49 protein-coding genes (2 of these 49 cut by a window edge) are annotated in these 57,101 nt (G+C 72.8%); 18 read left to right on the top strand and 31 right to left on the bottom strand.

The genetic code is table 11. The annotated features are described in order from the left end of the window. Window positions 1-2,327, top strand: partial view of an AfsR/SARP family transcriptional regulator gene (locus tag ACZ7CF_RS05840; protein WP_470368975.1) — the 3' portion only. 394 nt of this gene lie to the left of the window's left edge; 2,327 of the gene's 2,721 nt are visible here — the last part of the coding sequence; its start codon lies beyond the left edge, outside the window; it ends in the stop codon at window positions 2,325-2,327. Here the strand turns inward: ACZ7CF_RS05840 and ACZ7CF_RS05835 are convergent. Then, entirely contained in the window at window positions 2,294-2,812 is a 519-nt protein-coding gene (locus ACZ7CF_RS05835; RefSeq protein WP_360384475.1) for a hypothetical protein, read from the bottom strand. The genes ACZ7CF_RS05840 and ACZ7CF_RS05835 overlap by 34 nt on opposite strands. 134 nt (window positions 2,813-2,946) lie before the next feature. After that, the gene (locus tag ACZ7CF_RS05830; RefSeq protein ID WP_458432663.1) at window positions 2,947-4,011 is read right to left on the bottom strand and encodes a YbfB/YjiJ family MFS transporter; all 1,065 of its coding nucleotides are present in this window, start codon (window positions 4,009-4,011) and stop codon (window positions 2,947-2,949) included. 145 nt (window positions 4,012-4,156) lie between these two features. Between ACZ7CF_RS05830 and ACZ7CF_RS05825 the strand changes: the two genes are divergently transcribed. The 3 genes from ACZ7CF_RS05825 to tsaA all read left to right on the top strand — a co-directional run bounded on the left by ACZ7CF_RS05825 (window position 4,157) and on the right by tsaA (window position 6,966). Then, window positions 4,157-5,110, top strand: a complete 954-nt coding sequence (locus ACZ7CF_RS05825) for a LysR family transcriptional regulator (RefSeq protein WP_470368974.1) — start codon at window positions 4,157-4,159, stop codon at window positions 5,108-5,110. A gap of 81 nt (window positions 5,111-5,191) precedes the next feature. After that, the gene (locus ACZ7CF_RS05820) at window positions 5,192-6,574 is read left to right on the top strand and encodes a protein adenylyltransferase SelO (RefSeq protein WP_470368973.1); all 1,383 of its coding nucleotides are present in this window, start codon (window positions 5,192-5,194) and stop codon (window positions 6,572-6,574) included. Beyond that, entirely contained in the window at window positions 6,571-6,966 is a 396-nt protein-coding gene (gene tsaA, locus ACZ7CF_RS05815) for a tRNA (N6-threonylcarbamoyladenosine(37)-N6)-methyltransferase TrmO (RefSeq protein ID WP_458432666.1), read from the top strand. The genes ACZ7CF_RS05820 and tsaA overlap by 4 nt, the downstream gene beginning before the upstream one ends. 70 nt (window positions 6,967-7,036) lie before the next feature. On the opposite strand, the gene ACZ7CF_RS05810 is transcribed toward tsaA, so the two are convergent. From ACZ7CF_RS05810 to ACZ7CF_RS05790, 5 genes are all read right to left on the bottom strand, one after another. Further along, window positions 7,037-9,649 (bottom strand): ABC transporter substrate-binding protein, encoded by a 2,613-nt coding sequence (locus tag ACZ7CF_RS05810; protein WP_470368972.1) that lies wholly within the window; start codon window positions 9,647-9,649, stop codon window positions 7,037-7,039. 441 nt (window positions 9,650-10,090) lie between these two features. Beyond that, a complete protein-coding gene (locus ACZ7CF_RS05805; RefSeq protein ID WP_470368971.1) occupies window positions 10,091-10,660 on the bottom strand; it encodes a hypothetical protein in 570 nt (189 codons plus the stop codon). A 96-nt stretch (window positions 10,661-10,756) separates the two neighbouring features. Further along, window positions 10,757-11,311, bottom strand: coding sequence for a hemerythrin domain-containing protein (locus ACZ7CF_RS05800; protein WP_360384491.1), 555 nt, complete (start codon window positions 11,309-11,311; stop codon window positions 10,757-10,759). A gap of 18 nt (window positions 11,312-11,329) precedes the next feature. Beyond that, window positions 11,330-11,995: a hypothetical protein gene (locus tag ACZ7CF_RS05795; protein ID WP_360384493.1), complete on the bottom strand. Its 666-nt coding sequence runs from the start codon at window positions 11,993-11,995 to the stop codon at window positions 11,330-11,332. Window position 11,996: 1 nt separating this feature from the next. After that, window positions 11,997-12,320: a plasmid stabilization protein gene (locus tag ACZ7CF_RS05790; protein WP_360384495.1), complete on the bottom strand. Its 324-nt coding sequence runs from the start codon at window positions 12,318-12,320 to the stop codon at window positions 11,997-11,999. Window positions 12,321-12,390: 70 nt separating this feature from the next. Between ACZ7CF_RS05790 and ACZ7CF_RS05785 the strand changes: the two genes are divergently transcribed. Both ACZ7CF_RS05785 and ACZ7CF_RS05780 read left to right on the top strand, forming a co-directional pair. Further along, entirely contained in the window at window positions 12,391-13,578 is a 1,188-nt protein-coding gene (locus tag ACZ7CF_RS05785; RefSeq protein WP_470368970.1) for a cytochrome P450, read from the top strand. Beyond that, the gene (locus ACZ7CF_RS05780; protein ID WP_458432670.1) at window positions 13,575-14,399 is read left to right on the top strand and encodes an SDR family oxidoreductase; all 825 of its coding nucleotides are present in this window, start codon (window positions 13,575-13,577) and stop codon (window positions 14,397-14,399) included. The genes ACZ7CF_RS05785 and ACZ7CF_RS05780 overlap by 4 nt, the downstream gene beginning before the upstream one ends. Before the next feature lie 18 nt (window positions 14,400-14,417). Here ACZ7CF_RS05780 and ACZ7CF_RS05775 read toward each other — a convergent pair whose 3' ends face one another. From ACZ7CF_RS05775 to ACZ7CF_RS05730, 10 genes are all read right to left on the bottom strand, one after another. Beyond that, window positions 14,418-14,852 carry a phosphatase PAP2 family protein gene (locus ACZ7CF_RS05775; protein ID WP_470368969.1) on the bottom strand — a complete coding sequence of 145 codons (435 nt, stop codon included), beginning with the start codon at window positions 14,850-14,852 and terminating at the stop codon, window positions 14,418-14,420. A 61-nt stretch (window positions 14,853-14,913) separates the two neighbouring features. Next, window positions 14,914-15,582 (bottom strand): SDR family oxidoreductase, encoded by a 669-nt coding sequence (locus ACZ7CF_RS05770; RefSeq protein WP_458432672.1) that lies wholly within the window; start codon window positions 15,580-15,582, stop codon window positions 14,914-14,916. Next, window positions 15,582-16,859, bottom strand: coding sequence for a D-glycero-beta-D-manno-heptose 1-phosphate adenylyltransferase (gene rfaE2, locus ACZ7CF_RS05765; protein WP_470368968.1), 1,278 nt, complete (start codon window positions 16,857-16,859; stop codon window positions 15,582-15,584). Before rfaE2 ends, ACZ7CF_RS05770 begins: the two co-directional genes overlap by 1 nt. Window positions 16,860-17,013: 154 nt before the next feature. Next, a complete protein-coding gene (locus tag ACZ7CF_RS05760) occupies window positions 17,014-17,589 on the bottom strand; it encodes a D-sedoheptulose-7-phosphate isomerase (RefSeq protein WP_360384507.1) in 576 nt (191 codons plus the stop codon). After that, window positions 17,586-18,800, bottom strand: coding sequence for a glycosyltransferase (locus tag ACZ7CF_RS05755; RefSeq protein WP_470368967.1), 1,215 nt, complete (start codon window positions 18,798-18,800; stop codon window positions 17,586-17,588). Before ACZ7CF_RS05755 ends, ACZ7CF_RS05760 begins: the two co-directional genes overlap by 4 nt. After that, complete coding sequence (locus ACZ7CF_RS05750) at window positions 18,797-19,663, bottom strand: glycosyltransferase (RefSeq protein ID WP_470368966.1); 867 nt, start codon at window positions 19,661-19,663, stop codon at window positions 18,797-18,799. Before ACZ7CF_RS05750 ends, ACZ7CF_RS05755 begins: the two co-directional genes overlap by 4 nt. Further along, entirely contained in the window at window positions 19,660-20,643 is a 984-nt protein-coding gene (locus ACZ7CF_RS05745; RefSeq protein WP_470368965.1) for a glycosyltransferase family 9 protein, read from the bottom strand. Before ACZ7CF_RS05745 ends, ACZ7CF_RS05750 begins: the two co-directional genes overlap by 4 nt. Then, on the bottom strand, window positions 20,640-21,155 hold the full coding sequence (locus ACZ7CF_RS05740) for a D-glycero-alpha-D-manno-heptose-1,7-bisphosphate 7-phosphatase (RefSeq protein WP_470368964.1): 516 nt from the start codon (window positions 21,153-21,155) through the stop codon (window positions 20,640-20,642). Before ACZ7CF_RS05740 ends, ACZ7CF_RS05745 begins: the two co-directional genes overlap by 4 nt. Before the next feature lie 62 nt (window positions 21,156-21,217). Continuing rightward, on the bottom strand, window positions 21,218-22,210 hold the full coding sequence (locus tag ACZ7CF_RS05735) for an NAD-dependent epimerase/dehydratase family protein (RefSeq protein WP_470368963.1): 993 nt from the start codon (window positions 22,208-22,210) through the stop codon (window positions 21,218-21,220). Continuing rightward, on the bottom strand, window positions 22,207-22,602 hold the full coding sequence (locus ACZ7CF_RS05730; RefSeq protein ID WP_360384519.1) for a ChaB family protein: 396 nt from the start codon (window positions 22,600-22,602) through the stop codon (window positions 22,207-22,209). Before ACZ7CF_RS05730 ends, ACZ7CF_RS05735 begins: the two co-directional genes overlap by 4 nt. 50 nt (window positions 22,603-22,652) lie before the next feature. Between ACZ7CF_RS05730 and ACZ7CF_RS05725 the strand changes: the two genes are divergently transcribed. Continuing rightward, window positions 22,653-23,999 carry an aldehyde dehydrogenase family protein gene (locus tag ACZ7CF_RS05725; protein WP_360384521.1) on the top strand — a complete coding sequence of 449 codons (1,347 nt, stop codon included), beginning with the start codon at window positions 22,653-22,655 and terminating at the stop codon, window positions 23,997-23,999. On the opposite strand, the gene ACZ7CF_RS05720 is transcribed toward ACZ7CF_RS05725, so the two are convergent. The 6 genes from ACZ7CF_RS05720 to ACZ7CF_RS05695 are packed head-to-tail and all read right to left on the bottom strand — an operon-like array spanning window position 23,983 to window position 30,949. Continuing rightward, window positions 23,983-25,212: a UDP-glucose dehydrogenase family protein gene (locus ACZ7CF_RS05720; protein ID WP_360384523.1), complete on the bottom strand. Its 1,230-nt coding sequence runs from the start codon at window positions 25,210-25,212 to the stop codon at window positions 23,983-23,985. The genes ACZ7CF_RS05725 and ACZ7CF_RS05720 overlap by 17 nt on opposite strands. Continuing rightward, on the bottom strand, window positions 25,164-26,039 hold the full coding sequence (locus ACZ7CF_RS05715) for a glycosyltransferase family 9 protein (RefSeq protein WP_470368962.1): 876 nt from the start codon (window positions 26,037-26,039) through the stop codon (window positions 25,164-25,166). The genes ACZ7CF_RS05720 and ACZ7CF_RS05715 overlap by 49 nt, the downstream gene beginning before the upstream one ends. Beyond that, complete coding sequence (locus ACZ7CF_RS05710; protein WP_470368961.1) at window positions 26,036-27,307, bottom strand: glycosyltransferase; 1,272 nt, start codon at window positions 27,305-27,307, stop codon at window positions 26,036-26,038. The genes ACZ7CF_RS05715 and ACZ7CF_RS05710 overlap by 4 nt, the downstream gene beginning before the upstream one ends. Further along, window positions 27,304-28,899 carry a carbamoyltransferase family protein gene (locus ACZ7CF_RS05705; RefSeq protein ID WP_470368960.1) on the bottom strand — a complete coding sequence of 532 codons (1,596 nt, stop codon included), beginning with the start codon at window positions 28,897-28,899 and terminating at the stop codon, window positions 27,304-27,306. Before ACZ7CF_RS05705 ends, ACZ7CF_RS05710 begins: the two co-directional genes overlap by 4 nt. 9 nt (window positions 28,900-28,908) lie before the next feature. Next, window positions 28,909-29,826: a UDP-glucuronic acid decarboxylase family protein gene (locus ACZ7CF_RS05700; protein WP_360384531.1), complete on the bottom strand. Its 918-nt coding sequence runs from the start codon at window positions 29,824-29,826 to the stop codon at window positions 28,909-28,911. After that, window positions 29,816-30,949: a zinc-dependent alcohol dehydrogenase gene (locus ACZ7CF_RS05695; protein ID WP_470368959.1), complete on the bottom strand. Its 1,134-nt coding sequence runs from the start codon at window positions 30,947-30,949 to the stop codon at window positions 29,816-29,818. Before ACZ7CF_RS05695 ends, ACZ7CF_RS05700 begins: the two co-directional genes overlap by 11 nt. 149 nt (window positions 30,950-31,098) lie before the next feature. Between ACZ7CF_RS05695 and ACZ7CF_RS05690 the strand changes: the two genes are divergently transcribed. The 3 genes from ACZ7CF_RS05690 to ACZ7CF_RS05680 all read left to right on the top strand — a co-directional run bounded on the left by ACZ7CF_RS05690 (window position 31,099) and on the right by ACZ7CF_RS05680 (window position 36,107). Next, complete coding sequence (locus ACZ7CF_RS05690; RefSeq protein ID WP_470369331.1) at window positions 31,099-33,357, top strand: molybdopterin oxidoreductase family protein; 2,259 nt, start codon at window positions 31,099-31,101, stop codon at window positions 33,355-33,357. Window positions 33,358-33,360: 3 nt separating this feature from the next. Further along, entirely contained in the window at window positions 33,361-33,822 is a 462-nt protein-coding gene (locus tag ACZ7CF_RS05685; protein WP_470368958.1) for a hypothetical protein, read from the top strand. Between the two features lie 62 nt (window positions 33,823-33,884). Continuing rightward, window positions 33,885-36,107 carry an SGNH/GDSL hydrolase family protein gene (locus tag ACZ7CF_RS05680; protein ID WP_470368957.1) on the top strand — a complete coding sequence of 741 codons (2,223 nt, stop codon included), beginning with the start codon at window positions 33,885-33,887 and terminating at the stop codon, window positions 36,105-36,107. Window positions 36,108-36,118: 11 nt separating this feature from the next. On the opposite strand, the gene ACZ7CF_RS05675 is transcribed toward ACZ7CF_RS05680, so the two are convergent. From ACZ7CF_RS05675 to fusA, 4 genes are all read right to left on the bottom strand, one after another. After that, a complete protein-coding gene (locus ACZ7CF_RS05675) occupies window positions 36,119-38,407 on the bottom strand; it encodes a GH92 family glycosyl hydrolase (protein WP_470368956.1) in 2,289 nt (762 codons plus the stop codon). 32 nt (window positions 38,408-38,439) lie between these two features. Further along, a complete protein-coding gene (locus tag ACZ7CF_RS05670; protein ID WP_360384541.1) occupies window positions 38,440-39,036 on the bottom strand; it encodes a hypothetical protein in 597 nt (198 codons plus the stop codon). Window positions 39,037-39,100: 64 nt separating this feature from the next. Further along, the gene (locus ACZ7CF_RS05665) at window positions 39,101-39,877 is read right to left on the bottom strand and encodes an endonuclease/exonuclease/phosphatase family protein (RefSeq protein WP_360384543.1); all 777 of its coding nucleotides are present in this window, start codon (window positions 39,875-39,877) and stop codon (window positions 39,101-39,103) included. Between the two features lie 52 nt (window positions 39,878-39,929). Continuing rightward, a complete protein-coding gene (gene fusA / locus ACZ7CF_RS05660; RefSeq protein ID WP_470368955.1) occupies window positions 39,930-41,888 on the bottom strand; it encodes an elongation factor G in 1,959 nt (652 codons plus the stop codon). A gap of 331 nt (window positions 41,889-42,219) precedes the next feature. On the opposite strand from fusA, the gene xylA reads away from it, so the two are divergent. The 3 genes from xylA to ACZ7CF_RS05645 all read left to right on the top strand — a co-directional run bounded on the left by xylA (window position 42,220) and on the right by ACZ7CF_RS05645 (window position 46,087). Further along, window positions 42,220-43,359 (top strand): xylose isomerase, encoded by a 1,140-nt coding sequence (gene xylA / locus ACZ7CF_RS05655; RefSeq protein ID WP_360384547.1) that lies wholly within the window; start codon window positions 42,220-42,222, stop codon window positions 43,357-43,359. A 1-nt stretch (window position 43,360) separates the two neighbouring features. Further along, the gene (locus tag ACZ7CF_RS05650) at window positions 43,361-44,746 is read left to right on the top strand and encodes a xylulokinase (RefSeq protein ID WP_470368954.1); all 1,386 of its coding nucleotides are present in this window, start codon (window positions 43,361-43,363) and stop codon (window positions 44,744-44,746) included. A 204-nt stretch (window positions 44,747-44,950) separates the two neighbouring features. Next, entirely contained in the window at window positions 44,951-46,087 is a 1,137-nt protein-coding gene (locus ACZ7CF_RS05645) for an ROK family protein (RefSeq protein ID WP_360384551.1), read from the top strand. On the opposite strand, the gene ACZ7CF_RS05640 is transcribed toward ACZ7CF_RS05645, so the two are convergent. After that, complete coding sequence (locus ACZ7CF_RS05640) at window positions 46,044-46,355, bottom strand: DUF6223 family protein (protein ID WP_470368953.1); 312 nt, start codon at window positions 46,353-46,355, stop codon at window positions 46,044-46,046. The two genes, ACZ7CF_RS05645 and ACZ7CF_RS05640, sit on opposite strands and share 44 nt — an antisense overlap. A gap of 153 nt (window positions 46,356-46,508) precedes the next feature. On the opposite strand from ACZ7CF_RS05640, the gene ACZ7CF_RS05635 reads away from it, so the two are divergent. Both ACZ7CF_RS05635 and ACZ7CF_RS05630 read left to right on the top strand, forming a co-directional pair. Next, a complete protein-coding gene (locus ACZ7CF_RS05635) occupies window positions 46,509-47,597 on the top strand; it encodes a sensor histidine kinase (protein WP_458432690.1) in 1,089 nt (362 codons plus the stop codon). Beyond that, window positions 47,594-48,250: a response regulator transcription factor gene (locus tag ACZ7CF_RS05630; RefSeq protein WP_360384557.1), complete on the top strand. Its 657-nt coding sequence runs from the start codon at window positions 47,594-47,596 to the stop codon at window positions 48,248-48,250. The genes ACZ7CF_RS05635 and ACZ7CF_RS05630 overlap by 4 nt, the downstream gene beginning before the upstream one ends. Window positions 48,251-48,404: 154 nt before the next feature. On the opposite strand, the gene ligA is transcribed toward ACZ7CF_RS05630, so the two are convergent. Then, window positions 48,405-50,396 (bottom strand): NAD-dependent DNA ligase LigA, encoded by a 1,992-nt coding sequence (gene ligA / locus ACZ7CF_RS05625; protein ID WP_470368952.1) that lies wholly within the window; start codon window positions 50,394-50,396, stop codon window positions 48,405-48,407. A gap of 402 nt (window positions 50,397-50,798) precedes the next feature. Here ligA and ACZ7CF_RS05620 point away from each other — a divergent pair, with 402 nt between their 5' ends. Continuing rightward, window positions 50,799-54,038 (top strand): tetratricopeptide repeat protein, encoded by a 3,240-nt coding sequence (locus ACZ7CF_RS05620; RefSeq protein WP_470368951.1) that lies wholly within the window; start codon window positions 50,799-50,801, stop codon window positions 54,036-54,038. 19 nt (window positions 54,039-54,057) lie between these two features. Here ACZ7CF_RS05620 and ACZ7CF_RS05615 read toward each other — a convergent pair whose 3' ends face one another. Together ACZ7CF_RS05615 and ACZ7CF_RS05610 are read right to left on the bottom strand one after the other, a co-directional pair. Beyond that, window positions 54,058-54,384: a DUF6416 domain-containing protein gene (locus tag ACZ7CF_RS05615; RefSeq protein ID WP_360384563.1), complete on the bottom strand. Its 327-nt coding sequence runs from the start codon at window positions 54,382-54,384 to the stop codon at window positions 54,058-54,060. 132 nt (window positions 54,385-54,516) lie between these two features. After that, complete coding sequence (locus ACZ7CF_RS05610; protein ID WP_360384565.1) at window positions 54,517-54,747, bottom strand: hypothetical protein; 231 nt, start codon at window positions 54,745-54,747, stop codon at window positions 54,517-54,519. Window positions 54,748-54,862: 115 nt separating this feature from the next. Here ACZ7CF_RS05610 and ACZ7CF_RS05605 point away from each other — a divergent pair, with 115 nt between their 5' ends. Next, on the top strand, window positions 54,863-55,876 hold the full coding sequence (locus ACZ7CF_RS05605) for a pyridoxal-phosphate dependent enzyme (protein ID WP_470368950.1): 1,014 nt from the start codon (window positions 54,863-54,865) through the stop codon (window positions 55,874-55,876). Between the two features lie 77 nt (window positions 55,877-55,953). Continuing rightward, window positions 55,954-57,101, top strand: partial view of an nSTAND1 domain-containing NTPase gene (locus ACZ7CF_RS05600; protein ID WP_470368949.1) — the 5' end (the start) only. The gene runs 2,386 nt beyond the window's last position; the window shows 1,148 of its 3,534 coding nt (coding positions 1-1,148); the start codon lies at window positions 55,954-55,956; its stop codon lies off the right edge, out of view.

The raw sequence follows: 57,101 nt of genomic DNA, 5'->3' as shown, positions 1-57,101 counted from the left end.
ACGCGTGGCAGCCCGCGATCACCCGGTTGGAGGAAGCGCGACTGACGGCGACCGAGCAGCGGCTGGCGTTGCAGGTGGCACGAGGACAGGGCGACGAGGTCATCGCGGAGATGCGCGCGCTCCTCGAAGTGCATCCCTATCGCGAGAGCATCTGCTATCAGCTGATGATCGCGTTGAAGCGCACGAACCAGCGCGTCGAGGCGTTGAAGGTCTACACGGACATGCGCGCACGGCTCGCGAACGATCTGGGACTCGAACCCGGCCCTGTGCTGAAAGAGGCACATCTCGCCGTGCTGCGCGGCGAAGAAGAAGACAACGCACCGCCGATCCGGCAGCTACCGCCGTCGGTCGCCGACTTCTGCGGACGCGCCACGGAGATCGCCGAGCTAGCCGAAGCGTTGCGCGACAGCGGCAAGGTGGCGGTCGCGGGCGTGACCGGCGCTCCGGGCGTGGGCAAGTCGACGCTCGCGGTCAGGGTGGCGCACGAGGTCGCCGCGCACTTCCCGGACGGGCAGCTCTACGTCGACCTCGGCGGCACGGCCGAACGACCGCGCGACCCGGCCGACGTGCTCACCGAACTGCTGCACGCGCTCGGGATCACCGGTGCGGGGCTGCCGTCGCGGGAGGCGGGGCGGGCGGCGTTGTTCCGCTCGAAGCTCGCGGGGCGGCGGGTGCTGGTGGTGCTCGACGACGCGGCGTCGGTGCGGCAGGTGCAGCCGTTGCTGCCGGGTGCGGCGGGGTGCGGGGTGCTCTTCACGAGCAGGCGGCGGCTGTCGGAGCTGCCTGGTGCGCGGCAGGTGGAGCTGCTGCCGTTCGCACCGGCGGAGGCGGCGGAGCTGCTGACCGGGATCGCCGGACGCGATCGGGTGGAGGCCGAGCCGGACGAGGCGGCGGCGATCACGGCGGCCTGCGGGCACCTGCCGCTCGCGATCAGGGTCGCGGGCGCGCGGCTGGCCGGTCGGGGCGGGTGGCCGTTGCGGGTGCTGCGGGCGCGGCTGGTGGACGAGTCGACGCGGCTGCGCGAGCTGTCCTCCGGTGAGCTGGCGGTGCGGGCGAGCTTCGACCTGAGCGTGCGGCAGCTGCCCGCCGACGAGGCGGCCGCGTTCGTGCGGCTGGCGCTGCTGGGGCCGCACGACTTCCCCGGCTGGGTCGTGGACGCGCTGCTGGACCGGCCGGGCAGCGAGCACCTGCTCGACGGGCTGGTTGACGCGCACCTGCTGGAGGCGTGCGGGACCGACCGCCTCGGGCAGCCCCGCTACCGGTTGCACGACCTGCTGCGGTGCCACGCCCTGGAGCTGGCCGACGCGCTCCCGGACCGGGCGGAGACGCTCGACCGCACGCTGCGCACGTGGTTGTGGCTCGCCGTCACGGCGGCACGGCGGCTGCCGGTCACGTTCGGCACGACCATCGCCCCGGTCGCCGCGGTGCGGGCGCCCGAGCACCTGCTGGCCGAACCGGTCGGGTGGTTCGAGGCGGAACGGCGCACGCTGTGCGGCGCGGTCGAGCTGGCCGCGGCGGCCGGGCTCGACGACGTGGCGTGGCAGCTGGCGGCGGCGTGCGTGCCGTACTTCGACCTGCACAGCCATTACGACGACTGGGCGCGCACCCACCGGCGGGCGCTGGCGGTCACGAGGTCCGCCGAGGGCAGGGCGGCGTTGCTGCGGGGCATCGCGCAGGTGCACATCTACCGCGACGAGTTCGACGACGCCGAACGCGGCATGCTCGCGGCGCGGGACCTCTACCGCGTGGCCGGCGACCCGCGCGGCCAGGGCATCTCGATCGCGGGCGTGGGCACGGTCTGGCGGCTGCGCGGCGAGCACGAGCGGGCGATGGCCTGCTACACCGAGGCGCTGGAGCTGCTGGAGACGGCCGGTGACCTGCACTCCGTCGCCCACCTGCGGGCGTCGGTCGGCGGGGTGCACGGTTCGCTGGGCGACCAGGAGTCGGCGCGCGTGTGGCTGATGAGCGGCCGCAGGCTCGCGGCGGACCTCGGTGACGCGCACCGGGAGGCGTTGGTGCTGGTCCGGCTCTCCGCCCTGCACCGCTCCCTGGGCGAGCACGACGCCGAGCTCGTCTCCGCGCGCAGGGCCGTGTCGATCCTGCAGGACCTCACCGACGAGCGGTGCACGGCGTTCGCGCAGGTGGAGCTGGCCGAGGCGCTGCTGTCGAACGGCTGCCCGGAGGCCGCGCACGACCTGGTGCAGCAGGCGCTGGAGACCTACCGCCGCACCGGCAACCGGGAGGGCGAACCCGCCGCGCTGCGCACGCTGGCACGCGCGGCGGGTGCACTCGGTCAGTTGCTGTTGCCGGGCTTCCAGCCGAGGTAGTTGCTGAAGTAGCCGACCGAGCCGGCGTGGCCGATCTTGCCGCCGACGCTGGTCGACCAGAAGCCGCCGTTGCCGTCGGCGATGCCCACGTGGCCGTACTGGCTGATGTTCCAGAAGACGAACGCGCCCTTGGGCGGCGTGCCCGTGGTGCGGCGGGTGCCGTCGGAGGACCGCCAGTGGTCGATCGCCGAGGCGTGGTGCGTGGCGCGGTCCCACGCGAGCCGCACGGCGCGTTCGCAGTAGCCCTCGTAGGCGGTGCTGCCGCGGCGGCTGGACATCCAGTTGACGGCACCGGCCGCCGTCTGCTGGATCGTGAAGTCGCCCTCGGCCGCCGGCACGGACGCGGTGTCCTCGAGCCACGGCGCCGCGACCTCGACCGCGCTGGTGCCGGTGTACTGCTCGGTGGCGTTGGCGGGGGCGGCGGTGCTGATCAGAGCCGCGCCCAGTACGCCGACGACCGCGGCCGTCACTGTGGTGAAACGCATCGGAGAATCCCCTCTTCGCATGACCTGCTGTGTCGCGGTCAGGAGCCTTGCCGCATCCCATCCACGGCCGATACACCGCGGATACACCCGGGGTGCCGGTACCGGAGGGTCAGGCGTGGACGCAGGACTGCTCATCAGCCGGTGCTTCCTGTTGCTGTGACTGACTTTTCACTGCTCCTCCTCCTGGACGGGCGCGGCGGATCTGGGCGTGGAAGCGCGATCACCCCGGCGGCGGTGAGCACGACGGCCGCGCCGAGCAGCAGGGCCGGCTGGTAGCCGCGGCTGAGCAGCGGGGACGCCAGCAGCGGGCCCGCGACCTGGCCCGCGGAGTAGCCAGCGGTCAGCAGGGCGGCGGAGTTCGGGTGCAGGCCGGCGCCGAGGTTCAGCGCGGTGAGGGCGATGCCGAGGAACGTGGCGCCGAACAGGACGAAGGCCAGGACCACGACGACCGGGTCCGTGCTCAGCGCGGGCAGTGCGATGCCGGCGGCCTGCACCACGAGGGCGCCGGTCAACGCGCGCCGCTGGTCGAGGCGGGCGAGCAGGAACGGTGACGCGGCGGCGGCCAGGCCGGTCAGGACCCACGCGCCGCTGCCCAGCGGACCGGCGGCGGCGACCAGGAACGTCCCGGCGATGATGTAGCCGACGCCTTCGAGCGCGTACCCCGCGAACAGCCGGGCGAACGGGCCGCCGCGCGCGGTCGCGGCACGAGGGCGCGGGACCGGGCGCAACTGCCAGGCCAGGGCGGTGAACAGCGCGGACATGCCCGCGACCAGCCACCACGAGACCTGCCAGCGGCTGTCGGCGAGGACGACCACCCCGGACAGCGCGATGCCGGCGCCGACACCGCTCATCCCCCAGCCGGGCCGGGTGCTGACGGCGAGCACGAAGACCAGCGCGCTGGCCGCTCCCGCGATGAACCGCAGCGCGGACCACGCCACGACGCCGTGGGTCAGCGGCATGCCCGCCAGCGACAGCGTGAGCACCACCAGCGCCGCCCGGTGCACCGCCCGCGTGTGCAGCCGCGCGGCCGTCGCGGCCACCGCCCCCGCGAAGTAGCCGAGGTAGTTGGCCGTGGCCAGACCGGCGCCTGCCGACGCGGTGAGCCCGGCCTGGGCGGTCATCAGCGGCAGGATCGGCGTGTAGGCGAACCGGCCGAGGCCCATGCCCGCCGCGAGGGCAACGGCGGCGCGGGCACTCACCGTCGGACCACCCGACGCCACAAAGGGTCCACTTCGGACTGCACGACGAGTTCGACTTCCATGCTCCCATCGTGCGTTCGCACACCCGTGATCTCCACGACCGTCCATCTCTCTGGTGGAAGGCGCAGCCTCCTACGATGAGACCGTGGAGCTGCGTCAACTCAGGTACTTCGTGACCGTCGCCGAGGAGCTGCACTTCGGCCGGGCGGCCGCGCGGCTGCTGATCGCGGGGCCGTCGTTGTCGCAACAGGTCAAGGCGCTGGAACGGTCGCTGGGCGTGGCGCTGTTCGACCGGGACCGCCGCACGGTGGCGCTGACGGCGGCCGGGGCGGCGTTGCTGCCCGAGGTGCGGGCGCTGCTCGACCGGGCCGACGAGCTGCGCAAGCAGGCGCAGCAGCTGTCCGGGTCGTCGCCGGTGCGGATCGGCTACGTGAACTGGGTGCCGCCGGACCTGTCGCTGCGCACCGCCGGGGTTGCACCGCTCTACGTCGACGCCTGGGTGGTGCCGTCGCACGCGCAGGCCGCGCGGGTCGCCGACGGCAGCCTCGACCTCGCGGTGTGCTGGGTGCGGGCGGCCGACCTCGACCGGCTCGGGCTCACCGCCGACCTGCTCGGCGCCGACCGGCTCTACGCGGTCTCCCCCGGCACCGACACGAGCCCGGTGCGCGCGCGGGACCTGGCGGTGCTGGTCGACGACGACGTGACCTCGTGGCGGTCGTGGAACGAGTACGCCGAGGAGCTCGCGGAGTTCTCCGGCGCGAGGGTCGTGCGGATCGACAACGGCGCGATCACCGGGCCCGCGTTCTTCGACCACGTGCGGCGCTGCGTCACACCGGTGCTGAACTCGCCCAAGGGCCAGACCACGCCGCTGCCGCCGGACCTGGTGGCGCGCCCGGTCGTCGAGCCGGAGGTGCTGTGGACGTGGTCGCTGGTGCGGCGGGCCGACGAGGTGCGGCCGACCGTGCTGGCCGCGGCCGAGGCGATCACACGGGGCGCGGGCGACCTGGGGCTGCACCGGCCCGGCGTGTGGCTGCCCGCCGACGACCCGTGGCGCGCGGCTCGACCGGTTCCGAGCGGGTCGCCGCCGGAACACGCGTAACGGTCACCCTGGTGAGGATCGCGCTGGAGGTGGAACGGGCATGGGCGCTGTCCTGCCGGGCACCCCCGTACCGTGAAGGACGTGAGCACCACTCTCGGCACCCAGTTCGCCACCGCCGTCCCGGAGATGGCCGTCGCCTGGGAGGCGGCGGAGGTCGGGGACCCGACCCTGCTGGCCCTCAACGAGCCGCTGGCCGGCGAGCTCGGCCTCGACCCCGCCTGGCTGCGCACCGGCGACGGCCTGCGGTTCCTCACCGGCAACGCGGCGGAGGGCGTCGCCCAGGCCTACGCGGGCCACCAGTTCGGCGGCTACTCCCCCAGGCTGGGTGACGGCCGTGCGCTGCTGCTCGGCGAGATCGAGGTCGACGGGCAGCTGCGGGACCTGCACCTCAAGGGCTCTGGCCGGACGCCGTTCGCCCGCGGTGGTGACGGGCTGGCGGCGGTCGGGCCGATGCTGCGCGAGTTCGTCGTCAGCGAGGCGATGCACGCGCTGGGCGTGCCGACCACCCGGTCGCTCGCGGTCGTGGGCACGGGCGCCACCGTGCACCGCGAGACGCCGTTGCCGGGTGCGGTGCTGGCACGGGTGGCGGCGAGCCACCTGCGGGTCGGGAGCTTCCAGTACGCGCGCAACACCGGTGACCTGGACCTGCTGCGGCGGCTGGCGGACCACGCGATCGCACGCCACTACCCCGGCCGTTCCTACCTGGAGTTCTTCCGCGAGGTCGTCGGCAGGCAGGCGAGGCTCATCGCCCAGTGGATGCACCTCGGGTTCATCCACGGCGTGATGAACACCGACAACATGACGATCTCGGGCGAGACGATCGACTACGGGCCGTGCGCGTTCATGGAGGCGTACGACCCGGCGACGGTGTACAGCTCGATCGACCACCGCGGCCGGTACGCGTACGGCAACCAGCCGGGCATCGGGCAGTGGAACCTCGCACGGCTCGCGGAGGCGTTGCTGCCGCTCTTCGACGAGGACGAGGACGCGGCGGTCAAGAAGGCCGTCGGTGTGCTGGAGGAGTTCGAGGGCCGGTACCTGACGGCGTGGCAGGAGGGCATGCGGGCCAAGCTGGGCGGTGCCGGCGACGACCAGCTGATCGGGGACCTGCTCAAGCTGCTGCACGAGAACCACGTGGACCACACGTCGTTCTTCCACCACCTGACCAGGGGCAACCCGCGCGACCTCGTCCTGGACCTGGCCGGCGTCGACGCGTGGCTCGCGCGGTGGCGTGCGGAGGGCCCGGACACGGCGGCGATGGCGGCGGTCAACCCGGTCTACGTGCCGCGCAACCACCTGGTCGAGGAGGCGCTCGCGGCGGCGACCGGGGGTGACCTGGGGCCGTTCGAGCGGCTGCTGGACGCGGTGCGCCGGCCCTACGACGAGCGCGAGGGGCTGGAGCGGTACGCGGAACCGGCCCCGCGCGACTTCAGCGAGAGCTACCAGACATTCTGTGGCACATGAACCTGTTCCCGATCGGGCACGTCGAGTCACCGCTCACCGACCGCGCTTCCGCACCCCGCCAGGGTGACGAGGGCGCACCGGAGGCGTGGGTCGTCGTCGTGCCCCAGTACGCGCGGGCGATGGCGGAACTGCAGGCAGGCCAGGAGGTCCTGCTGCTGACCTGGCTGGACCGGGCAGACCGCGCGGTGCTCGCCGTGCACCCGCGCGGTGACGAGGACCGGCCGGAGACCGGCGTGTTCAGCACCCGGTCGCCGGACCGGCCGAACCCGATCGGCCTGCACCGGGTGCTGGTCACCGGCGTCGAGGGCCAGAAGTTCCGGGTGAGCGGCCTGGAGGCACTCGACGGCACACCGGTGGTCGACGTGAAGCCGGTCCTGGCCGACGAACGCTGACCACCTCCTCCCCTCCTTGCTGCCCGGGCATCTGCAAGAGTTGGTAGTACTTGCAGATGCCGGCAGGGGGTCAGGGGTCGCGGGGGCAGCCCTCGTCCGGTTCCAGGCCTGCGGCCAGCCCGCCGCGGAACGGCAGTTCGCCGCACAGCAGCAGCGGTGTCGAGGTCGTGTCGGTGTTGGCGCGCAGCACGAGCACGGCCTTGTCCACCGGCAGACGGGTCGCGGCGCCGAACCCGATCTTGCCGGTGGCGCCCTGGATCGCGTTGTCCGGCCGGATGCTGCCGATGCCCGCGAGCAGCCCCTCCCGCACCCGCGCGCCCGGATCCGTGCGGCGCACCTGCCGGATGCCCTCCGCCAGCACCTGCATGGCGTCGTAGGAGGCGGCGGACCGGCCGTCGCCGAGCTGCTGGCACGTCTGGCGGAACACGTCGAGGTAGTTCTTGTAGAACGGCACCATCGCGCAGTCCGACCACGCCGCGGGGCTCGCGAACGACAGGTAGTCCAGCCGCACGTTGGGGAACTGCGCCATCGTGCCCTCGAGGATGAACCGGGTCGACGAGTCGCTCGCGAGCACCGGCGGTGTGCTGCCCTGGCACCTGCTGTTCATGCCGCGCAGGAACTCCGCGAGGAACTGGGCCCGGCCCGCGTAGAACACCGCGTAGCCCGGTTTCCCGGCGGACGGGCAGGCGCCCTGGCCGAGGCTCGCTGGTGCGAGGCCTTCGTCGTCGTTGGCGACCCGGTAGGACTTGTACTGGTCGACCGCGATGCCGAGCAGCGCGAACGCGGTCTTCGCGTCGTCGGCGAGGTTCTGGCTGTAGCGGTCGGTGGGATCGCCGGAGTAGAAGATCGCCACGTTCGACACGCCCAGCCGCCACTTGGCGTAGAACGCCGCCACGGCCGCCTCGCGCAGGTTGTTGGGTCCGATCTGGTAGTAGTACTCGTTGATCGTCGCCATGTCGTCGGCCGAGGTCAGCGAACCGATCACCGGCAACGCGCTGCTGCCCAGCCGCTTCACCACCGACTTGGCCGTGTCGGTGCTGATCGACAACCCGGTCACCGCGACCACGCTGCGGTCGCGCGCCGCCAGCTCGATGATCTTGTCCGCCGCGAGGTCGCCCGACGCCAGACCGCGGCCACCCGGTCCCTCGCCGCCGTTGGCCAGCAGCATCCGGATGGGCACGTCACTGGTCTTCTGCGCCACCCACACGCCGCGCAGCTCCTCGACGAGGGCCGTGTAGCTGTTGGCGGTGCTCGGGGTCAGCACGCTCAGGAACACGATCGTGATGGCGTCCGGCCGGGTGGCGGCCTTGTCGTTCTCGGCCATGATCCGGCCGTAGACGTCCTGCAGCGAGGGCCGCACCTCCTCCGGCACGGACGGCGGCATGAAGTGGCGCAACGGGTCAGCGGACACGCCGATGCACTCCTCGCCGACCCGCTCCAGCGGCGCGCGCACCGACGGGGACCACCACGGCTCGCACCGGGCGTGGTTGACGAACGGCACGGCGGCCACGAGAGCGGCGAGCACCACCATCGCCAGCGGTGCGGCCACGGCACGGCGGAGCCGCATGGGCCCCATGTCCGACAACGCGCCGCTGACGCCCGGTGCCGGTTCGGAGGCGTCGGTCTGCAGCTCCAGCAGCCAGTTGTCCGACCGGGCCAGCTGCACGAGCCACCTGCGGTAGCCCGCCGACGCGTCGGCCGCGTGCCTTGCCGGTGCCTGCGCGGACTCGCCCGCCGCGATCACCAGCAGCGGATCGGGCCGGCTCAGCGAGTTCGCCCGCCAGGACTGTCCCTTGTGGACCGTGACGGTGTTGCGGGCGCGGCCGATCGAGTCGAGCAGCCACCGGCCGGTGCTGTCGCCACCGGCGGGACCGGCGTTCTCCACCAGCAGCCACGGGTAGCCGGTGCGCCGCCGTCCCGTCCCCCACAGCGACCACCGCCGGTGCGAGCGCCGCAGGTCCTCCAGGAACGCGCGCACCAGCAGGTCGCCGACCTCGTCCGCGTGCCGCTCTGCGAGGTGCTCCTTCACGAACGCGCGGGCCAGCCGGTAGAGCCCGCCCCGCGACCGGCCGCCGACCGGCTGCTCCCCCACCCACGTCGCCGGGCGCCACAGCAGCGCCGTCAGCGCCAGCCCGAGCCGCGGCGCCAGGGTGATGACGAGCCGGATCCACCACGGGAAGTCCTGGGCCAGGTCCTGCGACCCGTCGGGCCCGATGTTCATCCGCATCCGGCCGCGGACGTGGGCGCGGAACGCGCGGGCGATGTGCCGTTCCTCGTCCTCGGCGTCGCCGTCCTCGGGCAGGGTCAGCGCCAGCAGCCACCCGACGAGCGCGTAGTGCGGGAACCGCAGCCGCGCCGCGCCGGGCACCTTGCCGGCGAGCTGGCCGATCGCGTCGTCGAGGACCGCCCGCCGCGACTCGGGCGTGACCGGGTCGGCGCCGTCGACCCGTGCGCACGCGATCCGCTTGCCGCGCGCGGTCTCCGGCCTGCTCGCGAGCGGTTCGAGCGGACCGGCCGCGCCGGGAGGCCTGCGCAGGAACACGATCGGCAGCGGCACGTCCCGCGCGGGCCAGCGCGGGCGCCGCGAGAGCCGGTCCAGCAACGCGACGAGCTCGACCGCACCCAGGAAGTGCAGTCCGTCGGCCTGGTCCTCCCCGACGAACCAGTCCTTGGCCGTCACCATCGGCGCCCTCCCGTTCCGCTGGTCCCAAACGGGACCGGCACCCAGCGGATTGTCGGGTCAAGGGAGGTGCTCATTAGCCGGAACGACGGAATTCGTGCCGACCACGAATCCACGCGATGAGCTCAGGGGTGTGAAAACACGGGAGTTGTGGGTATACGGCGGTCATGATCGAGCCCTCTGCGCGCCAGCCTGCCGCGAGCCAGCCCGTTCCGCCGCAGCCGGAGCCGCCGCAGCCCGGCCCCGACCAGCCGCGTCCGGCGGGCCCGGACCCCGACCCCATCCCGCCGACGCCGGAGCCGCTGCCGCAGTCCACTGTGGCCGGTCGTGAGGCGGCGGGTCGGGTGCTCTGCCGCGGGGTTGTGGTCCCGCTGCGCCGGCCGAGTCGCCGCCGTGCGGTCGCGGGCGCCGGGGCGCACCCTTCGCGCAGGTCGGCCTAGCCGTTCACCTGCTCCGCACCGGTGAGCTCGGCAGCACGGGCACCGGTCCCGTGTACACCGGGAACACGACCGTGCCCTGCCTGCGCACGCTGAAGGTCATGCCCGGATAGCGGTCCTGCAGCTGTGCCGCGAGGTCCGCCGGTGGTTCCTCGGCCGTGCCCACCTCGACACCGGACCCGTCCGTCTTCGGGCCGGCGACGTTCACGTCCGCGCCCCGGCTCTTCCAGTGCTCGCGGTCGTCCATCACCCGCGTGACCGCGGCCTGCATCTCCGACTTGGTGTACCGGGCGTCCTGGAACAGGATGCGCGCATGCGGTGCGAGTCCCGCGATCTCGGCGTCGAGCGCCGGATCAGGCTTGCGGTGGACCACCAGCGTGTCGCCGCGGACCTCCAGACCCGCGTAGGTGGCGGCGTACCTCGATTCCAGCACCGGTTGGACGACGTCCGCGGCGGCCGACACCACCGGGTCGTTCACCGCGGTGGTGGGCTGCGCCGAGCGGAGCTCACCCGAGCTGTTCTGGCCGCACGAGGCCACGGCCAAGGTCAACGCAACGAGCAGCAGTGCCTTCTTCACATTCCGACCCCCGTCTGGTTCCGCCGATGAAGACGGAAGCGGACGGGGGCCGGGTTGTCGTCCGGTCGGGTGAACTTCCCGGCCGGACGACGGCGATCAGGAGGCGGCCTTCTGCAGCTCCTTCTTCAGCTGCTCCTTGCTCATGCTGGAGGCGTTGGGAACACCCATGTTCTTCGCCTGCAGCAGCAGCTCCTCGCGGGTGGCCTGGCCGGGCATCTCACCGAGGTGGTCGGCGCGGCTGCGCGCGAACTTCTCCCCCAGCTCGTAGCGGCGCTCGGCGCTGAGGCGCTTGCGCATGCCGGGCAGCACGGTCTTCTCCTCCTCCTCCACGTGGTGGGTGATGGAGTCGATGACCTTCTGCAGCATCTGCTCGTACTGCGGGGAGTCCATCTCGGCGTCGAGCAGCTTCGCGAGGAGCTGCTCCGCCTCGGCGTGCTCCTCCTGGCTGTGCTCGACCTCGTCGGACTCGCCGGCTTCCTGCTGGGCCACGGGGTACACCTCGGCTTCCTCGGCCCGGCTGTGCGCGACGAGCAGTCCACACAGGACGGGCGTGAGCAGCGGTCGCTTCTCCGGGTGGTTCTTCAGCTCGTCGAACAGGCGCTCGACCTCGCGGTGGTCCTGCATGATCAGGTCGACGACGTCGTACTGCACGGTGGTTCTCCTCGTTGGTCAGTTCCTGGGAAAGCGGGTGTTGATCGGTGCGACGCCGCGACGGCCGATGCGGCCGAGCGCCACCCCGAAGGCGGTGATCACGACGGTGGCCACGCAGAGGCCGATGACGATCGACCAGGTGAGGCCGGCGTGCAGCAGTCCGGCCGCTGCGCCCGCGATGGCGCCGGCGACGAGGCCGTTCACGAGGTTCACCAGACCGGCCACGCTCAGCGCGGTGCCGATGAGCCGCGGCCGCCGGGCGTTGCGCCAGGCGGTCTGGCCGGAGTCGACCTCGACGCCGACCGTGTCGTCGTGCACCTGCCGGACGAACACGTCCCTGGTGCAGGGTTCGATGTCGCCGTACATGTGCCGGATGCGGTTGATCCCCAGGCCGGCCTGGACGTCCTCGACGCCGAGCTCGACCGTGCGGAAGAGCGTGGCGAGGCCGATCAGGAACAGGCCCGTGAAGATCACCAGCATCAGCGTCAGCAGCACCGGCAGCGGCACGACCTGGGCCACGAACCCCAGCGCGATCATCGACGCGGAGATCGTGGTGAGCAGGTGGCCCGCCCGGCTGGACGCGTCGGCGATCGTCGCGCTGCGCACCATCTGCAGCGTGTAGTGCTCGGTGGTGAGGATCGTGAGCGTGGAGCCCTTGTCCTCGACAGTGGTGGTGGGTGGCACGTCAGCGTCCGAGGGCGTGGGCGAGCTCCTTCTTCGTCATGGACGAGCGGCCCTTGATCCCGCGCTGCCTGGCCTCGTTGTAGAGCTGGTCGCGCGTGGGGCCCTGGGCGCCGCTGTGGGACCGCTGCCCGCCGCGCTGCTGCGGCGACTTGTCCTTCGTGGACGATCGGCTGGCGGTCTTGGACTCACCGGCCTGGGCGCGGTTCTTGTTCACCGTGCGCGCGGCGATCTCCTTCGCCCGCGCGGGTGACTCACCACGGCTGCGGGCCGAGTCCTCGATGTGCTCGTACTGGCGTTCACGTTTGGCGTTCGATCCGCGTGGCATGATGACCTCCCGCTGGCCGAATACCCCCGGTCGTGCCGGTTCACACGCACACGAGCGGGTAGTCCGGTGCATGGCCATCTCTTCACGACTCGACACCGCGCGTGTCTTCGCGACGGTGTTGCTGCCCACGCTGGCGAAAGGCGTCATCGTCCGCAGGCCGGGCGTGATGGCGCTCGCCGACAAGGTCCAGTCCGACTCCACCGCCATCGACACGATGCGGCACCTGCGGGACCGGTACGGGCCCGAACCGGTCCGCCTGCGCGTCACCGGCCGCAGCGTCGCCGTGCTGGTCGACCCGGCCGACGTGGGACGGTTGCTGCGCGAGTCGCCGGAGCCGTTCGCGTTGGCCACCAGGGAGAAGAAAGCGGCGCTGCGGCACTTCCAGCCGCACGGCGTGCTCATCTCGGACGAACCGGAGCGCGACCGGCTGCGCGAGCTCAACGAACGCGCGCTGCGGCCGGAGAACGTGCCGGTCGAGGACGTCGTGCGCGACGAGGTGGACCTGCTGGTGCGGCACGTGATGAGCAACGGCGAGCTGACCTGGCAGGGGTTCAGCCAGGTGTGGTGGCGCATCGTGCGCAGGATCGTGCTCGGCAACGGCGCACGTGACGACGACCAGCTCACCGACGACCTGAAGGCGTTGCGGCAGAACGCGAACTGGGCGTTCCTGCACCCGCGGCAGGAGGGTCTGCGCGAACGCTTCCAGCACCGGCTCGACGAGCACCTCGCACGGCGCGAGCCCGGCAGCCTCGCCGCGTTCCCCGGCGACCTGTCCGGCCAGGTGCCGCACTGGCTCTTCGCGTTCGACGCGGCCGGGATCGTCACGATGCGGGCGCTGGCGGTGGGCGGCACCGGTGTGCGCGGTGTGCTGGAGTCGGCGCGGCTGTGGCCGACGACACCGATCATCCTGCGGGAGAGCACGATCGCGACCCGCTGGCACGGCACGTGGCTGCCGGAGAACACCGAGTTCGTGGTGTTCACGCCGTTCTTCCACCGCGACCCGGACCGGTTGCCGTTCGCCGACCGGTACGCGCCGGAGCTGTGGGACGGGCCGCGCGACCCGGCGATCGTGCCGTTCAGCGGCGGTCCCGGCGAGTGCCCCGGCCGCGACCTGGTGCTGGTCACGGCCGGAGCGGTGCTCGACGCGCTCAGCGAGCACCTGGCGTTCTCCGGTGTGCTGGGTGAGCCGCTGCCCAGGACGTTGAACCACTTCACCCTCCGCATGCCCGCGACCGCGGCGGGTACTCGCGTCCCATGACCACCGCACCCCTGCCCCAGGACCGCGCCGGCGCGCCGCTGCGCGCTGTCGTGACCGGCGCCGACTCCGGCATCGGCAAGGCCGTCGCGGTCGCGCTGGCCGGCGGCGGCGTCGACGTGGGCATCACGTTCCACGACGACGCCGACGGCGCCGAACGCACCGCCGAGGAGGTCCGCGCGGCGGGCGGCCGGTGTGCCGTGCGCCGCCTCGACCTCACCGACCTGCCCGGTGCCGCCTCCGTCGTCGACGAGCTGGCCGAGGAGCTGGGCGGGCTCGACGTGCTGGTGAACTGCGCGGGCACCGGCAGCAGCGAGAAGGCGCTGGAGATGTCGTACGAGAAGTGGCGGGAGGTGCTCTCGGTCGACCTCGACGGCGCGTTCCTGTGCTGCCAGCGGGCCGCGCGGCACATGATCGCCGGTGGTCGCGGCGGCCGGATCGTGAACATCACGTCCGTCCACGAGCACCTCCCCCGCGTCGGTGCCGCACCGTACTGCGCCGCCAAGGCCGGACTCGGTGCGCTGACCCAGGTCCTCGCGCTGGAGCTGTCCGAACACGACATCACCGTGAACTCCGTTGCCCCCGGCGAGATCTCGACGCCGATGACCGGCCAGGAGGACGTGGACCCGCGCACGGAGCCGCGGCCAGGCGTCCCGCTCGGACGGCCCGGTCACGCCGCCGAGGTCGCCGCGGTCGTGGCGTTCCTGACGACCCCCGCCGCCGGGTACGTGACGGGCGCGTCGTTCGTCGTGGACGGCGGGATGTCGCTGATGGGACCGCAGGCGAGCCCGCTCCTCGGCGACGAGGGGTGGAGGCGGCCCTGACCCGCGTGCGCGCCGGGATCAGCGCCTGGTCCCGGCGCGCACGGCCAAGCCGATCACCGCACCGAGCGCCAGGCCGCCGATGACGTCGGTCGGCCAGTGCACGCGGGTGCGCAGCCGGCTGTAGGCGACGAGCAGGACCAGCGGCGTGACGAACGCGCCGGCCACCGGGTCCTCCACCGCGGTGACGGTGCCGAAGGCGGCGGCCGTCACCGCGTGCTTGGAGGGGAACGACGACGAGTCCGGGTGCTCCGGCAACGCCTTGCGCGCGGGCAGCACCGAGTGCGGTCTGCGCCGGTGCACCACCAGGCTCACCAGGTGGCCCAGCGGCATGGCGGCCACGGCCGCGAGCAGCGCGTGCCGGGCGGTCCGCTTCCTGCCCGTCGCGGCGATGACACCCGCCACCGGCAACCACAGCAGGCCACCGCGCGCGCTCAGGCCGGCCGCGACGATCACCGGGTGCGGTCGTCCGGCCGGCAGGAACCGCTGTCGAGCCGGGAGTCTTCGTCGAGCTCGTTCACGGCCAGGACGGCTCCTGCGCGTGGGCGATCACGAGCTCGCGGACCTCGCACCCCTCGGGTTGGTTGAGCGCGAACAGGATCGCGGCCGCCACCCGGTCCGGCGGGTTGAGCTGGTCGAGGTCCTTCGGCCGGTACTGCTCGGTGCGGTCGTCGAAGAACTTCGTCCGCATGCCGCCGGGCACGACCAGCGTGACACCGGTGCGGCCCGCGGTCTCGGCCGCCAGTGCGCGGGTGAAGCCGACGACACCGAACTTCGAGGCGCAGTACGCCGTGGCGTCGCTGACGGCCTTGAGCCCGAGCGTGGACGCGACGGTGACCACCCGGCCGCCCTCCAGGTACGGCAGTGCCGCCCGGACGACGGCCGCGGTGCCGAACAGGTTGACCCGCACGACGTTCTCCCACTCGTCGGCGGGCACCTCCGCGAGCGTGCCGCACCGGTCGATGCCCGCCGCGGTCACCACCGCGTCGAGTCCGCCGTTGCGCTCGGCGAGCGTGCGCACCGCCTGCTCGGCGGCCCGTCCGTCCGCGAGGTCGACCAGCTCGAAGTCGTGCACGCCCTCCGGGGCCGACTTGTCCAGCACCAGCGGGGTTCCGCCCGCTTCGCGCACCGCGTCCGCGACGGCCGCGCCCAACCCGGACGCGCCACCGGTCACCAGCACCTTCATCAAGCCCTCCTCGACAGGATCTCGGTCGTCGAATGCCCGCGGTGGTACGGCACCACGACGGTGCGCCCGCCCCACCGCCGGACCACCGCGGTCTCCGGCAGCAGCTCGGCGGTGTAGTCGCCGCCCTTCACCCAGATGTCCGGCCGCAGCCGGCCCAGGACGTGCTCGGGGGTGTCCTCGCCGAACACGACCACGTCGTCCACGGACTCCAGCGCCTTGAGCACCTCGATCCGCTCGGCCTGCCCGTTGACCGGCCGGTGCTCGCCCTTGAGCCGGCGCACCGACTGGTCGGAGTTCAGGCACACGACGAGGCAGTCGCCCAGCGCCCGTGCCGCCGCGAGCATCCGCACGTGCCCGGGGTGCAGCACGTCGAAGCAACCGCCGGTGGCGACCACGACCCCGCCGCGCCTGCGCACCTCGTCCACGGTGGAGCCGGGCTCCGCCCGCATGCCGGAGACACCGCCCTGCTGCAGGAACTCCGCCGCGCGCGCGACCGCGTCGGCCACGGCGTCGTCCGGTGCCGCGCCCCGGGCCAGCCTGGTGGTGACGGCGACGGCGAACCGGTCGCCGGCACCGCACGGGTCCACGGCCGGGATGACGGGCGCCGGCACCGCGACGGGCGTCCCTCCACAGTGGAGCAACGCACCGGACTTGCCCATCGTCACCACCACGGCACGCGCCTGCCAGGTCTCCCTCAGCGTGCGGGCCGCTTCCTCCGGGTCGGCGGTGCCGCTGAACGCGGTGGCCTCGGACAGGTTGGGCGTGACGAGCCGCGCGCCGGGCACCGGTCGCGGTCCGCGCGGGTGCGGGTCCCACACGACCGGGACGCGCGTGAGCACCGACCGCAGCCGTTCGTCGGCCAGCAGCCCACGCCCGTAGTCCGACGCCAGCACGAAGTCCGCGGTCAGCACCGCGTCGAGCATCTCGTCGGTGACCTGCGGTGCCGGGCCGCCCCCGCCGCGGTCCACCCGTGCCAGCGACGTGCCGCCGCTGCGCAGCCGGGTCTTCACCGGCACCGGTCCCGACTGCCCCACGACGGCGGGCACCTCGAACAACCCGCGCAGCCGCTGTCCGGCCTCGTCATCGGACAGGGCGGTCACCAGCGTGACGTCAAGACCGTCCCGCGCCGCCATGGTGGCGGCCAGCGCGGCACCGCCGGCACGGGCGTGCTCGTCGGCGACGTCCAGGACGGGGGCGGGCGCGTCCGGGCACACGCGGGTGACGGTGCCGCAGATGTCGATGTCGAGCAGCGCGTCACCGACGACGACGAGCTTCATGCCGGCCTCCGCTCTGCTGCGTGCGGTGGGCGGGCGGGCGCCGCACGCCAGGCTGTCGGCACTGCCACGTCGCACCGCGCACGCGCCGTACCGCGCGATCCGGCCAGCTCGGGCCGCCCATCTCGCACCGCAGCCCGCGACGTCCCGGCCGCGGTCACGACACCCTCCGCCCCACGACCGGCAGCGCGGCCTCGAACGCCTCGCACAGCGCGTGCACCACGACCAGCTGCGCCTCCTGCACGTGGCACGGATCGCCCGGCAGCGCGAGCACGTCGTCGGCCAGCGCGGCCAGCGGGTTCGGCAGGGCGCCGGTCAGGGCCCACACGCTCGCCTCCGCCACCCGACCGGCCCGTGCGGCCTCCAGGAGGTTGGGGCTGGAGCCGCTGGTCGAGATGAGCAGCACCACGTCGTCGGGGCGGGCGTGGGCGAGGACTTGGCGGGCGAACACCTGGTCGTAGCCGTAGTCGTTGGCGATGGCGGTGATGCTGGAGGTCTCGGCGTTCAGCGCCAGCGCCGCGAACGGGCGGCGGTCGTGGCGGTAGCGGCCGACGAGCTCCGCGGTGAGGTGCTGGGCCTCGGCGGCGGAACCGCCGTTGCCCGCGGCGAGCAGGCGGCCGCCCGTGGAGAGCAGGTGGGCCAGGCGGGCACCCCAGCGGTGCACGAGGGAGGCCTGGGACTGCAGGCCGGACAGCGTGTGGTTCAGGCCTTCGAGGTGGCTTTCGAGGGTCACCGGGCCACCGCCAGCCGGTCGGTCGGTACGAGGCGGCCGGTCGCGAGGCCGCGGTAGACCAGCTCGGTGCGGGCCGCCACCTCGTCCCACGAGTACATGGCCTCGACGCGGTCGCGGCCGGCGATGCCGTAGGCCGTGCCGCGGGACGGGTCGGCCAGCAGCGTGCGCAGCGCCCGGCCGAGGGCACGCGGGTCGCGGGGTGCGGTCAGCACACCGGTCACACCGTCGACCACGGTGTCGGTCAGGCCGCCCACCTCGGACGCCACGACGGGCACGCCGCAGGCCATGGCCTCCAGCGGCACGATGCCGAACGGTTCGTACCAGGGCACGCACGCCACGACGTCCGCGGAACGCAGCAACGCGGGCATGTCCGTGCGCGCGACCTGGCCGGCGAGGTGCACGCGGTCGGCGACGCCGAGCGACTGCGCCACGGCCAGCAGCCGTCGTGCCTCCGGGTCCGCGGTGAGGTCCGGTGGTCCGCCCACGATCACCAGCTCGGTGTCGGGCACCATCGGCAACGCGGCGATGAGGTCGGCGAACCCCTTGCGCGGCAACAACCTGCCCACCGACACGATCCGCCGGGGCGCCGACCGCGGCACCACCGGGCCGGCCACGCCGAACAGGTCGGTGTCCACGCCGCAGGGCACGACGACGGTCTTGTCCCGCCGCAGGCCCATGGCGACCAGCTCCCGCACCTCGTCGGCGCAGGTCGCGGCGATGACGGTCGCCTCCTGCCCGACCAGGCGCTCGACCGCGACCCGCTGCGGCGGGCTGGTGTCGTCCGCGCCCTGGTGGCGGCGCTTCACGGTGCCGAGCGCGTGGTAGGTGTGCACGATCGGCACGCGGGAGCGGCGGGCGGCCAGCACGGAGGCGAGACCGGACATCCAGAAGTGGCTGTGCACGACGTCGGGTGCCTTCTCCTGCCACTGCTCGTGCAGGAACCGGCCGAACTCGGCCATGTGCGGCAGCAGCTCGTCCTTCGGCACCTCCGCGGGCGGTCCGGCCGGCACGTGGACGACCTCGTACCCGTCGGGCGTCATCACGCGGCCGGGCAGCGCCTCGCCGTCGCGGCGGGTGTGGACCACGACGTCGTGACCGCGCCGCACCAGTGCGGCCGCGAGCGACGCGACGTGCACGTTCTGGCCGCCCGCGTCCGCGCCGCCCAGCACGGCAAGCGGACTTGCGTGCTCCGACACCATTGCGATCCTCATCCGACCCACACCTCCTTCAGCACCACGTCCCAGCTCCGCAGGAACGCTTCGAGCCCGTAGCGGGCCAACGCGAACTCACGCGCCCGTTTCCCTTTCTCGTGCGCAAGAGCCGGATCGGCGATCAGCTCCCGCACCGCCGACACCAGCTCCTCCACGTCCGTTGAGATCGCACCGGCCTCGGGCGGCACCGCGCGCATGGCCTCCGTGCACGCCAGCGCGACCACGGGCATCCCGATGTGCATGGCCTCCAGCAACGACAGCCCGAGCGACGTCCAGCGCGGTGTGTGCACGTAGACGCGGCGGCGCGCGAGCTCGCGGTGCAACGACTCCAGGTCGTGGTCCCCCATGCCGCCGATCTGCTCGGTGCCCATGCCGAACACGTCGACCGGGTCGAACCGCGGCAGCAGGTCGGTGCCCACGACCCGGCCGCGCCGCACCGGTTCGTTGATCACGGCCGCCGCCCTGGGCAGCTCACCGGTGTAGAGCTGCCCGGGGTCGACGACCCCGTGCTCGACGACGATCGTGCGGGTCCTGCCGCAGTCCCACATCAGGTCGTTGAAGTGCGTGACGTGGACCAGGGTCCCGTCCCAGTCCGCCATCGGGTGCCGCTGGCCGGGCGCGGCGGGCGTGTTGTGCTCCAGGTACACGACCGGGATGCCGCGCGGTACCAGCGACAGCTCCTCGACCCGTTGCACCACGGCCACGTCGGGGTCCACATCGGACAGTTCGATCTCGCGCGCCGCGGGCCACGGCCGCCCGGCGAGCCCGATGCCGTCCGGCGGACCGGGCACCAGGTACTCGTGTCCACCTTGGACGAACGAGTGCGTCCACGAACCGTGGACGTGCCACAACAGGATCCTCACGCTGTCACCTCCGCGACCGCCGCGACGACCGCGGCCGGGTCCACCAGGTCGAGACACGGATGTCCGGGCACCGGGCACTCGCGCGCCCTGCTGCCCCGGCACGGCGCGTTCTGGTCACCGAGCAGCACGTGCCTGCCGTACGGCGCCCACCGGACGGCGGGCACCACCGGCGCGAACAGCGACACGACCGGGGTGCCGACCGCGGCCGCGAGGTGGGCGGGCCCGGTGTTGCCGACGACGACCGCGGCAGCACCCTTCAGCACCCCGGCCAGCTCGCGGAAGCCGGTGCGCCCGCCCAGGTCGAGCCCGCACGCGCCGGCAACGTGCCCGGTCAGCTCGGCCTCGGCCGGTCCGCCGGTCACGACCACCCGGTGCCCGGCGGAGGTCAGCGCGACCACCGCCTTCGCCCAGCGGTCCGGCGACCAGGTGCGGGCGGGCGCCGTCGCACCGGGGTGCACCACCACGTACGGACCGCTCAGGTCCGCCTCCGGCGGGTCGGTGACGGCGAGCCGGCCGTCGTCGCCCTCCGGCAGCTCGAACCCCGTGGCTCGGGCGACCTGCAGGGCCCGCTCCGCCTCGGGGATGTCCGGGTCGTCGCGCAACCGCACGTCCAGCAGTGACCCCGGGTAGTCGGTCGAGCGGGCCACGATCTTGGGCACGCCCGCCAGCCGCAGCAGCAGCGCCGTGGGCAGCGGGCTCTGGTGGAACGACGTCAGCACCAATGCCACGTCGGCGCGAATCCCGTGCACCAGCGCGATGACGGCCTCGATGTCGACCGGGCGCACGTCGGAGGCCGGGTTGACGATCCACGGGCACTCCCACTCGACGATCCGGCTGACGCCCGGCAGCAGCTCGGCGGCGCGGACACCGTTGGGGCCGCACAACAGCACGACCTCGCCCGCCGTCGCGGCCGCGCGCACCGCCGGACCGGCCAGCAGCACGTCACCGTCGCTGTCGAGGCGGGCGACCAACGTCCTCATCGGACCATCTCCAGCACGCCGAACAGGTCGGGTGCGGTGTGCGGTGCACCGGCGACCTCGTCCGGCCTGGTCACCTCGGTCGGCACGAGCAACGGCACCGCGCCCGCGGCCTGCGCGGCCTCGACGTCGGAGCCGATGTCCCCCACGAAGAGCGTGCGGTGCGGACTCACCCCGAGGGCTTCGCACGCGGCCAGGACCATCCCGGGAGCCGGTTTGCGGCACGTGCAGCCGTCCTCGGGCGCGTGCGGGCAGATCTGCCAGGTGCCGAACCGGCCGAGCAGCTCGTCGACCCGTGCGTTCACGGCCGTGACCTGCGTCTTCGTGAGCAGGCCACGGCCGATCCCCGACTGGTTGGTCACCACGCCGGTGAGCAGGCCGTGGGCACGCAGGCCGTGCAACACCTCGCGGGCGCCCGGCATGGGTGTCACGGCACTCGGGTCGCCGTTGTACGGGACGTCCCGGATGAGCGTGCCGTCGCGGTCGAAGAGGACCGCGTCGAAAGTCCCGTCCATAGAGGAGATTTAGCCGAGAAAAGCGGCTTGAAACGCTACTCGGCGAAGCGGTTCTCCCCGTCTCACAGCACCGGGCTGGCGTCGACCTCCTGACCGGCGCCGATGCCTCGAACAAGAGCACGAAGAGCTTCCTGTGACCCGAAAGTGGGCTCCCAGCCCAGTTCCGACCGCGCCCGCGACGCGCTGAGCAGCGGCGATGCCAGTGCGAGGTCCACCCAGCCCGGCGGAGTCGGTTGAAGCCGCAACAACCAGGACGCGTGCGCCAAGAACCGCATCAGCCGCGCCGGCACGGGAACGTGGCGGCCACCGAGGACGTCGGCGAGAACACGGGGAGTGACGACGGGTTCGGCGACGAGGTTCACCGCGCCGTGCGGGCGGTGCCGCAGGATGCGCACCAGACCGTCGGCCACGTCGTCGGCGTGGACGAACTGCAGCACCAGGTGGCGCGGCAGCGGCAGCACCGGGATGCGGTGCCGGAACAGCCACTTCGGCACGAGGCTGCCGAGGAAGTAGTCGCGGATCTCGGACCCGGCGTCGGACTGCAGGATCAGGCCCGGTCGCGGGCGGGAGATGAGCAGCTGCGACTCGAACTGGCCCAGCAGGTGCTCCACCGCGGCCTTGTGCCTGCTGTAGAACGACGACCGCACGCCCTTGACCGGCCACGACTCGTCCACCCTGCGGTCCTTCGTCGCCGGCGAGTACGCGCCGACCGACGACATGTGCACCAGGTGCCCCACGCCCGCGTCGACCGCGGCGGTGAACACGCGTGCCGAACCGGCGATGTTCGTGCGGTACAGCGCGTGTTCGTCGTGCGACGGCTGGATCAGCCACGCCAGGTGCACGACGGCGTCGGCGTTCTCGAACGCGGTGGCCAGCACCTCCTCCGCGCCCGGCCGGCCGATGTCGACGGGCGTCCAGGTGATCCCCTGGTAGGGCGCGGCGTTCGCGGGACGGCGGCGGGAGATGCCGTGCACCTCGATGTCGGGCTCGTCGGCGAGCCTGCGCAGCAGGGCGGTGCCGACGTTGCCGGTCGCGCCGGTGACGACGACCTTCACGAGCGCGCCCGAGCCGTCGCGCGGGTGTTGGCCCTGTCGATCGCGTCGACCAGCTCGTCCTTGGTCATCTGCGACCTGCCCTCGACGCCCAGCCGCTTGGCCAGGTCGTAGAGGTGCTGCTTGGTCGCGTTCGCGTCCACGCCGCCGGCGGTCTCGCCCTGCTGCGGGGTGCTGCGCTCGGCCTGCGGATCGGACGGCCCCTTCTCGTCCTTGGCCTCCCAGTGGTCGCCCACCTTCTCGAAGCTGTGCTTGAGCGCGGAGAACGCGGTGCGGTGCGCCCGTTCCCCCTCGCCGTAGGACTCGACGGCCGAGTCGTGCGCCTTGATCCACGTGCGCTGGGCCTTCTTCGACGACCGGGCCACCGTGCTGGGCAGTTCCTCGCGTCCGGGCATGGTTCTCCTCCCAGGTGTTTCTCCCTGCTCAGAAGGGCTACCCGGCGGACATGACCACCATGCACGCCATCGACGTCCGCAGCCCCTTGGACGACCAGCCGGTCGGCTTGCTCCCCGTAGCCGGTGAGGACGACGTGACCGCCGCGCTGGCCACCGCGCGGACCGCTCAGGCGGAGTGGGCGGCGACACCGGCGGCGGAACGCGGAGCGGCGGTCGCCGCGGCCGCGGCCGAGCTCAGGGCGCGGGCCGGCGACCTGGCCGCGGTGATCGAGACCGAGACCGGGCGGCCGCTCGCCTCCGCGCGGGAGGGCGTGCTCGCGGGCGCCTCGACGCTGGTGCAGTACTCCGAGCTCGGTCCGGTCCACCGTGGACGGTCGCTGCACGGCACCGCGGTCGACTTCATGATCCCGCAGCCGCGCGGGGTGGTCGTGGCGCTGACGCCGTGGAACGACCCGGTGGCGGTGGCGTGCGGGCTGCTGGGGGCGGCACTGGTCACCGGGAACACCGTGGTGCACAAGCCGAGTGAGCGCTGCCCGCACACCGGTCTGCTGCTCGACGCGGTCCTGCGCCCGTTCTTCCCCTCCGGCGTGCTGCAGACGCTCACCGGCGCGGGCCCGGTCGGTGCGGCGCTGGTGAGCGGTGACGTGGACGTCGTCGCGCACGTCGGCAGCACCGCGACCGGACGCGCCATCGCCGCGTCCACCCGCGCGAAGGTGTTGCTGGAGAACGGGGGCAACGACCCGTTGCTCATCGACGACGACGTCGACCCGAGGTGGGCGGCGGCGCAGGCGGCGCTGGGCGCGTTCACGAACGCGGGCCAGCTCTGCGTGTCGGTCGAGCGGATCTACGTGCACAAGACGATCGCCGCACCGTTCCTGGAGGAGCTGTGCGCGCTGGCCCGCCGGTGGAACGAGCAGCCGCAGCCGCTGGTCGACGTGCGGCACCGGGAGTTCGTGCACGGCCAGGTCGCCGCGGCCGTCACCGCCGGGGCGCGGGCCCTCGTCGGCGGGGAGGTCCCGCCCGGTCGCGGCGCCTTCTACCCCGCGACCGTGCTGGCCGACTGCACCTCGGCGATGCAGGTCATGTGCGAGGAGACGTTCGGCCCGGTCGCCCCGGTGCAGGCGGTGCCGACGTTCGACGACGGGCTGGCCGAGGCGTGCTCCGGCGACTACGGGCTCGCGGCGACCGTGCTGACCGGGTCGATGGAGCACGCCACCCGCGCGTGGCGTGCGTTGCCGGTGGGCACGGTGAAGGTGAACAACGTCTTCGGCGGTGCCCCCGGCGGTGCGGCCCAGCCGCGCGGGGCGTCGGGCACCGGGTTCGGGTACGGGCCGGAGCTGCTGGACGAGATGACCACCGTGAAGGTGGTGCACCTCGGGGTCAGCGGCCGGTCGTGACCAGCAGGAAGCCCGCCTCGGCCACCTTGTCGCGCGGCACCACGTTGCGGGTGTCGAGGATGCGCGGGGTGGCCGTGTGGCGGGCGAGCTCCGGCCAGTCCAGCTCGGCGAACTCCGGCCACTCCGTGAGCACCACCAGCATGTCCACGTCCCGCGCCGCGTCGGCGGGGGTGGCGTGCACGGCGATGCCGTCGAGGTCGCCGGTGACGCACGGGTCGTAGCCGGTCAGCCGGGCACCCTCCCGGGTGAGCAGCTCCGCGACGGCGAGTGCCGGCGAGTCGCGCAGGTCGTTGGTGCCTGCCTTGAACGTGAGCCCGAGCAGGCCGATCCTCTTGTCCCGCAGCGGACCGGTCTCCGCGCGGATGCGGTCGACGACGCGGTGCGGCTGGTGCCGGTTGGTCGTGACGGCCCCCTCCAGCGTGGGGAAGTCGACGCCGGCCTGCCGTGCGGTGGCCAGCAGCGCGAGGGTGTCCTTGGGCAGGCACGAACCACCCCAGCCAGGTCCGGGTTCCAGGCAGGACGCGCCGATCCGGTCGTCGAGCCGCATGCCCTCGGTGACGCCGTCGATGTCGGCGTCGACCTGCTCGCACAGCTCCGCCAGGGTGTTGACGTAGGAGAGCTTCAGCGCCAGGAAGCAGTTGCTGGCGTACTTCACCAGCTCCGCGCTCGTGTTGTCGGTGATGACGGTGGGCGCGCCGGTCGGTTCGTACAGCGCGGCCACCTCCAGCGCGTGCCGCTCGTCGCGGGCGCCGACGACGACCCGTTGCGGCCGCAGGAAGTCCTCGACCGCGTGGCCCTCGCGCAGGAACTCGGGGTTCGACACCACCCCCGGGTACCGCGCGGCCGTTCCCACCGGCACGGTGGACTTCAGCACCAGCCGGCACCCCCGCGGTGCCTCGGCGATGACCGCCTCCACCGCCGTGAGGTCGGCCGCGCCGTCGGGTCCGGTGGGGGTCGGCACGCAGACGAACGTGAAGTCCACGTCGGACAGCGCCTCCCGGTTGCCGGCCACGAACCGCAACCGCTCGGCGTTGCGCACGACGAGTTCGCGCAACCCCGGCTCGTGCAGCCCGACCTCACCCGCGGCGAGGGCGGCGACCTTGGCCTCGTCGACGTCCGCGCACACCACGTCGTGGCCGAGGTGCGCGAAGCACGCGGCCGTGGTCAGGCCGACGTAACCCGCGCCGACAACACCGATCCGCTGGGGTCGCACAGCACACCTCCTGCAGCTTCGAGGACCTCGTCCACGGTGATCCGCAGCAGGCCGGGGTCGGGTTCGGCGGCGAACGTGTCGCCGGTGGAGCCGTGCCAGAGCACGAGGTGCGGCCCGTGCCGCGGCCCCCAGAGCTGAGGCGGCACCGGCCCGAACAACAGCACCGACGGGGTGCCGTAGGCGGTGGCGACGTGCGCGACGCCGGTGTCGCCGCAGATGACCAGCCGCGCGGTGGCGACGAGGTCCAGCAGCTCGGCCAGGCTGCCCGAGAACGGCGTCGGCGAGACCTTGCGGGCGAGCTCGCGTTCACCGGGCCCGGCGGTGACGACGACATCGCTGCCCAGCGCGCGCACCACCGTCGCGTACCGGTCAGCCGGCCAGCGCCGCGCCCCGGTGCTGGCGCCGGGGTGGACCACCATCCGGTTCGTGCGCGGCCCGACCGGCGGCAGGTGCAGGTCGGCCGGGTCGCACGGGATGCCGTTGCGCTCCAGCAGGTCGCACCACCGGACCACCTCGTGGTGGTCCTCGCGCCAGTACTCGTGCGTGATCAGCCGCCGCGGCCGGGTCGCCCGCAGCAGCTCCACGCTCTGCGGCCCGCGACCGTGCAGGTTCACGGCGAGGTCGGGCCGGTCGAACGCGATCGGCGCCAGCTCCTCGGTGGGCAGCAGGCGGTCGACCGCGTCGATCCGGTCCACGACGTCCCGCAGCCACTCCGGGGCCGCCAGGGTGATCTCCGCGTCCGGGAACGCGGCTCTCAGGCCGCGCAGGGCCGGTACGGCGGTCAGGAGGTCGCCGAGGCCGAGGGCGCGCAGGACGAGGACCCTCATCGGCCGGCCCGCCGCGGTCGCAGCTCGTCGGCCGGCAGCCGGTCGGGCTGAACGGCCCGGCGGTCGCCCAGGTCGGTGGCCTGACGGTCGCCCAGGTGGGTGGCCGGGCGGTCGCCTGGGTGGGTGGCCGGGCGATCGCCCAGGTGGGTGGCCTGACGGTCGCCTGGGTGGGTGGCCTGACGGTCGTCCAGGTCGGTGGCCTGACGGTCGTCCAAGTCGGCTGTCCGACGGTCGCTCAGCCCCGCAGCCAGCCGATCGCCCAACTCACCAGAGCGCTGCCCATTCGGCGGCACAGCCTGCGGCTCGCCCACTCCACCGCTCCGCGGCCGGCCACCCTGCGGAACCGGCACCTCGCCGCCCTCCTGCGGCACCCGAGCGACCCGCCGGTGCCGCCACTCCCCGCGCACCCGGTGCCAGCACGCCACCGGCGGGATCGCCGCACTGGTCACCACCATCTCGGCGACCTCCCGCGCGTCACGCGGCCCCGGCGCGATCCGCGCCCAGGCGAACCACCCGGTCAGCCCCGCCCACACCGCCGCCAGCACCGCACCGGCCCGCCGCCGGCCCGTCAGCCCGCACAGCACCGCGCCCACCCCGGCAGCGGTGGTCAGGGCGTGCACCCGCAGCCGACCCCGCCGGCCACCGATGCGCGACCGCCAGCCGGGGCCGAGCAGGCGGCGCATCAGGGCGTCGTCGGCGTTGCCGCGTTGCTGCTGCACGCTGGTGAAGAACGTCGCGGGCTTGACCGGGTGCGTCGTGACCCGTTCCCCGCGCACGATCCGGTACCCGCGGTCCTGCACGCGCAGCGCGAGCTCGGCGTCCTCGCGGTAGGCGCGCGGGAACCGTTCGTCGAACCCGCCGCACTCCGCCAGCGCGGAACGGCGGTAGGCCATGTCGGCGGTGATCCACAGGGCGTCGGCGAGGCCGGCGGTGCCGCGTTCGGCGTCGGTCGGCCTGCGGTCGGGTGGCAGCGGCACCACGATCCGCGCCTGGGTGGCGGCCACGTCGTCCGCGAGGCCTTCCAGGTCCGCGGCCAGCTGGGTCTTCCAGTCCCGCGGCAGCACCACGTCGTCGTCGACGAAGGCCACCCAGTCGCCGGACGCGGTGCGCCAGCCGGTGTTGCGGGCGGCGGCCGGGCCCAGGCGGGTCTCGCTGTCGTCGACGACGACGACCTCCAGCGGCTCCGGGCCGGGGCCGTTCTCGAGCACGTCGAGCAGCGCGTCCAGGGACGCGCGGCCGACGGTGGGGATCACGACGGAGTACTTCATCGGCGCACCACGAAGGGGCCGATGGCGAGCAGGTCCACCGGGGACGAGCCGAAGCACTCCAGCGCGTCGCGCGGGGTGTCGACCATCGGGCGGCCCGCGGTGTTGAGGCTCGTGTTGACCACGACCGGCACGCCGGTGAGCTCCTCGAAGCCGCGCAGCATCCGTTCGAGCAGCGGGTCACCGGCCACGGTCTGGGCCCGCGCGGTGCCGTCGACGTGCACCACGGCCGGGATGCGGTCCCTCCACTCCGGACGGACGTCGTGCACGAACAGCATGTAGGGGCTGGGGATCGGGCCGCGGGTGAAGATCGTGGCGGCCCGTTCGAGCAGCACCATCGGCGCCACCGGGCGGAACTGCTCCCGGCCCTTCACGTCGTTCAACCGGTTCAGGTTCTCCGGGAAGCACGGGTTCGCGAGCAGCGACCTGCGGCCGAGTGCGCGCGGGCCGTACTCGCTGCGGCCCTGGAACCAGGCCACGATCTTGTTGTCCGCCAACGCCCGCGCGACCTCGGCGGCCACGTCGGCGGGGCGTTCGTAGGGCACGGCCGCGGTCTTGAGCACCGACTCGATCTCGGCGTCGGAGAAACCCCGGCCCAGCGCCGCGGTCGGCATCGGCTCGACCACGTCGGTGCTCGCGTGCAGCGCGGCGCCGAGAGCGGTCCCGGCGTCACCGGCGGCGGGCTGGACCCACACCTCGTCGAACGGCCCCTCGGCGAAGATCCGGCTGTTCGCCACGCAGTTCAGCGCCACGCCACCGGCCATCGCGAGCCGCCGTTCGCCGGTGTGCTCGTGCAGCCACCCGGCCAGCTCCAGCAGCACCTCCTCGACGCGGACCTGCACGGACGCGGCCAGCTCCGCGTGCTCGGAGGTCAGCTCCTCGTCGTCGGCCCGCTGCTTGGCCAGGGTGTTCCAGTCGAACGGCGTGATCTCGAAGCCGCCGTCGCGGACCACCACGTGCTCGCGCATCAGGTCCAGGTGCACCGGCTTCGCGTGCGAGGCCAGCGCCATGACCTTGTACTCGTCGCTGGACCGCAGGAACCCCAGGTGCTCGGTCAGGTCCTCGTAGAACAACCCGAGCGAGTGCGGCAACCGCTGCGCCGCCAGCGTGGTCAGCTCCTGGTCGACGTACCGGCCGGCCAGGTGCGACCCGCACTCGCCGCGCCCGTCGGCGACCAGCACGGCGCAGTTGCCCGCGAACGGTGCGGCCAGGCCGGTGGAGGCGGCGTGGGCGACGTGGTGCGGTACGAACTGGACGATGTCGGGGTCCAGCCCCGGCAGGACGGTGGAGAGGAACTGCGGCGCGCGCCGCACGTACTGCGTGCGCAGGTCCTCCCACGGCGCGTACTGCGCGTCGACCAGGTCCGGGTCGTAGGAGTAGGCGATGGCGTCGAGGTCCGCCGCCGTCAGCCCCGCCTGCTCCAGGCACCAGCGCGCGGCCAGCTCCGGCTGCTCCCACGCGGAGAACGGCACCGGGCGCTTGCCGTGCTTGCGGCGGGAGAAGCGTTCTTCCTCCGCTGCCGCAACGGTCTTGCCGTCGATCACGAGAGCGGCGGCCGGGTCGTGGAACACCGCGTTGATCCCGAGGACTCGCATGGTCAGCGGCTACCCGGCGAAGTGCCGGGCAAACGAGCGCAGCCCCTCTTCCAGCGGAACGCGTGGCTGCCAGCCGAGCACCTGCCGTGCCAGCGCGATGTCGGGGCGGCGGCGGCGCGGGTCGTCGGTCATCGGCTCGACGTGGCGGATCTCCGACGAGCTGCCGGTGACCTCGATCGTCTTGTGCGCCACGTCCAGCACGGTCACCTCGGCCGGGTTGCCGAGGTTGATCGGGCCGGCCTGGTCGGTGCGGGCCATCGCGAGCAGCCCGCGCACGAGGTCCGAGACGTAGCACAGCGACCGGGTCTGCCGGCCGTCGCCGTGCACGGTCAGCGGTTCTCCGGCCAGCGCCTGCCGCAGGAACGTGGGGATCATCCGGCCGTCGTGCGCGCGCATCCGCGGGCCATAGGTGTTGAAGATCCGCACGATGCCCGCGTCCACGCCGTGCTCCTGCCGGAACGCCATCGTCATCGCCTCGCCGAAGCGCTTGGCCTCGTCGTAGACGCTGCGCGGCCCGATCGGGTTGACGTGGCCCCAGTAGGACTCGCGCTGCGGGTGTTCCAGCGGGTCGCCGTACACCTCGCTCGTGGAGGCCACGACGACCCTGGCCCCCTTGCGGCGGGCCAGCTCCAGCGCGTGGTAGGTGCCGAAACCACCGGCGCGCAACGTGTCCACGGGCATCCGCAGGTAGTCCGCGGGCGAGGCCGGGCACGCCAGGTGCAGCACCAGGTCGACCGGGCCGAGAAGGTCGAGCGGCCGGGACACGTCCGCGGTGACCACGCCGACGCCTTCCGGCACGTTGGCCCGCGAGCCGGTGCGGAAGTCGTCGATGCACACGACCTGCGCACCGTCCCGCAGCAGCGCTTCGCACACGTGCGAGCCGAGGAACCCCGCACCCCCGGTGACGACGACCCGTTCAGGCGACATCGAGGACCGTCTTCAACCAGCCGTCCTCGCGCAGGTCGAACGACTTGTACGCGTCGATCGCGGCGGCGGGCTCCTCGTGCTTCGTGATGAACGCCGTCGGGTCCACGACACCGGAGACGACGAGGTCGAGCAGCCGCGGGAGGTAGCGGCGGTGGTTGCAGTTGCCCATGCGCAGGGTGAGGTTCTTGTTCATCGCCTCGCCGATCGGGAACTGCTCGAAGCCCGGCGGGTAGACGCCGATGATCCCGATGGAACCGGCCTTCGCGACCATCTCCACCGCCCACTTGAGCGCGAGGTCCGGCGCGTCACCGGGCTTCCACTGCTCCCCCCTCTCGCCACCGGGCTTCTCGGCGTCGACACCGACCGCCTCGATCACCCGGTCGACGCCGATGCCGCCGGTCAGCTCCTTCACCACCTCGGCGGGGTCCTCGGCGTTGAAGTTCACCGTCTCGGCGTTCTGCTCGCGGGCCTTGTCCAGGCGGGACTCGATGCCGTCGACGACGATCACCCGTCCCGCGCCCTGCCGCTTGGCCGACGCGACCGCGAACTGACCGACCACGCCCGCGCCCAGCACGAGCACGGTGTCACCGGAGCCGACCTCGGCCAGCCGGGCGCCGAACCACGCCGTGGGGAAGATGTCGGAGAGCAGGATCGCCTGGTCGTCGCTCACCGCGTCGGGTATGCGCACCAGCGTCGTCATGGCGTACGGGATGCGGGCGTACTCGGCCTGCAGCCCGTCCACCGGTCCGGTCGGCTGGGGGCCGCCGAAGAAACAGGTGCCGGCTTCCGGGCCGTTCGGGTTGGCGGTGTCGCACTGGGCGAAGTACCCGGCCCGGCAGTAGGAGCAGGTGCCGCAGCCGACCGTCGAGGTCACCACCACCCGGTCACCGGGCGTGAACCCGCGCACCGCGGACCCGACCTCCTCGACGACGCCGACGGCCTCGTGGCCGAGGACCGTGCCCTCCACCATGCCCGGCATCGTGCCGCGGACCATGTGCAGGTCGGTGCCGCAGATCGCGCTGCGGGTGATCCGGATGACCGCGTCGGTCGGTTCCTGGATGCGCGGGGCATCCACGTCGTCCAAGCGGATGTCGCCCACGCCGTGCCACACAACAGCCTTCATCGGCCCTCCTCGTTTCCAGGCTGGTTCCCGTGCCGGAGCGGCACAAACACGCCCGGACGGGTGTTTGCGGCGGGCGCACCCCGGGTAAGGCTCGTCCGATTTGCGCGCGATGTCCGCAGTTTCAGCAGGTCAGCGAGGGGTACCGCTTCCTGGTGAACCGCATCGACGACATCTGGGGACCGCGCACTCCGCACGCTCGCGACGCGCGCTGGCCGGTACGGGTGGACCTCGAGCTCGCGGACGGCGTCACCGAGTCCGATGTGGACCGGTGGGTGCCGTCGGCCTGCGTGCTGTGCAGCAACGGCTGCGGCTGCGACATCGCCGTCAAGGACGGCAGGATGGTGGGCGTCCGCGGTCGCTCCGGCGACATGGTCAACCATGGCCGGCTCGGCCCCAAGGGGCTCTACGGCTCCTGGCAGGCCCATCGCACCGACCGCCTCACCAAGCCGCGCGTCCGCCGCGGTGGCGAGCTGGTCGAGACCGACTGGGACACCGCGATGGGCGAGGTCGTGCGCCGGTCGAAGGCGCTGCTGGCCGAGCACGGGCCGTTGTCGCACGGGTTCTACACGAGCGGGCAGCTGTTCCTGGAGGAGTACTACACGCTCGGCGTGATCGGGAAGGCCGGTCTCGGCACACCGCACATGGACGGCAACACCCGGTTGTGCACGGCGACGGCCGCGGCGGCGCTCAAGGAGACCTTCGGGGCCGACGGGCAGCCCGCGTGCCACGCCGACGTGGACCTGACCGACGCGATGTTCCTCTACGGGCACAATATGGCCGCGACGCAGACCGTGCTGTGGGCGCGGGTGCTGGACCGACTGGAGGGCCCCGACCGGCCGCGGCTCGTCGTCGTGGACCCGCGCCGCACGCCCGTGGCCGAACGCGCGGACGTGCACCTGGCGCCGTTGCCCGGCACCAACCAGGCGCTGATGAACGGCCTGGTGCGCGCGGTGATCGCGAACGACTGGGTCGACCACGACTACGTCGCCGCGCACACCCTCGGGTTCGAGGACCTCAAGGCGGTCGTCGAGCCGTACACGCCCGAGCACGTCGCCGAGGTCTGCCGCATCTCCCCCGTCGACCTGCTCAGGGCGGCGGAGATCTTCGGCACCACCGGGCGCGTGCTGTCGACGGTGTTGCAGGGCTTCTACCAGTCCCACCAGGCCACCGCGGCGTCCTGCCAGGTCAACAACCTGCACCTGCTGCGCGGCCTGATCGGGCGGCCGGGCAGCGGCGTGCTGCAGATGAACGGCCAGCCGACCGCGCAGAACACCCGCGAGTCCGGCGCGAACGGCGACCTGCCCGGTTTCCGCAACTGGGACAACCCCGACCACGTCGACGAGCTCGCGCGGCTGTGGAACGTCGACCCGCTGACCATCCCGCACTGGGCGCCGCCGACGCACGCGATGCAGATCTGGCGGTACGCCGAGCAGGGCACGATCCGGTTCCTGTGGATCTCCGCGACGAACCCGGCGGTGTCGCTGCCGGACCTGGCGAGGATCAGGGACATCCTGCGGCGCGAGGACCTGTTCGTCGTGGTGCAGGACGGTTTTCCGACCGAGACGACCGAGCTGGCCGACGTCGTGCTGCCCGCCGCGCTGTGGGGCGAGAAGCAGGGCACGTTCACCAACGCCACCCGTGTCGTGCACCTGTCCGAGCAGGCCGTGCAGCCGCCCGGCGAGGCCCGCAGCGACCTGGACATCTTCCTGGACTACGCGCGCCGCATGGACCTGCGCGACCGCGACGGCGCCCCGCTGATCAAGTGGAAGGACGCCGAGGGCGCGTTCGACGCGTGGCGTGAGTGCAGCCGTGGCCGGCCGTGCGACTACACCGACCTGTCCTACGAGAAGCTGCGCGGCGGCGGAATCCCCTGGGGCGGCGCGGAACGGCTCTACGCCGACGGCCACTTCCCCACCGCAGCCGACTACTGCGAGGACTTCGGCCACGACCTGCTGACCGGCGCGTCGGTCACTCCGACCGAGTACAAGGCGCGGCGCCCGGACGGCCGCGCGTTCCTCAAGGCCGTCGAGCACACCCCGCCGCCGGAGCAGCCGAGCGAGGACTACCCGTTGCTGTGCACGACCGGGCGGTCGGTCTACCACTTCCACACCCGCACCAAGACCGCCCGCGCACCGAAGTTGCAGCAGGCCGCGCCCAACCCGTGGGTGGAGGTCTCCCCCGCCGACGCCGAAGAGCTGGGCCTGGCCCACGGCGACCTGGTGCGCGTGGAGTCGCCGCGCGGCGCGATCGAGGTCCCGGTCCGCATCGGGCGGTGTCGGCCGGGGGTGGTGTTCGTGCCGTTCCACTACGGTTTCCAGGCCGCGAACGAGCTCACCCGCACCCAGTGGGACCCGGTCTCGAAGCAACCGACGTTCAAGATCAGTGCCGTGCGGATCAGGAAGGTGTGACCGGTGCACCTCTCGACTTACCTCGGTCTCCTGCACACCTCGCTGGGCACGCTCGCCGCCGCGTTCCGCGAGATCGCCGCCGGGCACGGCGACGAACCCGACGTGCAGCACATGTGCGAGGTGCTGGCCGGCCGGACCGACAGCCAGGCCGGCCACCTCTGGCCGTTCGTGCAGCGCTACGGCGAGCACCGCGAGGACGAACCGGAACGCCTGCACGCGGCCGAGGTCACCGAGACCCGCAGCGGTGGCGTCGAGCTGTTGCGCGACCTGCAAGACCTGTACGCGCTGGCGTCGTTTACGGACATCACGTGGACCGTCGTCGGGCAGGCCGCGCAGGGGCTGCGGGACCGCGCGCTGCTCGACGTCGTGAGCTCCTGCGAGAAGGAGACCAAGCGGCAGCTGTCGTGGCTGACGACGCGGATCAAGCAGGCGGCACCGCAGGCGTTGATCGCGGCAGCGGACTAGTTCCTTCGAGTGCATCAGGGAGGAATGCGTAATCCGGGACGTGCGGGCGCGATGTAGCTGTCGTGCCGTTCACCGTTCAGCGTCCCGCTCGGGCGCTTCTGCTGGTCGTCGTGGTGCTGCTGACCCAGGGCCTCGTGCCGCCCGGTGCGGCCCGGGCAGCGTCCGGCTACCCGTACTCCATGCCGGCCGACCTCAGCGGCGTGTGGGCCGCCGGAGTGCTGGGGACCGTGGACGGCGGGGCCGTCACGACGTGCAACTCCGAGCGCGCCCCGGTCAGCGCGGTCGGTCTCGCGCCCGGTGGCACCGAGCGGATGCGCATCAGCGCTCCCGCGCAGGGGTGGCGTGCGCTGAGCGGGTGTTCGACGAACACCGCCGTCGACGGGCAGAACCGGTACTTCGCCCCGTACGTCGACCACAACACCGATGACGTCGTGCAGATCGGCGGGTTCGACCCCACCGGCACGCGGCTGTGGCACACGCCGGTCCGGACGTCCTGCTCCAGCTACCGCTACTGGACGCAGGTGCACTCGCTCGCGATCGGCGCGGACGGGAACCTGTACGCGCTGGTCTACAACCACGACTGCCGTTCGGAGAACGTCCGGCTGCTCAGCCTCGACCGCACCACGGGCGCCGTGCGGTTCGACCGCCCGCTGTCCGCCAACGCCGCGGTCTCGCAGTACGGCTACCTCGGGTCGTTCCCGCTGATGTCGCCGCACCGCACCGGTGTGACCGTGCTGGACGGCAGCTCCGTGCGCCACGTCGACCACGACGGCACCGTCCGGCCGGACGCCGCGGAGGTCGTGCGCGGCTACGACACCGTCATCACCGGGTTCTCCGTCAATGCCGCCGGTGACGCGTTCGTCGCGGTCGACCAGCTCGACAACCAGGGTTCGAGCTGCGTGCGGCACGTCCAGCGGGTCGACCTCGACGGCACGAGCCGCGTGCACGGCCTGACGAACGCGGTCGGCTGGTGCACCGCCACGCGGGGGATGCGCGCCACCCCGGACGGCGGCGTGGTGCTGAGCACCTACGGCCGCCACACCGACCCGATGATCACCGTGTCCGCGTCGGGTGAGACTTCCTCCGCGTTCGCGCCGGTGACCGGTGCGGTGGTCCAGCACGTGACGGCGCCGCAGGTCGACCTCGACGGCAACGTCTACGTCGCCCGGTTCCTCACCTACACCGGGTCCGGTGACGAGCACGTCGAGGTGCGGCAGACCGACCGGCGCGGTCGGCTCCTCGCCGTCCACAACACCGGCGCCCAGCCCACGGTCGCACGCGACACGATCGGCACCCCGCACCACGGCGAAGGCCTCGCGCTGACCCAGGACGCGGTCCTGCTGGTCACCTGCGTGCAACCCGAGCACTGCAACCTCGGGCGCATGAACAACGGCCCCACGCCGCCGCTGACGCTGTGGCGGTTGCCGTTCAAGGGCGCGAGCATCGACTACCCGCGCGGAGACCTGCTCGGCCAGTCCGGCCGCGGCACCGGGCCGTTGCGGCACGTCGCGCTGGGCGACTCGTTCTCCTCCGGCGAAGCGGTCAAGCCCTACACCGCGCCCTCGGACGCCAACGGCTGCCACCGCAGCGCGCTCGCCTACGCCGAGCTGGTCGACCAGGACCGGACCCTGGACTTCACCACCGACTTCCGGGCCTGCTCCGGCGCCACGACCGCCACCGTGCAGGTGCCCGCGAACGGAGAACCGGCGCAGCTGAGCGCGCTGGGCGACGACACCCGGCTCGTCACGCTGACCATCGGCGGCAACGACGTGAAGTTCTCCGACTTCGCCAAGGCCTGCGTGTCCGGGTCGTGCGGTGTCGACTCCGCGCGGTACCGCGAGTCCAAGGCGCTCGTGGACTTCGTGCTGCCCGGTCTGCTCGACGACCTCTACGCCAAGATCGCCCTGAGGGCCCGGGACGCGGAGGTGTGGGTGCTGGGCTACCCCCAGCTGATCGCCGGCGACGCCGACTTCACCCCGTGCCGGTACCTGGGCCCCCTCGACGTCGACATCGACGAGACCGACCAGGCCGGCGCCCGCACATTGGTGACCGCGCTCAACGACACCATCCGCGACCGGGTCGGCGCGCGCGGCACGAAGTTCCACTACCTCGACCCCGCACCGCTGTTCGAGGGCCACGAGCTGTGCTCCACCCGCGACTGGCCCTACTTCTACGGACCGCAGGTCCCGGAGCTGGGCAGCAGCTACCACCCCAACGCGGCGGGACAGGCGGCCTACGCCGAACTGGTCAAAGAGCAGGCCATCCGGCAGCACCTGGGGTGGTGAGCCGGTGCGGGTCAGCGTCCGGTGACCACGAGGACTCCGCCGCGCCGCACGAACGACTCCGGCAGCCACGGCTGCTCCACCCGCCGGCCGTTCCACCGCACGCCGTCGACGTGGGTCAGCGCCGACCGCGGCGCCAGCACCGTGATGCCGCGGCCGGCGATGCGCGCCTTCGCGAACATCGGGTTGGTCACGTGCAGCTCCGCGCTGCTGGGCGTGCGCGGGTACAGGCCGAGCGCGGCGAAGACGTACCAGGCGGACATGGTGCCGAGGTCGTCGTTGCCGGGCAGGCCGGCCGGGCCGGTGCGGTAGACCAGCGACGCCAGGGCGCGCACGGTCTCCTGCGCCTTGTCGGGGCGGCCGAACTCGCTGTAGAGCCACGGGGTGTGGATGCCGGGCTCGTTGGTCGGGTCGTAGCGCACCGGGTCGCCGCCGGTGGCCCACGAGCCGTCGGCGCGGTGGAAGAACGCGTCGAGGCGGGCCACCGCGGCGTCGTCACCGCCCATCGCGGCGGCCAGACCGGCGGCGTCGTGCGGGACCATCCACGTGTAGGTGGCGCTGGACCCCTGCGCGAACCCGAGGTCGGAGGACGGGCTGAACGGCGTCACCCACGACCCGTCGGCGCGGCGGGCCTGCTGGTACCCGGTGGCCGGGTTGAAGGTGTTGCGCCACCAGCCCGCGCGGGCGCGCAGCTCGGCGGACGGGCGGCCGAGGCGGTCGGCGAGGTCCGCGAGCGCCTGGTCGGCGACCGCGTCCTCCAGGGTCTCGGCGGCACCGCCCCAGCAGTGGCAGGTGTCCTGCGGGGCGTAGCCGAGGCGCAGGTGCTCGGCGAGGTTGGGGCGCTGGCCCTCGCACTGGCCGGGACAGCCCTTGTCGGACAGGCCGTCCGGGTGCGGGACGGTGGCCTGGCGCAGCAACGAGTCGAACGCGCCGCGGACGTCGAAGTTCTTGGCCCCCATGGCGTGCATGCCGGCGACAGCGGGCGCGGACGGGTCGCCGGTCATCACGTGGGTGGGGCCGTTGACGTGCACCCAGCGGTCCCACACCCCGCCGTTCTGCCGTGCCAGGTTCAGCAGGGACTGGGCGTAGTCACCGGCGACGCGCGGTTCGAGCAGCGCCAGCAGCTGGGTGTGGGCGCGGTACTGGTCCCAGCCGGAGAAGTTGCCGTACTGGACCCGCTGGCCGGGTGCCAGGCGGTGCACGAGGCGGTCGCTGCCGAGATAGGTGCCGTCGACGTCGCTGGCCACGTTCGGCTGCAGGAAGGCGTGGTAGAGCGCGGTGTAGAAGACCGTGCGCCGGTCAGCGGTGCCGCCGTCGACCTCCACGGCGCGCAGCTGCCCCGCCCACTCGCGCCGGGCGTCCCCGGCCACCGACTCGACGGTGTCCCGCTTCGAGATCTCGGCCTTCAGGTTGCGCTGTGCGGCTTCGAGGCTGGTGTAGGAGATGCCGACGCGCATGCGCACCTTGGTGTCCGCGAAGGACACGTAGCCGCCGGAACCCCTGCCGGCACGGGCGTTGCCGGTCAGGTAGCCCTCGCCGCCGGTCGCGGTGGTGGCACCGGGCTTGAGCGAAGCGTCGACCCACGTGCCGAAACCGCTGAACGCCTGGTCGAAGGAGGCGGTGAAGTACAGGCGGTAGTAGGACCTCTGGTTGTTCGTGCCGCCGTTCGCCCGCCGGCCGCAGAAGGCGCCGGTCAGCACGGAACCGGAGACCGTCCGCGCGGCCGGGTCGATGGTGACCTCGGCGTCCTCGCTGCCGTTCAACGAGTTCGAGACGCGGAACAGCAGCGATGCCGGCTGGTCGGCGGGGAAGCCGAACTCGCCGATGCCCGCGCGGGTCGTCACGGAGAGGTCGGCGCTCGCACCGGACTTGAGCCCCACCCGGTACCGGCCGGGTTCGGCGTCCTCGTCGGCGTGGGAGAAGTCGCTCGCGAAGACCTGGTCCCCGGTGTCCGCGGTCGGTGACGTGGTGATGGCGCCGACGTGCGGCATGATCGGCACGTCCCCCGCCGCGCCGGGGTGGCAGCCGGCGCCGTTGACGTGTGTCAGGCTGAACCCGCGCACCCGCGTGGCGTCGTAGGCGTACCCGTTGGCGGCACCGGTGTTCGTCTGGTCGCCACGGGTCGACGTCGGGCTCCAGGAGATCATCCCGAACGGCCGCACCGCGCCCGGATAGGTGTTGCCGCCGCCCGCCGAGCCGATCAGCGGGTCGACGGAGGACGTGTCGTCCCGCACCGCCGCGCTCGCGGGAGCCGCCAGCGCGGCGGTGAGGACAGCGACCAGGGTGATCGAAAGCGCTCTCACGCGCCGGAACGTACCCGGTCGCGACAACGCTGTCAGTAAACGCAGGGTGGCCGGTACCCGTCCACCTTCAGCCCCTTGAACGTCAGGTCGTTGGGCGTCTTGCCGACGAAGACCAGGCCGCGGGCGTCGTCGAGCGCGTCCGCCAAGGGGTAGTTCGGCGCACCGAGCTCCGCCAAGGTCGTCCACTTGTCCGGCGCGAAGCTGAAGAACCGCGAGACGACCTTGCCGCGGGTCGACGGGATCTTGGTGACCCACTTGGCCCCGCCGCTCCAGTCGGACGCGGGCCGCAGCTGGACGTACAGGTCGTCGGTGGCGCTGTAGGTCATCAGGAACCCGCGCGAGCGCGACAGGTCCGCCTCTGCCTCGAACCGGTTCCCGAGCCAGAGCACCATGACGTGCCACTCGGGGTTGAGGAACTTGATCTTCGCCGCGTACCGGTGCCGCCCGTCGGGGACGAGGGTGCTGCCGGTCGCGGGCTCGGTGGTGCCCTCACCGCTGGCCAGCCACTGCTGGTAGCGGTCGATGGACGGGGTGGCGCACTCGTGGCGGGCCGGAGCGGCCGCCGCCGCCGCTCCGGAGCCGAGCGAGACCGCCACCAGCACGGACGCGATCACTGTTTTCAGGCGCATGCAGCCAACCTAATGGTTCAGACCACTGCGCGGTCGAGCTGAGACGGGTTCCGGTACCGGTGGATCAGTGGAGCCGGAGCAGCGCCTGGATCGGGAGGTGGTCGGACGGGTACTGGGTGCCCTCGGCGTAGGTGTTGATCGCGGCGGCCTCGGTGGTGGCGCCGCGGGTCATGATCCAGTCGATCCGCGGACCGTCCGGCACCAGCGGCGCGTAGCCGTGGAACGTGCCGTACGCGGGCGTGAGGCGGGAGCCGTTCCAGGTGTCCTCCAGGCCGAGGACGCGGTAGGCCTTCGACCCCGGCACGTCGTTGAAGTCGCCGGTGAGCACGACCGGCAGCGTCTGGGCGTTGAGGCGGTCGCGGATGGCCTCGGCGCTGCGCAGCCGCGCGAGCTCCGACTCGTGGTCGAAGTGGGTGTTCACGAAGACGAACTGGGCACCGGTGTGCTTGTCGGCGAAGCGGACCCACGTGACGATCCGGACCACGTTGTTGCCCCACGTCCGCGAGCCGATCACGTTCGGGGTGTCGGAGAGCCAGTGGTGGTCGAACGCGAGCGGGTCGAGCCGCGCGGTGTCGAAGAAGACGGCGACGAACTCGTCGTGGCTGCCGCCCGCGCGGCCGACGCCGATCCAGTCGTAGCGGTCCGGCAGGTCGGTCGCGACGTCCTTGACCTGTCCGTACAGGCCTTCTTGAGTGCCCAGGACGGTGGGTTGCTCCGCGTTGAGCAGCCGGGCCACCACCGGTCGTCTCGTGGCCCAGGAGTTCGGCTCCACGTTCGAGGCGAAGCGCAGGTTGAACGACATCACGTGCAGTCGGTCGTGGGGAGCCGGTCCGATCACCATTCGATCGAGCATAGGCCCGCCCGCGCCGGTGCGCGGGCGGGCCCGTTCCGTGCTATGCGGGCGCATAACCGGTGGGGCGGCTGGTGAACGTGCCGCGGCCCTGCGTCCGGCTGCGCAACCTCGTCACGTAGCCGAACATCTCCGCCAGCGGCACGCTCGCCGTCACCACCGCCACGTCCGCCCTGGTGGTGGAGCCGAGGATGCGGCCACGCCGGGCCGCCAGGTCGCCGAACACGCCGCCGGCGAACTCCTCCGGCACGGTGACCGTGACCTCGGTCACCGGTTCGAGCCTGGTCATGACGCCCTGGCGCAGCGCGTCGCGGAGCCCGAGGCGGCCCGCCGTCCGGAAGGCCATCTCACTGGAGTCCTTGACGTGCGTGGAGCCGTCGGTGAGCGTCACCCGCACACCGGCCACCGGGAACCCGAGCGGGCCCTCGGCGAGCGCGTCGCGGCAGCCCTGTTCGACCGCCCTGACGAACTCCTGCGGCACCCGCCCGCCGGTGACCGCCGAGCGGAACTCGAAGGCGTCGGCCGGTTCGGTGTCGATCACCACGTGGGCGAACTGCCCCGCACCTCCGTCCTGCTTCACGTGCCGGTAGACGAATCCGGACACACCCCGTTCGACCGTCTCGCGGTAGGCGACCCTCGGCCGTCCCGTCACGACCTCGACGCGGTGGGTCTGGCGCACCTTCTCCACCGCCACCTCCAGGTGCAGCTCACCGAGGCCGGCGAGCAGCAGCTGATCGGTCTCCCGGTCGGTCGTGACCTTCAGCGACGGGTCCTCCTCTGTGAGGTGGGCCAGCGCCTGGACCAGCCGTTCGGTGTCGGCGGCGGACCTGGCCTCCACCGCCACCGAGACGACCGGGTCCTGCGTGACCGGTTCTTCGAGCAGCAGCGGGGCGTCGGGCGCGCACAGGGTCGCCCCGGTGCGCGTGTTCTTCAGCCCCACCACGGCCACGATGTCACCGGCCGTCGCGGTGTCGATCGGCGTGTGCCGGTCGGCCTGGACCCGCAGGATCCGCGCGACGCGTTCCGTTCGGCCGTTCACGAGCACCGTGTCTCCCTTGTGGAGGGTGCCCGAGTAGACGCGCACGGAGGTCACCCGGCCCGTCGCGGTCGAGTTCACCTTGAACGCCAGCGCGGCGAACGGTTCCTCCGGATCCGCCCGTCGTCGTTGCCCGTCCACGCTCTCGATCGGCCGTACGTCCACAGGGGACGGCAGGTACGCCACGACCGCGTCCAGCAACGGTTCGACGCCGCGGTTGCGGTACGCGCTGCCGCACAGAACGACTGTCGCCTTGTTCGCGTGCGTGAGGTCGCGCAAGGCGTTCCTGAGCGTGTCGTCGGTGAGCTCGTCCTTCGCGCAGAACTCCTCCAGCGCACCGGGGTGCAGCTCGGCGACCGCTTCCTCCAGCCTTCTCCTGCGGGCGTGTGCTTCTTGCGGCACAGCGGTTTCCGCGCATTCGTCGGTCCAGACGTACGCGCGCATCGCGACCAGGTCGACGACCCCGCGGAAGCCGTCCTCCCGGCCGATGGGCAGCTGGACGACCAGCGGCGTGGTGCGCAGCCGGGTCCTGATCGACTCGACGGCCCGGTCGAGGTCGGCGCCGGCCCGGTCGAGCTTGTTGACGAACGCGATCCGCGGCACGCCGTACCGGTCGGCCTGCCGCCACACCGACTCGCTCTGCGGCTCGACCCCGGCCACCCCGTCGAACGCCACGACCGCGCCGTCGAGCACGCGCAGCGCCCGTTCGACCTCGTCGGCGAAGTCGACGTGGCCCGGCGTGTCGATGAGGTTGATGCGGTGGTCGTCCCACGTGCAGCTCACGGCGGCGGCGAAGATCGTGATGCCGCGGTCGCGCTCCTGCGGGTCGAAGTCGGTGACGGTCGTGCCGTCGTGGACCTCGCCGCGCCGGTGGGTGGTGCCGGTGACGAAGAGGACGCGTTCGGTGAGGGTGGTCTTGCCGGCGTCGACGTGGGCGAGGATGCCGATGTTGCGAATGGCGCGCATGGCGCGGTGCCTTTCGGGTGGTCTCTGGTGGTGCGGTCGGCGCGATGCGGCCGACGAGACCCGGACGGCACGACAGGTCACGTGCCGGGAGAAGAGGGGTCTTCGCGGACTACCGGTGCCCGGCGCGCAGCGGGCAGCCGGGGTGCGAGGACACGAGGATCACGTCGAAGCGGGGAGCGGTGCGGACGCGCACGGCCGTACTCCCCTCGCTCGGTGATGGTGATCAGAAGTCTACGAGGCGCGTTGCGGACGTGGAACCGGATTATTGCGATCACGGGCTCGGCGTCGTACGGTCTGCACTAAGTTCAAGCTTTGAACGAAAGGGTGGATCATGAGCGCGCCCACTCCGGCGGACAAGTTCTCCTTCGGCCTGTGGACCATCGGCTGGCCGGGTCGTGACCCGTTCGGCGAGGCCACGCGACCCGCACTGGACGTGGTCGAGGCCGTGCACAAGCTGGCCGAGCTCGGCGCGTGGGGCATGTCGTTCCACGACGACGACCTCTTCGACTCCTCCAACCGCGACCAGCAGGTCGGCCGGTTGAAGGGGGCGCTGGAGGAGACCGGGCTGACCATCCCGATGGTCACCACGAACCTGTTCACCCACCCGGTGTTCAAGGACGGCGGTTTCACCAGCAACGACCGGGGCGTGCGCCGGTACGCGCTGCACAAGGTGCTGCGCAACGTCGAGCTCGCGGCCGAGCTCGGTGCGAAGACGTACGTGCTGTGGGGCGGCCGCGAGGGCTCCGAGTACGACACCGCGAAGGACGTGCGGGCGGCACTGGACCGCTACCGCGAGGGCCTGAACCTGCTCACGCAGTTCGTCACCGACCGCGGTTACGACATCAAGTTCGCCATCGAGCCCAAGCCGAACGAGCCGCGGGGCGACATCCTGCTGCCCACGATCGGTCACGCGCTGGCGTTCATCACCTCGCTGGACAAGCCGGAGCTGGTCGGCCTCAACCCCGAGGTCGGGCACGAGCAGATGGCGGGCCTCAACTTCGTGCACGGCATCGCGCAGGCGTTGTGGCACGGCAAGCTGTTCCACATCGACCTCAACGGTCAGCGCAGCATCAAGTACGACCAGGACCTGGTGTTCGGCCACGGCGACCTGATGAACGCGTTCGCGCTGGTCGACCTGCTGGAGACGGCGGGCTACGAGGGGCCGCGGCACTTCGACTACAAGCCGTCGCGCACCGAGGACTTCACCGGCGTGTGGGAGTCGGTCAAGGCGAACATGCGGACGTACCTGCTGCTCAAGGAGCGTGCGGCGGCGTTCAGGGCCGACCCCGAGGTGCAGGAGGCGCTGGCCACCGCCGGTGTGCCGGAGCTGAGCCAGCCGACGCTGAACGACGGCGAGGGCTACGACGAGCTGCTGGCCGAGTCGTTCGACCCGGACAAGGCCGCCGAGCGCGGGTTCGGGTTCGTTCGCCTCAACCAGCTGGCCCTCGAGCACCTCATGGGAGCGCGCTGACATGACGCTCGTGGCGGGGGTCGACTCGTCGACGCAGTCGTGCAAGGTCGTCATCAGGGACGCGGACACCGGCGAGCTCGTGCGCGAGGGCCGGGCCGCGCACCCCGACGGCACGTCGGTGCACCCGTCGCACTGGTGGCGGGCGTACGAGGAGGCCGCCGCCCAGGCGGGCGGGCTCGACGACGTGGCCGCGCTCAGCGTCGCGGGGCAGCAGCACGGCATGGTGTGCCTCGACGACGACGGCGAGGTCGTGCGGGACGCCCTGCTGTGGAACGACACCAGGTCCGCGGCAGCCGCCGCGGACCTGACCGCCGAGCTCGGCGCGGACGTGTGGGCGGCGCGGATCGGCCTGGTGCCGGTCGCGTCGTTCACGATCACCAAGCTGCGCTGGCTGCAGCAGCACGAACCGGAGAACGCCAAGCGCACCGCCGCCGTCTGCCTGCCGCACGACTGGCTGACGTGGCGGCTGCGCGGCACCGGCGACCTCGCCGACCTGGTGACGGACCGCTCGGACGCCTCCGGCACCGGCTACTTCGACTCGGTGGCCGACGAGTACGTCCCGAGCCTGCTCGAACGCGGCCTCGGCCGCGCCGACGTGCAGCTCCCCCGCGTGCTCGGCCCTGCCGAGTCGGTCACCGCGGGCCACCTGCGCCTCGGTCCCGGCGCCGGCGACAACGCGGCGGCGATGCTGGGCGTCTCGTCGGGCACCGACGTCGTGGTGTCCCTGGGCACCTCCGGCGTGGTGACCGCGACGAGCGAGGTCCGCGCGACGGACCCGTCCGGCATCGTGGCGGGCTTCGCCGACGCCACCGGCCGCTACCTGCCACTCGCGTGCACCCTGAACGCCGCGCGCGTGCTGGACGCGACCGCCCGCATGCTGGGCGTGGACCTCGACCGGCTGAGCACGCTCGCCCTGTCGGCCCCGGCCGGTGCGGAGGGCGTGGTGCTGGTGCCGTACCTGGAGGGCGAACGCACCCCGAACCTCCCGGACGCGACCGGCGCCCTGCACGGCCTGACCCTGTCGAACGCCACCCCGGCGAACATCGCCAGGGCCGCCGTCGAGGGCATGCTGTGCGGCCTGGCCGTCGGCCTCGACGCACTCGCCGCCCAAGGCGCCGACGTGACCGGCGTGCAACTGGTCGGCGGCGCGGCTGCCTCACCCGCGGTCCGCCGGATCGCGCCGACCGTGTTCGGCGTGCCGGTGACCGTGCCGTCGCCCGGCGAGTACGTGGCCGACGGTGCGGCCCGGCAAGCCGCGTGGGTGCTCGCCGGTGGTGCGCAGCCGCCCGCGTGGTCGCGCGGGGCGGCGGAGGTGTTCGAGGCCGCCGCTGTTGCGGAGGTCCGGGCCCGGTATGGCGAGGCGGCGCAGAAGTACCTGAGCCGGTGATGATGTGACCGGGGACTTGGGAGTGGGCTTGGGCGGCGTGCGCGCGGTGGGAGTCGTGCGCACGCCGGCCGGGTTGTGTGTGGGGTGCGGTGTGGGCGCATGTGCCACCAGCACGCGACCCGCCGCTCCCCCGTCCACTCGCGTCGGCCCACCAACCGGCATCCACGCGCACCCCTCCGCCCCCGCGCGGCGATACTGATGGCGATGACCACCGTCGACCACCTGCGGCAGGTACGCCTCGGCAACCTGCGCACCGTCCTGCTCGCCCTGGTCGACAAACCCGGCTCGCGCGCCGAACTGGCCGCCCGCACCGGTCTCACCAAGGCGACCCTGTCGAACCTGACCGAACCGTTGCTGGCCAACGGTGTCCTGGTCGAGGAGCCCGCGACCCTGACCGGGGTCGGACGGCCGTCGAAGCCGCTCCGGTTCCACCCGGAGGGGCCGGTCTCGATCGGCGTGGAGGTCAACGTCGAGCACCTCGCCGTCGAGGTGCTGGGGCTCGACGGCGAGACCGTGCACCGGCACCGGGTGCCCGCCGACAACCGGCACGCCACCGCCGAGCAGGTGCTCGCCCGCGTCGCCGACCTCGTCGAGAGCGCGAAGACCACGAGAACCGTCCTCGGTGTCGGGCTCGCGGTGCCCGGCGTGGTCCACAACGGAACGGTCGTCCGTGCGCCGAACCTGCCGCACCTCGTCGGCCACGACCTCACCGCGCACCTGACCGCGCGGCTCGGGCTGGACGTCGAGCTCGACAACGAGGCCAACCTCGCCGCCCTCGCCCACCTGTGGCCGAAGCACCTGGCGGGCGAGGACTTCGTGCACGTCTCGGCGGACGTCGGCATCGGCGCCGGGGTGGTGCTCGGCGGCGAGGTGTACCGCGGGGTGAGCGGGTTCGCCGGCGAGCTCGGGCACGTGGTCATCGAGCGCGATGGTGTGCAGTGCACGTGTGGCAGCCGTGGGTGCGTGGAACGGTATGCGGGGCTTGACGTCATGCTGCGGGATGCGGGACGCAAGCACCTCGACGAGCTCACGGAAGCCCTGAAGACCGATGAACGCGCACGGCACGCCGTCAGCGAGGCCGGACGGGCGCTCGGAGTGGGGCTGGCGACGTTGATGAACCTCTTCGACGTGCCGACCGTCGTGCTCGGCGGCAGCTATGCCGTCCTGCACGACCACTTGAGCGCCGCGATCCGGTCCGAAATGGACAACCGGGTGCTGGCGGGCGGTGAGCGGCACACGCGGCTGGTCGCGTCGCCGCTCGGCGAGTTCGCGGTCGTGCGGGGTGCGGCGGGGCTCATCACCCGGCGGACGGTCCAGCAGCCCGAGCGCCTCTACGCCTGAGCACGGCGGTGACCACCGCGGCCAGGCCCACGACCAGTGACACGTAGCCGCCGACGATGCCGTGGCCGGTGCCGGGACCGCCCTTCGCGAACGCCACCACCAGCACCCCGGCCACCGCGCCGGCGGTACCCGCGGTGAGAGCGGCCACCGCGAACCGGCGGCCGGCGAACGCGAGCACCAGCCCGGCCAGGCCGAGTGCTGCGCCGATAAGCGACCACGTGCGGCCCGCCGTCATCCCGTACGTGTCGGCGATCTGTGCGAGAACCACGACTTTCCCCTTTCAACGGATGGCCCCAGCGTGGCCGCGCAGACCGCCCGCGTCGTCGTGCGCGCACAGACACCCGTCTACTGCGTCCGCGGTAGCCGGAAGGTCCTCCCCGTGCAGGATCTACCAGCGTGAACATCCGGTTAGGGTGCACGCATGAGCAGGCGGTGGACGGACTGGGCGATCGCGGCCGGGGTGGCGGCGAGCCTCGTGGTCGCCGGTGCCGCCCGGCCGGTCACGACGCTCGAACCGCTCGGTTTCGCGCTGCTGGCGGCGAGCGGACTGGCGTTGGTCGCGCGGCGCAGCCACCCGCGTGCCGTCCTCGCCGCCACCGGGCTCACCGCGCTCGGCTACCAGGCCGCCGGGTTCGACGTGCCGGTGATCGCGTTCCTGTTCGCCGTCTACGCCGCGATGCGCGCCGGTCACCACGTCGTCACGGTCGCCGGGTCGGTGCTGATGCTGGCCGCGCTGCCGCTCGCCGTCGTGCTGTCGCCGCGCGGGCTGACCACCGCCGAGGCGTTCACGCAGAGCCGGGACGTGCTCCAGATCGCCTGGCTCGTCGCGGCCGCGGCGGCGGGAGAAGCGTTGCGGCAGGCGGAGAAGAGGGCGGACGAGGCCGAGCGCACCCGCGAGGAGACCGCGCTGCGCCGGGCGAACGAGGAACGCCTCCACATCGCCCGCGAGCTGCACGACTCGCTCACCCACCAGATCTCGGTGATCAAGCTGCAGGCCGAGGTCGCCGTCCACCTCGCGCGGAAGCGGCGGGAGGACGTTCCGGACGCGCTCATCGCCATTCGCGACGCCAGCCGCGAGGCGACCAGGGAGCTCCGCGCCACGCTGGAGGCCCTGCGCGACGACACCGAGTACCACGGCCTGGGCGACGTGCCCGACCTCGTCGACCGCGCGCGGACCACCGGCCTCGACGCCCGGCTCACGATCGAGGGCGACCGCGCGGACCTCCCCGCGGCCGTCGACCGGACCGCGTACCGGATCGTGCAGGAGTCGCTCACCAACATCGCGCGGCACGCGCGGGCCGCGTCCGCCAGCGTCCACATCGACCACCGCGAGGACGCGCTCGTCATCCGGGTCGACGACGACGGCACCGCCACCCCGAACGGCACTCCCGGTGTCGGCCTGCGGGGGATGCGCGAACGGATCACCGCGCTCGGCGGGCACCTGGACGCCGCGCCGCGCACCGGGGGCGGCTTCCGCGTCCACGCCGAGCTGCCGGTGGCACAGCCGTGATCCGGGTGCTGCTGGCCGACGACCAGCCGTTGATCCGCAGCGGGTTCCGCGCGCTGCTGCAGGCCGAGGACGACATCGCGGTCGTGGCGGAGGCGGCGAACGGCGCCGAGTGCGTCGAGCAGGCCCGTGCCCACCTGCCGGACATCGCGCTCGTCGACGTCCAGATGCCCGAGGTCGACGGCATCGAGGCCACCCGCCGGATCGCCGCCGACCCGGCGCTGGCGGGCGTGCACGTCGTCATCCTCACCAACTACGGCCTGGACGAGTACGTGTTCGAGGCGCTGCGGGCGGGCGCGGCCGGGTTCCTCGTCAAGGACGTGCACCCGGAGGACTTCCTGCACTCGGTGCGGGTGGCGGCCCGCGGCGACGCCCTGCTCGCGCCGTCGATCACCCGCAGGCTCATCGACCGGTACGTGAGCCAGCCGCAGCTCAACCGGCACGGCCTGAGCGAGCTGACCAACCGCGAACAGGAGGCCGTCGTGCTCGTGGCCCAGGGCCTGTCGAACGACGAGGTCGCCGCCCGCATGGTGATCAGCCCGCTCACCGCCAAGACCCACGTCAACCGCGCCATGACCAAGCTGCACGCCCGCGACCGCGCCCAGCTCGTGGTCCTCGCCTACGAGTCGGGCCTCGTCACACCGCAGCGCCCGTGACGCGGACCCTGCTCGCCGACTTCGGCCCGTTGGCACAACGGGTGCCGCTCGCCGTTGCAGGGCAAGCGGTTGCGCGTGGAGACGCGGCAGGACAGATGACGACGCTGTGGGTGAGGGCGGCCGCCGCGGAGGCGGCACCGGAGGCGGGCGCCGGTCAGGCGATGCCCGCCGCGATCAGCTTCGACCAGATCTCGCCCTGGTCCACCACCTCGACGCCGAGCTTCTCCGCCTTGGTCAGCTTGCTCGCGCCGACGTCCGCGCCCGTGATGAGCATGTCCGTGGTCGCCGAGACCGAGGAGGCGGCGGTGGCGCCGGCTTTCTCGCACATGCGCTGGAAGGTGGGGCGGGCGACCTTCTCGCCGGAGCGGGGGTCGCTGATGGAGCCGGTGATGACGACGGACTTGCCTTCGAGCGGGGCGCCGGCGGCGACCACGGGTGGGAGGTCCTCGTCGCGGACGTCGAGGTTCACGCCGCGGGCGCGCAGGCGTTCGATCTCGGGGCGCAGGCGGGTGAGGTGGTGGATGAGGGACTCGGCGACCTTCGCGCCGATGTCGTCGACGGCGACCAGGGCCTCGACGCCCGCGTCGGCCACCTCTTCGAGGGAGCCGAAGCCGGCGCGGCACAGGCGGGCGGCGGTGCCCTCGGAGGCCATCGGGATGGCGAGGCCGATGAGGGCGCGGCGCAGGCCGACGGCGCGGCTGCGGTCGATCGACTCGATCATGCGGGTCGCGGAGACCTCGCCGACGCGGTCGAACTCCAGCAGGCGTTCCTTGGTGAGGGTGTAGAAGTCGGACGGGTTCACCAGGTCGCCGGTCTCGGCGAGGCGTTCGATCCACACCTGGCCGATGGCGTCGATGTCCGCCGCCGCGCGGGAGGACCAGTGGATGAGGCGGCGCACGGTCTGCGCGGGGCAGGCGGCGTTGGTGCAGAACAGTTCCCGGCTGTTGCCCTGCTCGGTCAGCGGCTGCGCGCACGAGGGGCACTCGGTCGGGGGCACGATCTCGCGCTCCTCGCCGGTGCGCTTCGAGGCGTCGAGCACGCCCGCCACGAACGGGATCACGTCGCCGGCGCGGCGGATCAGGACCGTGTCACCGATCTTGATGTTGCGGGCGCGGATGACCTCCTGGTTGGCCAGGGTCGCGCGGGTCACGGTCGTACCGCCCACGAACACCGGCTCCAGCCACGCGACGGGGGCGATCTTGCCGGTCTTGCCGACGTCCCACACCACGTCGGCGAGCACCGTCGTCTTCTCCTCGGCGGCGAACTTGTAGGCGATCGCGCCGCGCGGTGAGCTGGACCGGGTGCCGGCGGCGGCGAACGCGTCGCGGTCGGCCAGGCGCAGCACGGCGCCGTCGAGGTCGTAGTCGAGGGAGTTGCGCTGCTCCTCGATCGAAGCGATGACCTCCTGCGCCTTAGCCGCGGTGCCGCAGTGCCGCATCTCGGCAACGCTGAAGCCGAGCTTGCGCAGACCGGCGTCCAGGTCGGAGTCCGCGCTCTCCGGCTCGGTCGTCAGGTCGAACGCGAAGAACTGCATGCGCCGGCCCTCGACCGCCTTGGGGTCCTTGGCGCGCAACGTGCCCGCCGCCGCGTTGCGCGGGTTGATCAGCGGCTTGTCCGGGTTCTTCCTGTTGTAAGCGTCGAAGGTGGACCGCAGCATCACGCACTCGCCGCGCACCTCGACCCGCCCCGGCGCGTCCACCCGGTCGGGCACGCCGTCGGTCAGCGCGCGCGTCAGGTACGTGACGTCGTCGCCCGTCGTGCCGTCGCCCCGCGTGACCGCGCGCGCCAGCCTGCCGTTCTCGTACACCAGCGCCAGCGACAGCCCGTCGAGCTTCGGCATCACCACCACCTGCTGGCCGGGGAACCGCCCGAAGAACGCCTCGACCTGCTCGGGCCGGTTCGCCTTCTCCAGCGACAGCATCGGCCGCGAGTGCCGCACCGGGGCGTGCAGCACGGTGGGCGCCCCCACCGAGTCGAGCGGGTTGTCCTCCGGCGTCAGCTCGGGGTGCTCGGTGAGCAGCGCCCGGAACTCGTCCTCCAGTGCGTCGTACTCGGCGTCGGCCACCAGCGGCGCGCCCTGGTAGTACGCGTCGCGCAGCTCGAAGAGGCGGGCGGCGAGCTCCTGAATCCGGTCCCCAGCGTTCATGGGCCAGACGTTACTCGGGGGGACCGACAACATCGGCTCGTTCCTGGTGGAGGCCCGCTTGAGTCCTCGTCGAGCCCGCTCCCGCGGCCACCCGATCCACATGCGACTCCGGATACTGGTTCGCGTGCCGGCGCCACGTGCTCAGCGGTGTCCACTCCGGACCTCCGTGAACGCCCGCAGGAACCTGTCGTCGGCGAACAGCCCGTGCGTGAGCATCTCCAGGCCCGTCACCGCCGAGGGTCGTGGCCGCGACGCCGTCCGCACCGAACGTGTTCAGTCTTGCCAAGATCAATTGATTCGGCGAACTCCCCGGAAAAGTGGACAAATGCTGGCCAGGCGATCACGGACTTGCTCGTGCCGCTACGCTTTCCGCTTTCCCCAGGGCGTTCAGGAGCGGAACGGATGCGGGCCCACGAAAACCGGAGACGAGACGGTCTCGAATCCGACGTGCGCAACGACTTCACCGGGCTCGCGACCGGTCCGGTCGTGCAGGTCGGGCACATTGATGGAAACGTCAACATCCATTCCCGCAGACGCCGCTACGACCTGCGCCCGTTCACCAGCCCCGCCCCACCGGACCCCGCTGAGCTGCGCAGACAGCCCAGCCAACTGCTGCTCGCCGGCAACCAGGTCGTGCCCTTCACCGGCCGGGAGAACGAGCTCGCCCGGCTCGACGAGTGGCGGCGCGGCGAGGGCCGGATCAGCGCGATGCTCGTGCACGGTCCGGGCGGCCAGGGCAAGACCAGACTGGCCACGGAATTCGCGGCGGAATCGATGTGGGCGGGCTACTCGGTGCTGGTCGCGCACCACGGCGGCGATTCTTCGGAGGCCTTCGCCGAACAGCTCACGGTCACCGAGCCGAACACGGGAATTCTCGTCATAGTGGACTACGCGGAAAGGTGGCCGCGCGCCGACCTGCTGGCGTTGTTCGAGGACCGGCTGATCCACCACGCCGGTCCCACCAGGGTGCTGCTGCTCGCCCGCTCGGGCGCGCGGTGGTGGGACCTGCTGCGCTACCCGCTGCTCAAGCGCGGTGTGGCGGCCGAGTCGGAACGGCTGACCGACCTCGCCGCCGACGTGGACGCGCGGCAGGCGGTGTTCGACTCCGCGCGGGACAGCTTCAGCACCGTGCTGGGCACGGACGCGCGGGACGCGACGCCCGCGGGGTCGTTGGCCGACCCCGCCTACCAGTCCGTGCTGACGATCCTCATGGCCGCGCTCGCCGCCGTGGACGCGTGCGACCGCAACCGGGTGCCGCCCGGTCACCCCGGCGCGCTCGCCTGCTACCTGCTCGACCGGGAGACCGACCACTGGGCCGGGATGCGGGCCGGTGGCAGCGTCGGGGCGAGCACGGACGTGCTGGGGCGGGTGGTGTTCCTCGCGACGCTGACCGGCCCGATGTCCTACCGCGAGGGCTGCCTGGCGTTGCGGGTCACCGGGCTCGCGCGGTCGCGGGAGGAGGCCGACCGGCTGCTCGACGACCACCAGGCCTGCTACCCGCCCGCCGACGACGGCACCGTGCTGGCCCCGCTCGCGCCCGACCGGTTGGGCGAGGACCTCGTCGCACGGGGCCTGAAGACCGATCCGCGCTGCCGGGACATGGTGCGCGCGCTGCTGACGACGGGCGCGCTCAGCCAGGTGATCACGGTCCTCGCCGAGACGGGCAAGCGGTGGCCGCACGTCGGCGAGCACCTCGACGCGGTGGTGCGCGAGGACCCGTGCCGCGTGATCGCCGCGGGTGGCAGCGCGTTGATGGCGGTCGTCGACACAGCGGGGACGGACCTGCTGGCCGCGATCGAGCCGCAGCTGCCGGAACGGCACGTGGACCTGGACTTCCCCGCGGCCCGGCTGACCCAGCGGCTGACCGAGCACCGGCTGGAGCAGACCCACCACCCCGCCGAACGCGCACGGCTGCTGATGGTGCTCGCCCGCAGGCTGGCCAACGCGGGCGCGTTCGACGAGGCGGTGAAGGCGAGCGAGCCCGCGGTGCAGATCTACGAGGGCCTGGCGCAGCGGCAGCCGGACAGGTACCCGCTCGTGCTGGCCGAGGCGCTGCACCACCTGGGCACGCACCTGTCCGGCGCGGGGCTCGGCCAGCGGGCGCTGGACGCCACGGCCCGCGCGGTGGAGCTGCGCCAGCGGCTCACACCGGCGTCGGCGGAGCTCGCGTCGTCGTTGAACAACCTCGCGATGGACCTGTCGGCGCTGGGCCTGCGCGGTCAGGCGCTCGGCGCGACCCGCACGTGCGTGGCGATCCTGCGCCGCCTGCGCCAGCCGCAGGAACCGCTGCTCGCGGTGGCGCTGAACAACCTCGGCATGCACCTCGCGGGCGTGGGCCGCCGGCACGAGGCGCTGGAGGCGGCCCGGCACTCGGTCGACCTGCACCGCAGGCTCGCCGCGGTCAACCCGGCCGTGTTCGACCCGGACCTCGCGGGCGCGCTGCACAACTTCGGCCTGCACTGCTCCCACCTCGGCGGCTGGGAGGAGGCGCTGCGGGCCACCGAGCAGGCCGTCGCGATCCGCCGCCGGCTGGCGATCACGAACCCGGCGCTGTTCGAGCCCGGTCTCGCGCTGTCGTTGCGGGAGCTGGCCGCGATCTGCCTGGAGCTGGGCCGCGCGCCCGAGGGGCGGGAGTGGAGCGCGCAGGCCGTCGACCTGCACCGCACGCTCGCGACCGTGAACCCGGCGGTCTACGACGCCGAGCTGGCCACGTCCCTGCACAACCACGGCGTGCACCTGGCCCGCGCCGGTGAGCAGGTCGGCGCGCTGGCCGCCACCCGCAAGGCCGTGGTGATCAGGTCGAGCGTGTTCGAGGTCCACCTGCACGCCCACGAGCTGCGCCTCAACTCCGTGCTGACGCAGCTCGGCATCGCACTGCCCGGCACCCCGCGCGCGTCGTCCGACAGCGACCTGCAACGGCGGGTGGACGAGATCTTCAACTTCCCGCGCCCCGGTTTCATGCAGTCCACCGACAACCTCGCGGCCCGCTCGGCCATCGCCCACCGCCTCACCGCCGCCGTGTGCGCCGTGCACCCGCGCTGGTCGGACCACCTCACCCCGTCCGCCGCCGCGCTGGTGACGATGGAGGCCCTGCTCGCCCGGTCGCTGGGCAACCTCAGCGCCCGCCACGCCGACCTCGGCAAGCAGGCGGAGGCCCTCACCGCGGCCGAGCAGGCCGCCGACTCCTACCAGCGCCTGGCCGACCTCGACCACGCCCACCGCGCCGACTTCGCGACGTGCCTGGCCTCGCTCGGCACCCGCCTCGCCGAGTACGGCCGCCGCGACCAGGCCCTCAAGGCAACCCGCTGGGCCGTCGCCGGCATCGGCACCGGCCGCACCCCCCAGGTCGCCGCGGCACTGCACGCCTTCGCCTGGGTCCGCATGCACTCCAGCCTCGAACTGGACGACGCCGTCCGCGCCGCCGAGGCCGCCGTCCGCATCTACCGCGACCTCGGCCGGACCTCACCTGCGGTGGCGGCCGACCTGCGGTGCGCGCTCAAGACCTGTTCGGCGCTGCTGAGCCAGGTCGGGCGGGGCCGGGAGTCGCTGACGATCGCACGGGAGCTGCGCGCGCCGGGCGGTGAGGAGGCGCCGGCGACGGTGCGATTGACGGCGCTGGAACGGCGTCCTGCTCTGACCTGATGCCCGCCCTCAGCGCGGGTCAGCGCGCACTCGTCCGCTTGAAGAGAGCGGCGACCTCTTCGGTCATCCAGTAGTGGGCGGTCTTGCCACCGGGATACCCCCAACACCACACCAACGCGCGGCCGAGCTGGTAGCAGCGCTTGCCTGCCGTGCCGAGGACGCCCGCCACACTGCTCTTGCCCTTGGGCAGGTCGAGCAGTCGGCTCAGCTCGTCACCGCTGAACTTCCTCCCCGGCTCTGTCATCAACTCCGAGAAGAGGGCTTTGGCGCTGTCGTTCAGCGTCTCCCACAGCTGCTCCGCAGCGGCACCGTCGGCACGGCTCCACGCGAGCCGGTCTTCAGGCACGGACCGCTCCTCTTCCTGGTCGGGTCGAGGCCCGACCGGCCACGCACGAGTCGCCACGAAAGATCATCGACGATTCGCCCCGCGTGTTACAGCACCTGCGCCGCGGCATCACGAACGGCAACCGCCCCGGTGCTAGTCCCGAGGACCGCGCAACGTCAGCACCACCCGCAGCACGTGCTCCACAGCAGCCGGGAACACCGCCCCGCGCAGCTCGTCGCGGTGGGCCAGGGTCTGGCCGGCGAACTCCACCATCCGGTCGGGTCCCACGCGGCGGACCACGAGCGCGGCGACCTCCTCCAGGTCGAGGCCGGGGTGGTCGAGGCGGGTCAGGGCGAACTCGACGACCAGCTCGTCATCGGTCACGGCGCCTCCTCCCACCGCGGTCCAGCCTAGTGGAGAACCGGTGGGCGAACCGGACGAGCAGGCGTCGCGAACGCGCGCTGGACCGACGGCTCGGCCAGGCCCCAGGCTGGGCACCATGATGTGGTTCACGCGGCCGGGTGCCCGGCAGTGGCGGTGTGCACCGGCGCCGCGCGAGGTGCGCGCCTTCCACGCGGGGCTGCCGGGTTACGCGCCGACGCCGCTCGTCGAGCTGCCGGAACTCGCGGCGGAGCTCGGGGTCGGGCGGTTGCTGGTGAAGGACGAGTCGGACCGGCTGGGGCTGCCCGCGTTCAAGGCGCTCGGGGCGTCGTGGGCCGTGCACCGCCTCCTCGAACGGGTCACCGCGCCGGTCACGCTCGTCGCCGCCACCGAGGGCAACCACGGGCGGGCGGTGGCGCGGATGGCTCGGCTGCGGGGGCGGGCGGCGCACGTGTTCGTGCCGGAGGCCGTGCACCCGCAGGTGGTGCGGGCGATCGCCGGCGAGGGTGCGCGGGTCACGGTCGTGCGCGGGTCGTACGGCGACGCGGTCCGTGCGGCCGCGGAGGCGGACGGGGTTCTGGTGCAGGACGTGGGGTGGCCCGGTTACGAGGAGGTGCCGGGGTGGGTCGTCGAGGGGTACGCCACGCTGTGCGCCGAGGTCGACGAGCAGCTCGGGCGGGCACCGGACCTGGTCGTGGTGCCGGTCGGGGTGGGGTCGCTCGCGCAGGCCGTGATCACGCACTACCGCAGCACGACGGCCGCGCCCTGCGTCCTCGCCGTGGAACCGGAGACCGCCGCGTGCGTCACGGCCAGCCTCATCGCCGGCGAACCGGTCACCATCGGCACGAGCGACACCATCATGGCCGGGCTGAACTGCGGGACGCCGTCGACCACCGCGTGGCCGTTCCTGCGCAACGGCCTGGACGCCGCCGTCACCGTCTCCGACGCCGAATGCACCAAGGCGGCAGCGGATCTGCACGCGCGCAACGTCCACTCCGGACCGTGTGGTGCCGCCCCGCTCGCCGGGCTGCGGGCGGCTCCCCACGGGGACCTCGGGCTCGACTTCACGTCCGTCGTCGTCCTGCTCGGCACCGAGGGCACGAGCGCCAACCCGCGAGGAGCGACCGGCTGACGGCGATGATCATCCGGTTCTGCGGCTGAGCGGCGCCCGCTACCTTGCTCGGTACGCGAGGGCAGGGGGATTCGGGGATGCCACGCAGGGAACGACCGCTCGACGCGGGCGACGGCGCGGTGCTCGCGTTCGCGCGCGAGCTGAGGGCGTTGCGGGAGCGGGCGGGGAGCCCGACCTACCGCGAGCTGAGTGCGCGCACGCACTACTCGGAGGCGGCGTTGTCGCAGGCCGCGGCCGGGCGCAAGCTGCCGACGCTGCAGGTCGCGCTGGCATACGTGCGGGCGTGCGGCGGTGACGAGGACGAGTGGCGGCAGCGCTGGCAGGAGACGTCCGCAGGCCAGCGGCCCGCCGACGTCGACGACCGGAGCGCGCCGTACGCGGGGCTGGCGGCCTTCCAGGCGGAGGACGCCGACCGGTTCTTCGGCCGCGACCGGCTCGTCGAGCAGCTGGTCGAACGCACGGAGGAGCAGCGCGTCGTCGTGGTCGTCGGGGCGTCCGGTGCGGGCAAGTCGTCGCTGCTGCGGGCCGGGCTGCTGCCGCGCCTGGGCAACGCCGTGCTGTTCACGCCCGGTGCGCAGCCGCTGGAGGAGTACCGAGCACACGCACGTGAGAACGCCGTCCTGGTGGTCGACCAGTTCGAGGAGGTCTTCACCCTCTGCGCCGACCGCGAGACCCGGCGCCGGTTCGTCGAGAAGATCACCGCTCACCGGGTCGTGCTGGGGGTGCGCGCCGACTTCTACGGCCACTGTGCCGACTTCCCGGTGCTGGTCGAGGCGATGGGGTCCGGCCAGGTCACCGTCGGGCCGATGAGCACCGACGAGCTGCGCGCCGCGATCGTCCAGCCCGCCCGCGGCGTCGGGTGCGCCGTCGAGACCGCGCTGGTCGCCGAGCTGGTCGCGAACGGGACCGGTCACGCGGGCGCGCTGCCGCTGCTGTCGCACGCGCTGCTGGAGACGTGGCACCGCCGCAAGGGCAACACGCTGACGTTGCAGGGGTTCCAGGCCGCCGGCGGGTTCGAGGGCGCGCTGTCCAGGACGGCGGAGTCGGTGTTCGGCGAGCTGACCGGGGCACAGCGGGAGCGCGCGCGGTCGTTGTTCCTCCGGCTCACCGCGGTCGGCGACGGCACCGAGGACACCCGGCGCCGAATCGCCCGCGCCGAGCTGGACGACGAACCGGACACGCGGCTGGTGCTGGAGGCGTTCACCGCGCAGCGGCTGGTCACGGT

The sequence above is a fragment of the Lentzea sp. NPDC036955 genome (genome assembly GCF_055608005.1).
The sequence above is the reverse complement of the archived record's forward strand: the minus strand, read 5'-3'. Positions and strand labels throughout refer to the sequence as shown.

Bases quoted from the DNA above. Each gene is read 5' to 3' on its own strand.
- ACZ7CF_RS05645 (WP_360384551.1), top strand. From the start codon at position 44,951: ATGACCACCGTCGACCACCTGCGGCAGGTACGCCTCGGCAACCTGCGC.
- ACZ7CF_RS05670 (WP_360384541.1), bottom strand. From the start codon at position 39,036: ATGCGCCTGAAAACAGTGATCGCGTCCGTGCTGGTGGCGGTCTCGCTC.
- ACZ7CF_RS05785 (WP_470368970.1), top strand. From the start codon at position 12,391: ATGGCCATCTCTTCACGACTCGACACCGCGCGTGTCTTCGCGACGGTG.
- ACZ7CF_RS05810 (WP_470368972.1), bottom strand. From the start codon at position 9,649: ATGGTGACGGCCAAGGACTGGTTCGTCGGGGAGGACCAGGCCGACGGA.
- ACZ7CF_RS05725 (WP_360384521.1), top strand. From the start codon at position 22,653: ATGACCACCATGCACGCCATCGACGTCCGCAGCCCCTTGGACGACCAG.
- ACZ7CF_RS05740 (WP_470368964.1), bottom strand. From the start codon at position 21,155: ATGGACGGGACTTTCGACGCGGTCCTCTTCGACCGCGACGGCACGCTC.
- xylA (WP_360384547.1), top strand. From the start codon at position 42,220: ATGAGCGCGCCCACTCCGGCGGACAAGTTCTCCTTCGGCCTGTGGACC.
- fusA (WP_470368955.1), bottom strand. From the start codon at position 41,888: ATGCGCGCCATTCGCAACATCGGCATCCTCGCCCACGTCGACGCCGGC.
- tsaA (WP_458432666.1), top strand. From the start codon at position 6,571: ATGAACCTGTTCCCGATCGGGCACGTCGAGTCACCGCTCACCGACCGC.
- ACZ7CF_RS05650 (WP_470368954.1), top strand. From the start codon at position 43,361: ATGACGCTCGTGGCGGGGGTCGACTCGTCGACGCAGTCGTGCAAGGTC.
- ACZ7CF_RS05755 (WP_470368967.1), bottom strand. From the start codon at position 18,800: ATGAGGATCGCAATGGTGTCGGAGCACGCAAGTCCGCTTGCCGTGCTG.
- ACZ7CF_RS05730 (WP_360384519.1), bottom strand. From the start codon at position 22,602: ATGCCCGGACGCGAGGAACTGCCCAGCACGGTGGCCCGGTCGTCGAAG.
- ACZ7CF_RS05705 (WP_470368960.1), bottom strand. From the start codon at position 28,899: ATGCGAGTCCTCGGGATCAACGCGGTGTTCCACGACCCGGCCGCCGCT.
- ACZ7CF_RS05715 (WP_470368962.1), bottom strand. From the start codon at position 26,039: ATGAGGGTCCTCGTCCTGCGCGCCCTCGGCCTCGGCGACCTCCTGACC.
- ACZ7CF_RS05835 (WP_360384475.1), bottom strand. From the start codon at position 2,812: ATGCGTTTCACCACAGTGACGGCCGCGGTCGTCGGCGTACTGGGCGCG.
- rfaE2 (WP_470368968.1), bottom strand. From the start codon at position 16,859: ATGAAGCTCGTCGTCGTCGGTGACGCGCTGCTCGACATCGACATCTGC.
- ACZ7CF_RS05790 (WP_360384495.1), bottom strand. From the start codon at position 12,320: ATGCCACGCGGATCGAACGCCAAACGTGAACGCCAGTACGAGCACATC.
- ACZ7CF_RS05635 (WP_458432690.1), top strand. From the start codon at position 46,509: ATGAGCAGGCGGTGGACGGACTGGGCGATCGCGGCCGGGGTGGCGGCG.
- ACZ7CF_RS05605 (WP_470368950.1), top strand. From the start codon at position 54,863: ATGATGTGGTTCACGCGGCCGGGTGCCCGGCAGTGGCGGTGTGCACCG.
- ACZ7CF_RS05620 (WP_470368951.1), top strand. From the start codon at position 50,799: ATGCGGGCCCACGAAAACCGGAGACGAGACGGTCTCGAATCCGACGTG.
- ACZ7CF_RS05710 (WP_470368961.1), bottom strand. From the start codon at position 27,307: ATGAAGTACTCCGTCGTGATCCCCACCGTCGGCCGCGCGTCCCTGGAC.
- ACZ7CF_RS05780 (WP_458432670.1), top strand. From the start codon at position 13,575: ATGACCACCGCACCCCTGCCCCAGGACCGCGCCGGCGCGCCGCTGCGC.
- ACZ7CF_RS05770 (WP_458432672.1), bottom strand. From the start codon at position 15,582: ATGAAGGTGCTGGTGACCGGTGGCGCGTCCGGGTTGGGCGCGGCCGTC.
- ACZ7CF_RS05745 (WP_470368965.1), bottom strand. From the start codon at position 20,643: ATGAGGACGTTGGTCGCCCGCCTCGACAGCGACGGTGACGTGCTGCTG.
- ACZ7CF_RS05700 (WP_360384531.1), bottom strand. From the start codon at position 29,826: ATGTCGCCTGAACGGGTCGTCGTCACCGGGGGTGCGGGGTTCCTCGGC.
- ACZ7CF_RS05695 (WP_470368959.1), bottom strand. From the start codon at position 30,949: ATGAAGGCTGTTGTGTGGCACGGCGTGGGCGACATCCGCTTGGACGAC.
- ACZ7CF_RS05665 (WP_360384543.1), bottom strand. From the start codon at position 39,877: ATGGTGATCGGACCGGCTCCCCACGACCGACTGCACGTGATGTCGTTC.
- ligA (WP_470368952.1), bottom strand. From the start codon at position 50,396: ATGAACGCTGGGGACCGGATTCAGGAGCTCGCCGCCCGCCTCTTCGAG.